Source organism: Nonlabens sp. Hel1_33_55, assembly GCF_900101765.1.
Classification (GTDB): Bacteria; Bacteroidota; Bacteroidia; order Flavobacteriales; family Flavobacteriaceae; genus Nonlabens.
Window position 1 is genome coordinate 1,993,701 of sequence record NZ_LT627735.1, and the last position, 57,671, is coordinate 2,051,371.

Annotated in this window: 39 protein-coding genes and 1 tRNA gene (2 of these 40 cut by a window edge); 13 read left to right on the forward strand and 27 right to left on the reverse strand. The window is 42.1% G+C overall.

Going from position 1 to position 57,671, the window contains the following annotated elements:
- Positions 1-161, reverse strand: partial view of a 16S rRNA (cytosine(1402)-N(4))-methyltransferase RsmH gene (gene rsmH, locus BLO34_RS08920; protein ID WP_090754578.1) — the start only. 757 nt of this gene lie to the left of the window's left edge; 161 of the gene's 918 nt are visible here — the first part of the coding sequence; its start codon is at positions 159-161; its stop codon lies beyond the left edge, outside the window.
- Positions 136-603 (reverse strand): division/cell wall cluster transcriptional repressor MraZ, encoded by a 468-nt coding sequence (gene mraZ, locus BLO34_RS08925; protein WP_090754580.1) that lies wholly within the window; start codon positions 601-603, stop codon positions 136-138. The genes rsmH and mraZ overlap by 26 nt, the downstream gene beginning before the upstream one ends.
- A gap of 258 nt (positions 604-861) precedes the next feature.
- On the opposite strand from mraZ, the gene BLO34_RS08930 reads away from it, so the two are divergent.
- The 3 genes from BLO34_RS08930 (at position 862) to BLO34_RS08940 (ending at position 2,929) form a co-directional block, all read left to right on the forward strand.
- Positions 862-1,626 carry an alpha/beta fold hydrolase gene (locus BLO34_RS08930; protein WP_090754582.1) on the forward strand — a complete coding sequence of 255 codons (765 nt, stop codon included), beginning with the start codon at positions 862-864 and terminating at the stop codon, positions 1,624-1,626.
- A gap of 94 nt (positions 1,627-1,720) precedes the next feature.
- On the forward strand, positions 1,721-2,323 hold the full coding sequence (gene yihA / locus BLO34_RS08935) for a ribosome biogenesis GTP-binding protein YihA/YsxC (RefSeq protein ID WP_090754584.1): 603 nt from the start codon (positions 1,721-1,723) through the stop codon (positions 2,321-2,323).
- Positions 2,324-2,344: 21 nt separating this feature from the next.
- Positions 2,345-2,929 (forward strand): porin family protein, encoded by a 585-nt coding sequence (locus BLO34_RS08940; protein WP_090754586.1) that lies wholly within the window; start codon positions 2,345-2,347, stop codon positions 2,927-2,929.
- Between the two features lie 42 nt (positions 2,930-2,971).
- Here BLO34_RS08940 and BLO34_RS08945 read toward each other — a convergent pair whose 3' ends face one another.
- The 3 genes from BLO34_RS08945 to BLO34_RS08955 all read right to left on the reverse strand — a co-directional run bounded on the left by BLO34_RS08945 (position 2,972) and on the right by BLO34_RS08955 (position 4,901).
- Positions 2,972-3,214: a DUF3820 family protein gene (locus BLO34_RS08945; protein ID WP_090754587.1), complete on the reverse strand. Its 243-nt coding sequence runs from the start codon at positions 3,212-3,214 to the stop codon at positions 2,972-2,974.
- A 347-nt stretch (positions 3,215-3,561) separates the two neighbouring features.
- Positions 3,562-3,924: a gliding motility protein GldC gene (gldC, locus tag BLO34_RS08950; RefSeq protein ID WP_090754589.1), complete on the reverse strand. Its 363-nt coding sequence runs from the start codon at positions 3,922-3,924 to the stop codon at positions 3,562-3,564.
- Entirely contained in the window at positions 3,924-4,901 is a 978-nt protein-coding gene (locus BLO34_RS08955; RefSeq protein WP_090754591.1) for a gliding motility lipoprotein GldB, read from the reverse strand. Before BLO34_RS08955 ends, gldC begins: the two co-directional genes overlap by 1 nt.
- 50 nt (positions 4,902-4,951) lie before the next feature.
- Here BLO34_RS08955 and nadE point away from each other — a divergent pair, with 50 nt between their 5' ends.
- Entirely contained in the window at positions 4,952-5,740 is a 789-nt protein-coding gene (nadE, locus tag BLO34_RS08960; protein ID WP_090754593.1) for an NAD(+) synthase, read from the forward strand.
- A 104-nt stretch (positions 5,741-5,844) separates the two neighbouring features.
- Complete coding sequence (locus BLO34_RS08965) at positions 5,845-6,474, forward strand: response regulator (protein ID WP_090754595.1); 630 nt, start codon at positions 5,845-5,847, stop codon at positions 6,472-6,474.
- 1 nt (position 6,475) lies between these two features.
- Here BLO34_RS08965 and dnaG read toward each other — a convergent pair whose 3' ends face one another.
- The 6 genes from dnaG to era all read right to left on the reverse strand — a co-directional run bounded on the left by dnaG (position 6,476) and on the right by era (position 13,032).
- Complete coding sequence (dnaG, locus tag BLO34_RS08970; RefSeq protein ID WP_090754597.1) at positions 6,476-8,437, reverse strand: DNA primase; 1,962 nt, start codon at positions 8,435-8,437, stop codon at positions 6,476-6,478.
- A gap of 138 nt (positions 8,438-8,575) precedes the next feature.
- Complete coding sequence (locus BLO34_RS08975) at positions 8,576-9,349, reverse strand: hypothetical protein (RefSeq protein WP_090754599.1); 774 nt, start codon at positions 9,347-9,349, stop codon at positions 8,576-8,578.
- A gap of 80 nt (positions 9,350-9,429) precedes the next feature.
- Entirely contained in the window at positions 9,430-10,566 is a 1,137-nt protein-coding gene (locus BLO34_RS08980; protein WP_090754601.1) for a hypothetical protein, read from the reverse strand.
- A 77-nt stretch (positions 10,567-10,643) separates the two neighbouring features.
- Positions 10,644-11,408, reverse strand: coding sequence for a hypothetical protein (locus BLO34_RS08985; RefSeq protein WP_090754603.1), 765 nt, complete (start codon positions 11,406-11,408; stop codon positions 10,644-10,646).
- Positions 11,398-11,961 carry an RNA polymerase sigma factor gene (locus BLO34_RS08990; RefSeq protein WP_090754605.1) on the reverse strand — a complete coding sequence of 188 codons (564 nt, stop codon included), beginning with the start codon at positions 11,959-11,961 and terminating at the stop codon, positions 11,398-11,400. Before BLO34_RS08990 ends, BLO34_RS08985 begins: the two co-directional genes overlap by 11 nt.
- A gap of 180 nt (positions 11,962-12,141) precedes the next feature.
- On the reverse strand, positions 12,142-13,032 hold the full coding sequence (gene era / locus BLO34_RS08995) for a GTPase Era (RefSeq protein ID WP_090754606.1): 891 nt from the start codon (positions 13,030-13,032) through the stop codon (positions 12,142-12,144).
- Between the two features lie 188 nt (positions 13,033-13,220).
- Between era and BLO34_RS09000 the strand changes: the two genes are divergently transcribed.
- The 4 genes from BLO34_RS09000 (at position 13,221) to BLO34_RS14570 (ending at position 16,477) form a co-directional block, all read left to right on the forward strand.
- Complete coding sequence (locus tag BLO34_RS09000) at positions 13,221-14,165, forward strand: mechanosensitive ion channel family protein (RefSeq protein WP_090754608.1); 945 nt, start codon at positions 13,221-13,223, stop codon at positions 14,163-14,165.
- A gap of 210 nt (positions 14,166-14,375) precedes the next feature.
- Positions 14,376-15,245 (forward strand): flagellar motor protein MotB, encoded by an 870-nt coding sequence (locus BLO34_RS09005; protein ID WP_090754610.1) that lies wholly within the window; start codon positions 14,376-14,378, stop codon positions 15,243-15,245.
- Between the two features lie 196 nt (positions 15,246-15,441).
- The gene (locus BLO34_RS09010; RefSeq protein ID WP_090754612.1) at positions 15,442-16,092 is read left to right on the forward strand and encodes a fasciclin domain-containing protein; all 651 of its coding nucleotides are present in this window, start codon (positions 15,442-15,444) and stop codon (positions 16,090-16,092) included.
- A gap of 154 nt (positions 16,093-16,246) precedes the next feature.
- Positions 16,247-16,477, forward strand: a complete 231-nt coding sequence (locus tag BLO34_RS14570; protein WP_157686750.1) for a hypothetical protein — start codon at positions 16,247-16,249, stop codon at positions 16,475-16,477.
- Positions 16,478-16,729: 252 nt separating this feature from the next.
- Here BLO34_RS14570 and BLO34_RS09015 read toward each other — a convergent pair whose 3' ends face one another.
- The 4 genes from BLO34_RS09015 to BLO34_RS09030 form a co-directional block, all read right to left on the reverse strand.
- Complete coding sequence (locus tag BLO34_RS09015; RefSeq protein WP_090754614.1) at positions 16,730-18,715, reverse strand: OmpA family protein; 1,986 nt, start codon at positions 18,713-18,715, stop codon at positions 16,730-16,732.
- A gap of 9 nt (positions 18,716-18,724) precedes the next feature.
- On the reverse strand, positions 18,725-19,663 hold the full coding sequence (locus BLO34_RS09020) for a type IX secretion system membrane protein PorP/SprF (RefSeq protein WP_172823983.1): 939 nt from the start codon (positions 19,661-19,663) through the stop codon (positions 18,725-18,727).
- 32 nt (positions 19,664-19,695) lie between these two features.
- Positions 19,696-35,796, reverse strand: coding sequence for a gliding motility-associated C-terminal domain-containing protein (locus BLO34_RS09025; protein ID WP_090754618.1), 16,101 nt, complete (start codon positions 35,794-35,796; stop codon positions 19,696-19,698).
- A gap of 498 nt (positions 35,797-36,294) precedes the next feature.
- A tRNA-Met gene (locus BLO34_RS09030) sits at positions 36,295-36,367 on the reverse strand.
- 221 nt (positions 36,368-36,588) lie between these two features.
- Here BLO34_RS09030 and BLO34_RS09035 point away from each other — a divergent pair.
- Positions 36,589-37,053, forward strand: a complete 465-nt coding sequence (locus BLO34_RS09035; protein WP_090754619.1) for a ferritin-like domain-containing protein — start codon at positions 36,589-36,591, stop codon at positions 37,051-37,053.
- Between the two features lie 42 nt (positions 37,054-37,095).
- On the opposite strand, the gene BLO34_RS09040 is transcribed toward BLO34_RS09035, so the two are convergent.
- The 5 genes from BLO34_RS09040 to BLO34_RS09060 form a co-directional block, all read right to left on the reverse strand.
- The gene (locus BLO34_RS09040) at positions 37,096-37,275 is read right to left on the reverse strand and encodes a CPXCG motif-containing cysteine-rich protein (RefSeq protein WP_090754621.1); all 180 of its coding nucleotides are present in this window, start codon (positions 37,273-37,275) and stop codon (positions 37,096-37,098) included.
- On the reverse strand, positions 37,272-38,645 hold the full coding sequence (locus BLO34_RS09045) for a TolC family protein (protein ID WP_090754622.1): 1,374 nt from the start codon (positions 38,643-38,645) through the stop codon (positions 37,272-37,274). Before BLO34_RS09045 ends, BLO34_RS09040 begins: the two co-directional genes overlap by 4 nt.
- Positions 38,638-41,865 carry an efflux RND transporter permease subunit gene (locus BLO34_RS09050; protein WP_090754624.1) on the reverse strand — a complete coding sequence of 1,076 codons (3,228 nt, stop codon included), beginning with the start codon at positions 41,863-41,865 and terminating at the stop codon, positions 38,638-38,640. The genes BLO34_RS09045 and BLO34_RS09050 overlap by 8 nt, the downstream gene beginning before the upstream one ends.
- Entirely contained in the window at positions 41,862-43,031 is a 1,170-nt protein-coding gene (locus tag BLO34_RS09055; RefSeq protein ID WP_090754626.1) for an efflux RND transporter periplasmic adaptor subunit, read from the reverse strand. Before BLO34_RS09055 ends, BLO34_RS09050 begins: the two co-directional genes overlap by 4 nt.
- 104 nt (positions 43,032-43,135) lie before the next feature.
- On the reverse strand, positions 43,136-45,064 hold the full coding sequence (locus tag BLO34_RS09060; RefSeq protein WP_090754628.1) for an ABC-F family ATP-binding cassette domain-containing protein: 1,929 nt from the start codon (positions 45,062-45,064) through the stop codon (positions 43,136-43,138).
- A 57-nt stretch (positions 45,065-45,121) separates the two neighbouring features.
- Here BLO34_RS09060 and BLO34_RS09065 point away from each other — a divergent pair, with 57 nt between their 5' ends.
- Complete coding sequence (locus tag BLO34_RS09065) at positions 45,122-45,502, forward strand: DUF983 domain-containing protein (protein WP_090754630.1); 381 nt, start codon at positions 45,122-45,124, stop codon at positions 45,500-45,502.
- A gap of 41 nt (positions 45,503-45,543) precedes the next feature.
- Here BLO34_RS09065 and BLO34_RS09070 read toward each other — a convergent pair whose 3' ends face one another.
- From BLO34_RS09070 to topA, 7 genes are all read right to left on the reverse strand, one after another.
- Positions 45,544-46,584 (reverse strand): NAD(P)/FAD-dependent oxidoreductase, encoded by a 1,041-nt coding sequence (locus BLO34_RS09070; protein ID WP_090754632.1) that lies wholly within the window; start codon positions 46,582-46,584, stop codon positions 45,544-45,546.
- Positions 46,585-46,657: 73 nt separating this feature from the next.
- Positions 46,658-47,536: a gliding motility protein GldN gene (gldN, locus tag BLO34_RS09075; RefSeq protein ID WP_317039226.1), complete on the reverse strand. Its 879-nt coding sequence runs from the start codon at positions 47,534-47,536 to the stop codon at positions 46,658-46,660.
- 10 nt (positions 47,537-47,546) lie between these two features.
- A complete protein-coding gene (gldM, locus tag BLO34_RS09080; RefSeq protein WP_090754636.1) occupies positions 47,547-49,097 on the reverse strand; it encodes a gliding motility protein GldM in 1,551 nt (516 codons plus the stop codon).
- A gap of 42 nt (positions 49,098-49,139) precedes the next feature.
- Positions 49,140-49,805 (reverse strand): gliding motility protein GldL, encoded by a 666-nt coding sequence (gene gldL / locus BLO34_RS09085; RefSeq protein WP_090754637.1) that lies wholly within the window; start codon positions 49,803-49,805, stop codon positions 49,140-49,142.
- A 43-nt stretch (positions 49,806-49,848) separates the two neighbouring features.
- On the reverse strand, positions 49,849-51,216 hold the full coding sequence (gene gldK, locus BLO34_RS09090; RefSeq protein ID WP_090754639.1) for a gliding motility lipoprotein GldK: 1,368 nt from the start codon (positions 51,214-51,216) through the stop codon (positions 49,849-49,851).
- A gap of 112 nt (positions 51,217-51,328) precedes the next feature.
- Positions 51,329-52,489, reverse strand: a complete 1,161-nt coding sequence (locus tag BLO34_RS09095) for a formimidoylglutamase (RefSeq protein ID WP_090754641.1) — start codon at positions 52,487-52,489, stop codon at positions 51,329-51,331.
- A 5-nt stretch (positions 52,490-52,494) separates the two neighbouring features.
- Entirely contained in the window at positions 52,495-55,035 is a 2,541-nt protein-coding gene (topA, locus tag BLO34_RS09100) for a type I DNA topoisomerase (RefSeq protein WP_090754643.1), read from the reverse strand.
- 638 nt (positions 55,036-55,673) lie between these two features.
- On the opposite strand from topA, the gene miaB reads away from it, so the two are divergent.
- Together miaB and BLO34_RS09110 are read left to right on the forward strand one after the other, a co-directional pair.
- The gene (gene miaB / locus BLO34_RS09105) at positions 55,674-57,143 is read left to right on the forward strand and encodes a tRNA (N6-isopentenyl adenosine(37)-C2)-methylthiotransferase MiaB (protein ID WP_090756574.1); all 1,470 of its coding nucleotides are present in this window, start codon (positions 55,674-55,676) and stop codon (positions 57,141-57,143) included.
- Between the two features lie 3 nt (positions 57,144-57,146).
- On the forward strand, positions 57,147-57,671 hold the beginning of the coding sequence (locus tag BLO34_RS09110) for a sigma-54 interaction domain-containing protein (RefSeq protein ID WP_090754645.1). It continues 771 nt past the right edge of the window; the window shows 525 of its 1,296 coding nt (coding positions 1-525); the start codon lies at positions 57,147-57,149; its stop codon lies off the right edge, out of view.

Genomic DNA, 57,671 nt, shown 5'->3' on the forward strand with positions numbered 1-57,671 from the left:
CCATATAGTTTCCCATCGGGCCCCAAGCGCTTGAGTATTTCTCTGGAATGACCGCCACCACCATAAGTGACATCGACATAAACACCATTAGGTTTTATATCGAGTCCATCTACAGATTCCTTCAAGAGGACTGGATCATGATAAGAGGTCGTTTGTGTCATCTCCCATTACTTCTTGTGCGAGATCTGCAAAATCAAGTGCAGACTCATCGATTGCATTCTCGTATTTCTCTTTATCCCAGATTTCAATAATATTCACGGCACTGGCGATGGTCAGCTCTTTTGTGATTCCTGCGATGGCTTTGAGGTCACTCGGGATCAGCAATCTGCCGTTTCCATCTACCTCAACCATCTTGACGCCAGCTGTAAAGCGACGTATAAAGTCGTTGTGCTTTTTATTGAATCTATTGAGCTTGCCTATTTTTTCCATCACGGCATTCCATTCACTCATGGGATACAACTCCAGACATGGCTGGAATACAGACCTGCGTATTACAAAACCGTCTTCCAGCATGGGAAGCAATTGCTTCTTGATGGCGACAGGCATCATAAAACGACCTTTGGCGTCTGCTTTACACTCGTATGTTCCTATAAAATGATTCATTGAAAAGCGGCTACACGGCTTATGTAATCAAATATAGAAAAGTATTTACCACTTAATCCCACTTTTTACCACAATGTTGATAAAACGCTCCATTCTTGAATAACTATGGCACTTATTAACAATGCGAGGTGCGTTGAAGTTGATGTTTATATCGCTTTCGCGAAAGCGAACTAGAAACCACCATTAAGAAATATCAGCAGATTTTTTGCAGGAATTCGTAAATCAAAACGCCTATATTTGTCTTTGACACTACCCAATATGGCGCACGATTTAATTAAGGATGGTAAGTTTGAATACTACACTTCGGGAGAAGGAACTCCAATAATTATCTTACATGGTTTGATGGGTGGCTTGAGTAATTTTCAAGGCGTTATCGATTATTTTCCCAAGTTGGGCTATCAAGTCATCGTACCTTCTTTGCCGCTCTACACCATGCCGTTAATTCAGACAAGTGTAGGGACGTTTGCAAAGCATATCAATAAGTTTATTGAGCACATGGGCTATAAGGAAGTTATCCTTTTGGGTAACTCACTGGGCGGCCACATTGGTCTGGTTACCACAAAATTATATCCTAAAAAGATTAAGGCACTAATTATCACAGGCAGCTCTGGTCTTTATGAGAGCGCCATGGGAGAAAGCTACCCAAAACGTGGCGATTATGACTACATCAAAAAGAAGAGCGAAGACGTATTTTACGATCCAGCAGTCGCGACTAAAGAAGTGGTTGACGATGTGTTTTCTGTAGTAAACGATCGCAAAAAGCTGATCAAGACACTCGCTATTGCTAAAAGTGCGATACGTCATAATATGGCAAAGGATCTTCCTAATATGAAGACGCCTACGTGTATCATCTGGGGAAAACAAGATGGCGTCACACCGCCGAATGTTGCAGAGGAGTTTCACGAGAAACTACCTGACAGTGATTTGTACTGGATCGATAAATGTGGACACGCCGCCATGATGGAACATCCTGACGAATTCAACAAAATCCTGCACAAATGGCTGGAAGAACGCCAGTTCTAAGCTTATCCTTAATCTTCCCATCGGGAAGGAAAATCTAAAAGGATTTAAAATATTTTATTTTGAAAATGCTATTTAAGTCTTTCCGTTACTAATTATGAAAATCAATAGCGCCGAGTTTGTTATCTCAAATCAAGAGGTCAAGAAATGCCCTACCAACAGGTTACCTGAATATGCTTTTATAGGTCGTTCCAACGTTGGTAAATCTTCTTTGATCAATATGCTGACTGATCATAAGAACCTCGCCAAAACTTCTGGCCGGCCTGGAAAAACCCAGTTGATCAATCACTTTATCATAAATAAGAACTGGTATTTGGTAGATTTACCTGGTTATGGATATGCTCGAGTTTCAAAAAGCAGCAAAGCCAAATTCCAGAAATTCATTACCAACTATTTTGAGAAGCGAGAGCAACTGGTAAGTGCTTTTGTACTGGTAGATGTGCGACACGATCCACAACCTATTGACAAAGAGTTCATGCAATACTTGGGCGAGAATGGGATACCCTTTAGCATCATTTTTACCAAAGCAGATAAGCTCAAGCCTATGGCTCTAGAGCGCAATGTAGAAAACTATAAAGCCGAACTGCTTGCAGGAATGTGGGAAGAAATGCCGCCCTACTTTGTAACTAGTGCATCAAATAAAACGGGTCGCGATGAAGTGCTCGCCTACATTGATGGGATTAATCAGACGATTGATTAGTGGTTGCTTAAACCTTATCCTATGACTTTTAATAAATTTATCTTTCTATCTTTTATTCTAATATCTCTTCAGTCATTTTCTCAAAACAACTTAGAATATGGATTAAAAGCTGGTCTCAACCTATCAGGGTTTCACACTAATCAAAGTGCAAATACTGATAAGGTTAGTTATCATGTAGGTGGATTCACAGAATATAACATTAATGATGTATTATCCCTACAAGCTGAAATCCTTTATAACAAAAAAGGAGGGCTTTACAATTTCAGAAGTGGAAGTCAACCATTCACTACCTCTGTTGAAACTAACCTTGATTATATCGACCTTCCTCTTCAAGCAAAAATTTACATATTCAGAAAACTGAGTTTGGATTTAGGACCTCAGGTAGGAATACTTATTAATAGCAGTGCTGAAATTGATGATGATGAAGCAATACTTGATAACGATATTAATTCAATAGATTTTACTTTAAATGGTGGCTTCTCCTATAAACTCAATGAACTCTTTTTTCTTCAAGCTAGATATAGCTATGGCTTATCCGAAGTTTTTGAGAATCGCAAATATAAAAATTCAGTCGCCAGCTTGTCGTTAGGGTACATCTTTGAATAGATTCTTTTATTAATTCACTTTAAGAAATTTGTTTGATTTAAATCAGTGATCGTTTACCGTATTCTTTCTAATCTCTCTTAGCAGACTTTCAATCCCGTTGACTTTCATATCGCAAACGGTCTGCATGTAATTACCCAGTTTACCTTGCGGGAATCCCTTTCGTCTGAACCAGATGTAATATGGTTCTGGTAATTCACTCAAAAACTTTCCCTTATGCGCACCGAATGGCATTTTATACCATGCCAGCTCTATGAGTTGTTTGTGATCAAAGGGTAGTTGTGACATTTATAGTTGATGATTTAAAGTTGGAGGTTTGGGGTTTTAAGTTCGATGCTAATATTAACATGGTTAACTAGGCAACCAAACCGTTTCTCGACTGCCGCTCGAAATGGTTTACACTTTCTTCTAATCCGTTTTTAAATTAAAATGCTACGTTGAGATGTGTGAATCACGTTGCTACTAATTATGGTTACGTGTCTCGATTGTCAATTTTTACATTTTGTAATAATTCCCGAAACTTCAAGAAGCTCATTCCTCGATTTTGCTTGAACGAGTATTCCAGACAGCGATATTTCTCTTTTTTCTTGCCTCTTGCCTCCTGTCTCTTTTTTCTTGCTTCTTGTCTCTTGTATCTATTCTCTAGTATCTTTTTGAGAATCGTCCTTCTTCAATTCCAACTTCTCTGCAAAGTAATCGCAAAAGTCTAGCATAGTATCACGCATCTTTTCATCATTGGTGGCTCGATGATAGGTATCTGCCATGCTTACTAGTGTTTGATGAAAAAATACCCGCATCTCATCCACAGGCATATCCTTAGTCCATAAATCAATACGGAAGCTTTCTTTCTCTACACTATCCCACATGGAAACCATCATGGCTTTAGAAACCGCACTGTCCACGCCACCATCTGGTGCGCTCCACACAATATTTTCTGGAACTCGGTTTTCATCTAGTTCGATTCCTATCTTAATTTCTGAACGATTCTTTTTTGCCATTAGGACCTTGGTTTGTATTTGGATTTATTAAAAATTTCTTCGGCAGGTGTGTTGATGATATCCTGCAGCGTGGCATTATTGTTTTCTGCATAGCTAGCGACGATTTGCCATCCTATATATTGAGCAACGCCTCCAGGAGTTTCTTGATCTATTTCTAAATAAAATTTGGAAAATGGTGCTGGTAGAATGAATCGGGAAAGGAGTTTGGGGTCTGTGCTGTACAGTAATTCCTTATCAATAAAATAACGATAGATCTCTTCTTCATTATCTTCTGCAAACTGTGCCTTTTCGGTTGCATATCCCATAATTTGGGCGGTACTGGATGAAGGTGCAAAATTTTGCTGGAGGTAATGAAGCTTACCATAGTAGATCATCTGTTCCATGAACTGACGACTGTTGGTAGGTGGTACAAAAAGCTTTGCATAAGCCAGAGCGACATCTGCTGGGATGCGGTTTCTTTCTAGTGAAACGGACTTGTACTTATTGACACCTGCATAAAGCTGATGATCTGTTCCTAGATAATTATCAATTCCCAAAATCAAATAATTAGGCGTAGGAACCACTTTCAAATCTGTATCTACCTCGCTTAATACAGTAATTATTGGGGTTGGTTCAAATTCAGGAAAATAATATTCCACATGCTTCATGACCAATTCTACATCGCTTTTGATGCTTTCAAAATCAAACTGAGCATCTGCTACCGCATTTTCCAAAATATTCTGGATCGTATCGCGGCCCTGCATCTTATCTAGCCAGACACTATCGGGAACGTATTGTGGGAAAAATGCTGGGTATTGGGATTTTAGATTAGCTAGATCAGATGGATCTGCATTTGCAAACTCTTCGTGAAATTTGATCAACTCCACTTGCAATGGGATGGATTCAATTTCCTGTTCTTGAGGGTTTGAGGTGTTGCATGATATCATCGCTTTCGCGAAAGCGAGAACCAAAAAAACCGTTTTAATCCTGTTAATCATACTGAAATACTCAGACTTATGAAATACATTTGAAAGGCAAAAATACGATTATGCAAACAGAAAAGGTAGCGACAGCAATCGCAAAATGGCTTAAAGATTATGCTCTTAACGCAGGTGTTAAGGGTTATGTTGTAGGTGTTAGTGGCGGCATTGATAGTGCGGTTACCTCAACCCTATGTGCCATGACTGGTCTGGATGTCTTGTGTGTTGAAATGCCTATTCACCAACATGCAGATCATGTTTCTAGAGCGCAAGAGCATATCAATCAACTAAAAGAGCGGTTTTCTAACGTGCGTGATGTGCGTAGTGATTTGACTCCTGTTTTTGATACGTTTATCAAGGCTATGCCTGATGGCGGTCTCGATGCAGTAAGAGCGCTGACTGAAGGAAATACACGAGCGAGACTGCGCATGACGACTCTTTACTTTCACGCTGGGATGAATAGTTTATTAGTGGCTGGTACGGGCAATAAAGTAGAGGACTTTGGCGTTGGGTTCTATACGAAGTATGGTGATGGTGGAGTTGACATAAGTCCTATTGCAGATTTGATGAAAAGTGAGGTGTATAAACTAGGTGATCATTTGAAAGTACCTAAAAGCATCATGGAAGCAGCACCTAGCGATGGACTCTATGGAGCAGAAAGAACAGATGAGGATCAAATAGGTGCAACTTACGATGAGCTTGAATGGGCGATGAAACAGCTTGCTGAAGGTCATTCTGTTGAATCTTTTACAGGGAGAAATAGAGATGTCTTAAACATATATTTTTCCTACAATTCTCGAAATCAGCATAAAATGAACCCTATTCCTGTGTGGGAATTCAATGACCGCCTACGATAGTTCGATATCATAAAGTATTCTAAAGTAGGTTTATACCTACGGAAGTTTTTGTAGGAAGTATTATTGATGAATTTATCTTTGCAATACCTTTTGAAAAAAATTAAATGAAAATTCTAATAGCTGATCATCATCCTGTTTTCCGTAGAGGATTAAAATGTATGTTGAAAGGCGACAAGACATTTGATTTTAAGGGAAAAGTTGAAGATGGAAAATATTTAATCTCTGAAATTGAGAAACAAGAACCAGATGTTCTTATTCTTGAGATCGATTTACCTAATTCAAATGGTGTAGGTTCTCTTAGACAAATTAGAGACCGGTTTCCAGATCTTAAAGTACTTGTAGTAAGCTGTCATCCAGAAGAAATTTATGCAGTTTCATCCTTAAAAGCTGGTGCGCGAGGTTTTATCTCTAAAACCCGTACCGTTAAGGAAGTCAAGAATGCCTTGCTTACTATTATTAAAGGAGAACGATTTATTTCTGAAAACATCAAGAATAAGAAAAGTCCTGATGCAGAAAAACAAGAGATCTTAAAGTTCAAAACATTATCTACGAGAGAAATTGAAGTTCTAAACCTTCTTTCCAGAGGTAAGCGTAATAAAGAAATTGCTCAGGATCTTTCCATTAATGAAAAAACAGTAAGCACTTACAAAACACGCTTATTGAAAAAATTGAATGTGGACAATATTGCAGATCTCATCCATCAATCCCGACTTTTACAGATTACTACCCGATAATTTAAATTACCCTATTTAATCTTTTTCCTAAGTGTTGATTTAATTTATTGTAATCGATAACTGAGGTTAATGCTTCTACATTATCTTCTTCTACAGAAGATTTGAGGTCTGTGTACAATGCTTTTACCTTTTCGGCAATCATCAATCTACGAAAGTTGAGAATCGTATCTGTCACGTAAGTAGCAACCGTGTCGTCTTTTTGCTTGACAAATATTTGCTTCTCTTCCCATCTACTTAACTGGTATCGATCCTCATCCATAATCAAATCTGCAATAAGCTGCGCTTCCTGATCTTCTAATTCTGACATCACCGTATTGACATCAATCTTGCCTTGCATTAGAAAAATATCAATCAATTTGGGATATAAGTTCTTGAAATAAGCATTAGAAAATTCCACCTCATCTTCTTGAAGATCTAAGAATATCTTCTCATAAACTGGTTTGCTTTCTTTTTTCTTGATTACCTCAATCATGTTGCCGTCTGGCTCCTGAATATATTCTTCAATGAATTCTTCATCCCTCTCGCCGTAAAGAAGTAGAATCCTAATAATATTTCGTTCCAGCACTTCTCTCCTATCTATTACACTTGCTGCTGGTGCATTTGGAACCTTTTGCATTGTTTGAGATTCCTGCTCGCGACGATTCTTTTTTCTAGTCTCGTTGACCTCAGCGTTTCGCATTTGAGCCAAGGTTGAGAACAATACGTCCTCGCCTATATCCAGAATGGCCGCACTTTCTTGAACGTAGACTTCACGTGAGATCTCATCTGGAATCTTAGATATACTTTGCACGATCTCTCTTATCATTCCTGCTTTCTTGATAGGATCTCCAGCAGCCTCATCTTTCAACAATCCTGATTTGAATCTGATGAAGTCAACCGCATGATCTTTCAGGAAAGTTCTGATTTCAGATTCCGTGTGGGATTTTGCAAAACTGTCTGGATCTTCACCTTCTGGAAAGGTACAGACGCGTACATTCATTCCTGCTTCAAGAATCAAGTCGATACCACGAATAGCAGCTCGCAAACCTGCGGCATCGCCATCGTAAAGAACCGTGATGTTTTTAGTCAGCCTACTAATCAGTCTTATTTGCTCTGTTGTCAATGCCGTTCCTGAACTGGAAACTACATTTTGGATTCCTGCCTGATACAGCTGTATCACATCTGTGTAACCTTCAACTAGGTAACACAAATCCTCTTTGGCCATTGCCTGTTTTGCCTCATAAATACCGTAGAGGACTTTAGACTTATCGTAGATCTCGCTCTGTGGTGAGTTGAGGTATTTTGCAGCCTTTTTGGAACTATCCAATATTCTACCTCCAAAGCCCAGAACTCTTCCTGACATGCTACGTATAGGGAACATCACACGACCTTTGAATCGGTCAAACTGCTTGTCGTCCTTTATAATGGTAAGTCCGGTTTTTTCTAGAAAATCCAGTTTGTATCCAGCCTTGACAGCAGCATTAGTAAAAGCATCCCATTGATCTGGTGAGTAACCCAATTCAAAGTATTTAATGGTCTCATCGCTGAAACCACGCTCTTTAAAATAGCTATAACCTATCGCTCGGCCTTCTTCAGTTTTGAGCTGTCCCGCAAACCATTCTGCTGCAAATTTTGAAACCAGAAACATGGATTCCTTCTCGTCCTGCATCTGTTTTTGCTCATCGGTTTGCTCGGTTTCTTCTACTTCTATTCCGTATTTGTTGGCTAGGTATTTAATGGCTTCTGGGAACGTGAAATGTTCATGTTCCATAATGAACGTGACCGCATTACCACCTTTTCCTGAGGAGAAATCCTTCCAGATTTGCTTCACCGGCGACACCATAAAACTAGGCGTGCGCTCATCAGAAAACGGACTCAAACCCTTAAAGTTGGAACCTGACTTTTTTAACTGCACAAAATCACCGATCACCTCTTCTACTCGAGCGGCGTCAAAAACGGCATCAACGGTGGTACGTGCGATCATGGATTGTAGGGATGAGGTATTAGGAATGAGGCATTAGATTAGACAACTCCCATTTACCATTCAAAAATAGGAAAAATGATGGTGATGAGTTCGCTTTCGCGAAAGCGAACTCATGACAAAATCAGATGCTACTTAAGGTTATCTAAATCTAAAACCGATGCTCACTTGTCTTTGATCGATAGGAGAATTTTTGAAGATACTATTAAGTCCGTATTTGAAGAATATCTGAAAATCCCCAAGGCCAGCATAGGCACTTAATCCATAGACAAAATCTTCGGTCTCAAAGTCATTGTAGAGTCTGTTAGTCACATCACGGCCTTCACGCTCGTATTTTATCATTTGGCTAGTCGTTCCATTGACGCCTAAATAGCCACCTATTCCCACCACAAAACTATCATCATAATCGATCCTACTTATATCATCTTTATAGATTTTGCGTTTTCCACGACCTATTTCTAAATGCAAAGGTGCAATAAGGGTGAACTGCTCAAATTTTGACTTATCTACATTAAATCCTAAAGGTTCCAAGGTAGTCACATCATTATTTGTGACAAATTGACGATTGCCATTGATACGCAAGGTTTGCCATTGTAAGGCTAGCCCATAGTTAAATCGAATCAAATCGTCACTTTTTGATGGTTGGGTAGAAAATTCCAATCCCAATTCCCAGATTCCAGAACCCCAGAAGCGGTAATCTTCACCTATCCCATTTTCATCGCCTAGCGCTTGATTCCAACCTATCCCAAAAACTCCATGAACTTCAGTGCGCACTTCTCTTGTCGTACGGGTTGTATCAATCCTGTCCAAGAAGTTAAGTGATGCCTCTTCTTGAGGTTGCTTTTCATTATCCTGTGCCTGTACGATATGTCCGGCGGCGAGCAACAAAAAGCCAACAAGTAGTATTTTTTTCATGGTTGTTATTTTACATAAATATAAAGACAATCCTTGTAACCTATTGCTACAAAGACTGTCTTAAGGCTAATTCAAAAAGGCTACTGAAACCTTATCCCAAAAGCGACATACTGGCCATCCACAGAGCCGGACTTGAAAATATCATTGAGTCCCATTCTTCCAAATAGTACGAGATCTCCTTTACCAAAATATGCATCGAGACCATATACTAATGCATTAGTATCAAATGCATTCACATTGGTTTGCTTGACATCTTGACCGTCAAGTTCATATTTATATTTTAACCTTGAACTTAAATTAAACCCAGCATAACCACCAATACCAAACTTGAATTTGTCGTAATCGTTGTATCGCACTCGACCGTCTTCATACTCCTTGCGATCTGTTCCACTAAATTCAAAATGAACTGGAAAAACTAATTGATCCTGACGGAATTTTGCTTTATCAAAATCAAAATTGAGTCTCTCTATTTGAGTGTTATTGGGATCTGAAATCGTGAAGGCACGATTACCATTCAATTCTGTACCTTGAGTTTGATATTCAATACCATATTTGAACCTAATTGTCTGACTTTTATTCAGAGCTGTTTTCCAGTTTACTCCGATTGAGAAATATTCATTTTTTCCATAACTAAAATCATCTATAGCTAAATTGTCACCATTAATAAAATTATAACCGAATCCTAATGTTAGGCCTGATGTTGTCGAAATATTCTTACGATACTTATCAGATCCTACTGATGTAACACCGGGTGTTCCAAAAAGTTTTAAGGTTGTACCTGATCTTTTATTATCAAATGACGAGCCATTTATCTCGACAAAAGCAATTTCAGAATCTACCATAGCATCGTATGCAGATATTTTTTGAGCGTATAGCTCTGCGGTAAATTCCTTATCCTTTTTTGACATTTCAACAGTGTAATTTTCAAGCTTTCCAATCCTCTCGTTTATGTCTTTTATTTCCTTTGCTAGTTGTGTTCTTTGATCAGATTCGTAACGCTGTTTATCCAATAATAAATACTTGATACGATTGTTTTTCCTTTCGAGAAGTTCTAAATATATTTTTTCAGATTCGTATCTAGCGGTACGAATTTCTCCATTAATAGTGTCGACCACAGTAAAGGAAAAAGGCTGTTCCTTTTCCTCTTTTTGCGCCCAACCTGCAAATGTGCCTGCAAGCATTAAAATGATAGTAATAAAGTGTAGTTGCTTTTTCATGATTGTTGAGTTTAAAGTGAGTAATTCCTGTCTGCTAGTTTTAAAGCAGATTTTTTATAGTTTGATGTTTGTTTGATTTACTGGTTCCTATCAATAAGCGCGACGGCTTCTCGTTTTAATCTACCTAGACCATCGAGCAGTGTATTTTCAAATAAATTGCGTTTTTGATCTTCCAGATCCCATTCGGTTTCCCGTAATAGTTTTTGTGGATCAATGGATGGTTTACCATTTGAAGCGACACCTGTATTGATTTGGCTTTTGGAACCTATCCTTTTGAGTGCATCGTTGAGTAAGCGATCTGCCTCACTTATAGGTGCGGTCATTTGCATTTCCACTGCAGTAGTTTCTTTGTTTGCAATGACGTCTTGTATCACCAGATTTCCTTCTTTTTGTTTTTCAACGGTTTCAAAGGCAATGTCATTTTTCACACTGGCTTTCCCGACTTCTTTCACAACTGGAGTTTGTCGCTTCTCTTTAACCCTGGATCCTTGCGATTCCTTCTGGATATCTGAAGAAACAATTGCTTCCCTATCACTATCGTTCAAATCAGATGAAATTTCTATTTCCTCATCTTTATTTCCATTAGATGCATCTTCAATTGTATTGCTTTCTTCAATGACTAATACATTATCCACAGGCTGGGAAGTTTGAAAAGCAAAAAACGCTGGCGCGGCAATCCATCCCAAAATCAAAACTGCTGCAATGCCACTTAACCAAAGAATTACTGGTTTCTTACTTTTCTTCTCGCCGGTATCCAATCGCTGGGAAAGTCGTTCCCAAGAATCTGCGCTGGGCTGAATCTCGCGATCTTCAAATTTGTCCTTTATATTATTAAGCTTCATAGCGCTTCTTTTTTATCTCGTTAATTTCTTCCTGCAACATCAATCGTGCTTTTCTAAATTGGGATTTACTAGTATTCTCGCTTATGTCCAGCATCAAAGCAATTTCCTTGTGTTTCAATCCGTCGATGGCAAACATCACAAAAACACTTTTGTAACCATCTGGCAACCTATCAATACACTGCTGGATTTGATCCAGCGGCAAATCGTCACCTTCTTCTTCCTGCTCGTCTTCAAATCGCTCTTCGTCAATCTCGCTACTCCATTTGAATGGGTCTTTTTTACGTAACGTATTTAAACACTCGCGTATCATAATCCTGCGCACCCAACCTTCAAAACTCCCTTCATGATTAAACGTTTCCAGCTTTGTAAACACCTTGAAAAAACCATTGAGCATAATTTCTTCAGCACTTTCAATAGGTGATATATATTGTCTACAAACGCTCAACATTTTCCCAGCGTGCTTATCATAAAGCCGGCGTTGTGCCTTACGGTCACCTTGCGCAGCTTTCTCGATCAGCTTTTTCTCGTTGGTATAAAGTTGGATCACTTTCACGTTTTGGTTGCTTTCTACTTACATAGACACAACACTTTTTAAATGGTTGCCTGAGTTTTTAAAAAAGTTTTGGAAACTTAGTTCGATTCAAATTACGCCAAAAAAAATGCTCCCTAAAATGAGAGCATCTATCTTGTTTATGGAGATGTTTGATGATATCGCTTTCGCGAAAGCGAACTTCTATTTATTCTCGCCCTTATAACCAAACCTCTTCAACTGTTTCTCGTCACTGCGCCAGTTCTTGTTGACCTTGACGTATAATTCCAAGTGAACCTGCTTGCCAAAGAATTTTTCCAAGTCCTTGCGAGCCTCAACTCCTACCCGTTTAATGGCAGTCCCTTTGTGGCCTATGATGATTCCCTTCTGCGTCTCACGCTCCACCATGATGACAGACCTGATGCGTATGATGGTCTCGTCCTCAAAAAACTCCTCCGTATCAATCTCAACGGAGTATGGAATTTCCTTCTTATAATGAATCAGGATTTTCTCCCGAATGCTCTCGTTAACAAAAAAGCGTTCTGGCTTGTCCGTCAAGGCATCTTTAGGATAATAGGCTGGAGATTCTGGTAGGATATCCAGAATGCGATTCAAAAGCTCTGGAACGCCAAAGTTTTCAAGCGCGCTAATCGCAAAAATTTCTGCCTTGGGTAGTCGTTGTTTCCAGTGTTCCATGGCCTCGGCAAGTTGGGTCTCGTCGCCCTTGTCAATCTTATTAATAAGAACGATGATGGGAACTTCTGCAAACGTGAGTCGCTTTTCAAAATCCTCGTTCTTGAGTTCCTTCTCGCCCAGCTCAACCATATATAGAATACAGTCAGCATCTTCAAAGGCATTCTTTACGAACTCCATCATGCTTTCCTGCAGCTTGTAGGCTGGTTTCATGATTCCTGGAGTGTCACTCAAAACGATCTGAAAATCATCGCCATTGACAATTCCCAGAATGCGATGTCTAGTAGTTTGCGCCTTACTAGTGATGATCGATAATCGCTCACCTACCAGCGCATTCATCAATGTACTTTTCCCAACATTGGGATTACCCACGATATTTACAAATCCTGCTTTATGTTCCATAATGCAAAGATAACGGCATTTTTACTGATGAAGGATGAGCTGAATAATTGCTGCTCCAGAAATAAAATTCCCTAATTTTATCAAAATAACTTAGTTACACCTCAATACTTGAATACTTACCATCACTTTTATTGTAAAAAGCTGTTAAGCGGTAGCGATTCAAGCAACAAAAATATATTTTTGATTTTATGACAACATTTTTACAAGAAGCGGCAGATCAATCACAAGACGCCGCAAACCAAACCATTGAAATTAAAGACAGCGGCGAATTAATCTGGGATCAACTAGCTGGATGGTATAATTCCTTCATAGCCCATTTACCTAATATAGCTATTGCAATCGTCGTTTTGATAGCGGCCTATTTTATATCAAAATATGTAGATCGAGGCATACAGCGACTTTTAAGTAGCAAAGTATCCCAAGCCAGCGTGCGCAGGCTTGCTGGTAAAGCAGTTGCTATCGTTGTGGTTCTGGGTGGTATTTTCATCGCTATGAGTGTCCTGCAGCTTAATGACGCTGTTCAAGGTATAATTGCCGGTGCTGGTATCTCTGGACTTGTAATAGGTTTGGCTTTACAGGGATCCATGTCTAATGTGATTAGTGGTATTATTCTATCCTTCCGTAAACAGGTACGTGTAGGCGACTGGATTGAAACTACAGATTATGCTGGTGAGGTGATGGAAATACAGCTGGATAAGTTCATCCTCAAGCAGGCTGACAATAACCTGGTGATTATCCCTAATAAGACGATCATTGACAACCCCATGAAAAACTTCACGCTCACGCCTAGAATGCGCGTGGTGGTGAGTTGTGGTGTAGGCTATAAAATGGATCTCGAGTTATGTAAGAAATTGACGATTGATACCCTAAGCGAGAAGTTCCCACAAAATGATGGAGAAGAAGTGGAGTTCTATTATCAGGAATTTGGCGATAGTAGTATCAACTTTATCACACGTTTCTGGGTAGATGCTGTCAAAAACAGGCAAAATCTACAAGCACAAAGCGATGCTGTTCTGGCCATCAAGAAAGTATTTGATGCAAACGATATCAACATTCCGTTTCCAATTCGTACGTTGGAGTTCAACAACAAACTTCAAATGGACGGCACTGCCACTTCCAAGGAAGACGAATAGTTACACAGTATTAATTACATGGAAATATCCCACGATAGCTGATCGTGGGATGTTTTATGTTTAGGGTAATTGCGCTTTCGCGAAAGCGTTACAACCTCAAAAACCAGCACTACAACTGATTGTCATTTTCCAGTTTAACAAAATGATAATACAATCAATGTACTAAGCAGAGAATTTCAGGGTTTTAACACCAACCTAAAAACCCTAATTATGAATAACAAGTTAACCAAGGCTGTTGGTGCCCTAACCATAGCCGCCGTTCTAGTAAGTTGTGTATCAAAGAAAAAATACAACGAACTTGAAACTGATTACAACAACACCAGATCTGAACTTTTAAAGACGCGAGTCGAGAAAGAAGATCTAGAATCAAAATTTGCCGCGATTGAAACCCGAGTAGATCGCTACAATGAAAAGATTGCTTCCCTGCAGTCAGAAAAGGAAGGCATGCTGGTCACCTCAAACAATGGTGAGTTTGCAGTTTCTGAAAAGAATAAGCAAGCAATGAGACGCACACTTAAAAATGTGCCTGCAGCCCAACTGGCAACGGCCACCACGCTCAAGGATAGTCTTAACCTAGCCATTAGCTATAAGATGTCACAGCGCCTACAAGGTGATAATGCTGGCCAGCAGGTGGACATGAAAATCGAGAACACGGTTGTCATGATTCAAATCGCTGATGATCTTCTCTTTAATGATAGCAGCTACCGTGTGGGAAGCAAGGCAGATGATATCCTTTCAAAAATTGCCGCAGTGGTAAATTCTGAACCGTCTCTTGAAATTCTTGTAGAAGGTCATACAGATAGCCGCACGGTAAAAGAAGGCAGCTATATTAAAGACAATTGGGATTTAAGTACAGAACGCGCGGCAGCTATTGCCCGTAGATTGAATACCAAATTCAATGTTCCAGAAGGACAATTAATTGTTGCCGGTAGAGCCAGTTACGATCCTATTGTCGCAAATGATTCTAAAGAGAATATGGCCAAAAACCGTCGCACGCAGATTGTTATCATGCCTAATCTGGATAAATTCTTTGCGATGTTAGATAGTGATCTGGCTACTTTAGATGAGTCTGAGAAGTAAAATCTGATCATTTTTATTACAAAACCGCCTAAACTCTTGTTTAGGCGGTTTTATATATGGTTGAAAATTAGCATATTATATGTAGGATTAGTTGAGTATTGTTAAATATTAGCTAATCAATTGATAAACATACGTTAGACGTAGTTTTCATAGGTGTTTATGACAATATATTTACACCTCAATTAAATCAACAATTATGAAATTTACACAAGTATTAAGCGTAGCAATTCTAGCAGGAACACTTACCATGGTTTCTTGTAAGGATGCTGACAAAGAAAAAATGGAAGCTGAAAAAATGGAAATGGAGCAGCGAACTGCAGATTCTCTTAAAATGGAAGAAGAGAGAATGATGGAACGTGAGTCTATGGCAGTTGAAGTAGGTGGTGCAAAAATGTATGCAGACCAAACTATCGTAGAAAATGCATCTAATGCAAATAACTTGACTACTCTAGTAGCTGCTGTACAAGCTGCAGGTCTTGTTGAAACTTTAAATAGTGACGGACCGTTCACAGTTTTTGCTCCTACAAATGCTGCTTTTGAAGCATTGCCACAGGGAACTGTAGCAACATTGCTAAAACCAGAAAACAAAGAAAAATTATCAGGAATTCTTACTTACCACGTTGTAAGCGGGAATGTTGATGCTGCAAGTTTGATGAACATGATCGAGCAAAACGGTGGTACAGCAACTCTTGACACTGTAAATGGTGGCCAACTTAAGGCTAGCGTTGTAGATGGTAAAGTTGTTATTACTGATGCTAAAGGTGGTAAAGCAACTGTAATCATTGCAGATGTTAAGCAATCAAATGGTGTTGTACATGCAGTAGATACTGTATTGATGCCTGCATAATCTTTTAAGATTATAACTTTTAAGAAGAGCCTGAAACTAATGTTTCAGGCTTTTTTTATGTTCTGTTTTTTCTACAAACAAATATTTCAACCATACGATTCTCTCGTTTTAAAATGCCTGTATCAGTTCAACTCTTTCTATGTAAGCTGTCTATATGAATCGAAATAGAAGCGATGTAGATAGATATTTGGATGCTATTGGAGACCATTTTGCCAGCTATTATTATCGCATTGAGGCTTGGTTAAGTATGGATGTTCTTGGGTCTAACCGTTTCGCTGCTGTTTCAAATGGTGTGAGTGCTTTAATTACTAATTTCAGTCGTATTCACCTTACTCACGTATTGAACTGCATTGCTCGGCACTTAAACCACGCTTACTTGACGTAACTACCTAGCTGCTTGCATTTTCTCATTATGTTGAGCTCATCTTTAACGAATAGACTTCAAGAAGAAACGAAGTTGAACATAAATCTAAATCGTAGACTAATCTGGGTTATTAGTAGAACAGTATTAATTCTTCAAGAATAGCATTTTACTTCCTTCTCCAAGAGGATTTACTGCGATTAATACAGGACTAGTTAAAACGCAAAAAGAGCCGCTAGCGCGGCTCTTTTCAGTTAGTTTATCAAATCAGTGCGTTTACATTGAGATGATAATGAATTCTGAACGTCTATTGTTTTGATGTTGCTCCTCAGAACATTTCACACCATCTGAACATTCATTCACGAGTTGGCTTTCACCATAACCTTTGGAGGTTAATCTAGACTCGTCAATTCCCTTAGAGATCAAATAATTTCTCGTACTGGCAGCACGTCTATCTGACAACCTTTCATTGTATGACGCCGTTCCTCTACTATCTGTATGAGATCTAATATCTATCGTCATGGTAGGATTATCTTCTAGTACTGATAGAACTTTTTGTAATTCAAGTTCTGCATCCTCACGTATAAATGACATATCAAAATCAAAATATATAGGATTTAAGTTGAGTAGGTCTGCAAGATCGTCACCAACTTCACCTTTATAGGATTTTGGATCTAGCGCAAGATCAACATCAATAACTCCTGTGACGGTTGGTGTATTGACCAACTCTTCGGCAGTATTGTATTCTTGTTTTTCGGCTCTGATGAAGAATGTTTTATCACATTCTAATTTAACTGCGTACTTACCATTACTATCAGACCTTCTGGTAACAACCACATTGTTGTTTATATCCACCACAGATACTAAGGCATCTTCCAATGGCTCGTCAGTAATAGAATTAGTTACAGTTCCTGTCACGATCTGTTCGCAGGTAGGTCGTAGATCTTCAGTTTGGACAAATCGATAGATATCGTCGTTATCGCCTTGACTAACTCTGTTAGAGCTAAAGTAGCCCGTATTAACACTTTCGTCTACAATAAAGGCAAAATCATCATCTACACTATTTGCTGGTTCTCCAATATTTACGGGATTGCTCAAAGAGCCATCCTTATTGATGGTCGACACAAATATGTCCAGACCACCTAAACCTTGTAGACCATTACTTGCAAAATACAGATTACCGCTACGGCTGATATAGGGATAGCTTTCACGGCCTTCTGTATTCACTATGCTTACATTTTCTAAGTCAGTATAAGAGCCATCGTCCTCGATATTAACTCTCCAGATATCGGTTTCCTTGAAGGTGTTTTCAGACCCCATGGTTCCCGGCATATTACTGGAAAAGTATAAAGTTTTACCATCAGGTGTTAACGCTGGATGGGAAGTACTATAACCGCCTTCTGAGAAAGTTACAGCTTCGGGCTTACTCCATTTTCCCTCGGTTTTTTCAGATTTGAAAATCTGTAGTCTAGTAACCCTATCGTTATCCGCTCCTAGTTCACCATCTTCATAATTGTTTCTAGTGAAGTAAATAGTGTTTAGATCTTGCGAAAAAGTTGGCGTACTCTCGTGAAAAATAGAATTGATCCTAGAATCAAATTTTTCGAGATTACTCATGTTCCCTTGTTGATCACGATCTGCTATATAAAGATCCAAAAACGGCTTTTCATTCCAAGAGTGACGCCTTTTATAAAATACGCCCGTATCGCGCGCGCTTGCAAAGACTACTTGACTAGGACCGTAATAAGCAGTTCCAAAATCCTGATAATTACTATTTATAGAAACTGGCTCAACATCAAATCTCCCTTTTTGAAAATCAACTATAGTTAAATAATTAGGGCTATTTTCCAATGATTTCAATCGACCATCTAGATCTCCTTTGACTGCAAAAGATTTGAGCAACTGATCTGCCTTTGCATATTGGCGATCACTTTTTAAAGCCTGTGCATATCTAAAATAATATTCTGAAGGAATAGACTCATTATCCAGCTTGAATAACTGATTGTACCACTTAAGCGCATTTTGATAATCGTTATTGAAATAATAGGTATCTCCCAGTTTAGAAAAAATTTCTACACTTTTAAAACCTTTATTAGCCATTTTCTCATAGATCTCTCTAGAGTCAATGAAGGCGTACTTCTTAAATTCTCTTTCAGCTTTGGGTGATGTTTTGTTGGTTGTTGTTGTTGTTTGCGCTTTCGCGAAAGCGAATACAAAAACCATCATCACTGCTACAAAACCTCTTCTTAACATGAATGTCATAATAGTATCTTAGAAGAAACGAGGTGTCAACAAACGATTGTATGAATTAAAGAGTTCGAATCTTACGAACACCTCAAAACTACCATCATCATATTGCGTGTTCCCCAAGTCTGTAGTTTCACGATCATATGCAAATCCTAGACTAACCTGGTCACTTACTTGATAACCTATCAATCCACTGACTGCTGCATCTAATCTATATGCGGCTCCTAGAGTCAGTTTTTCATTGATCAAAAAGTTTGCAGTAAGATCAACCTGTAAAGGTGCTCCAGCAACAGCCTTAAGCATGGTGCTAGGCTTGAACTTTAATGTAGGATTAATATCAAACACATAACCACCCGTTAAGTAATAGTGAATACGCTCTGCTGCCACAAATGAGGAAGTATTTGAATTATTTGACGCCTCAAAGTGTTCATTACGCAACAGGTTAGGTGCACTTAAACCAACGTAAAAATTATCTGTATGATAGTAAAGTCCGGTACCAATATTAGGAGTCAAACGATTATCGATATTGTTTTCAAAAGCAGGATCTACTGTTCCAGGTGGAAGGTTCAATTTGTTGAAGTCAACGTCAAGAACGTGTGCTCCCACTTTTAACCCGAAGCTCAATCTACCTTCTGCACTTGTTTCAATCGTATAACTAATATCACCGTTGAAATACGTCTCGCTGGAAGGTCCTAGTTTATCGTTTACTATGGATAATCCTAAACCTAATCTACCCAATCCAACTGGACTGTGTAGACTTATACTTTGAGTTTCAGGAGCACCATCAAGACCAACCCATTGACTGCGATGTAACGCGATTGCGCTTAACATACCGCGGTTACCGGCATAAGCCGGATTTATCGCGATTGTGTTATACATGTATTGCGTGTATTGAGCATCTTGCTGTCCAAAGGCACTGTAACCTACTAAAAGAAGAAATATGCTAACTAAAAATTTCATCATTCCGTTTTTGTTGTTATTAATTCTCATAATTTCTATCTCTGTATGTAGATGTATCCAGCCTTAGACTGTCCGTTTCCATCAAGATCTATATAGTTGAAAATGTAGTAGTATGTTCCTACTGGTAGTTCATCACCTTGTTCTACGGTTATTCTACCTTCAGAAATACCTCTAAATACATTACCATTCTGACCATAATTATCAGTGTTGTAAACTTCTACACCCCAACGATTGAAGATAGATAAGTTGTTATCTGGATAACATTCTATCTGATCGATAACCAAAAAGTCATTGATATTATTCCCGTCTGGAGATATACCGTTATAAACTACAGGCTCTTCACATAGTGGTGTAACTTCTTCCTCATCAAATTCTAGATAATCAAAGATGCCATCACCGTCAGTATCACGAGTGTTACCGGTATTTGGGTTTTGATCACCGTCTGGATCTGGACCTTCATCGATCGTTAGGAATGGATCTCCATCATCGTTATCGTCAAGGTAATCTGGGATACCATCAGAATCAGTATCCTGATCAGTTGGGTCATTATCACCATCATAATCCTCATAAATAGTATCAACAGTATCACCGTCATCATCTACGTCTCTGTAATCGACATCTTCAGTTCCGTCAAGATCTGGAAGAACACTAGGATCTCCATCAACTTCTAGTCCATCTGGATCACCAAACCCATTTAGGTCACCATCATAATTGTCGTCCAATCCATCGATATCAACGTCTGCTCCACTAGGTAGTACGTCTGCAACACCATTGTGATCAAAGTCATGACCTTCTAAACGATCCGGTACATTGTCATTATCTGCATCTGTATCTATATAGTCAGGAGCGCCATCACCATCAAAATCAAATTCTTCAATTGGCGAACCATTTGTATCATATGCGTCGTCAACACCATTATTGTCTACATCATTTCCAGATGGAGCAATGTAATCGAAGGTTTCTTGAGATTCTACATTGTCAGTGATACCGTCGTTGTCAGCATCCTGGTCTAAATAGTCAGGAAGGTTGTCAAGATCTGTATCTCTTGGCGCTTGTGAAACACCTGCGCCGTCAATTCCACCATCTTCAGCAGCATCTGGTATACCATTAGCTCCTTCAGGACCATCAACCATACCATCGTTATTAGCATCTAGTGCAGAATTACCTGTTTCATTAACATCATAGACACCATCATTATCACTATCTAGATCCAAGTGATTCGGGATACCGTCACCGTCTGTATCAAATTCTGGATTAACAACGCCGTCATCATTACCTACAGTATCATCGTTATCATCATCATCTAAGTAAGCTGGTACGCCGTCACCATCATTATCGATATCTGGGTTAGATCCTACTTCAACAATATCTGGAATACCATCATTATCGTCATCAAGATCATTCAATGCAGTATCATCAATAGGATCTAAGTAATTAGGAGTTCCATCACCATCGGTATCATCGTTGGTAGGATCACCATCATTGTTAACATCCTCTCCTTGAGCAGGATCATTATCTGCACCGCCTGGTTCAAATGTTAGCAATCCATCCTCATCATCATCTTGATCTCTAAAGTCAGGGTTGTCGTCAAGATCATCACGGTTAGGTAAATCAAAAGGACTATCGTCAACTAACAATCCATTTGGATCATCAAGATCACCAATTGAACCATCAAATGAATCATCCAATCCATCATTGTCAGTATCGTTACCAGAAGGGTTAACATCTGGTATACCATCTGCATTGTAGTCATTCCCTTCAATAGAATCAGGTACGTTATCACCGTCAGAATCAAGATCTAGATAATCAGGTAAAGAATCTTGATTTGTATAATTCAGATCCACCTCAGTATTTACTGGGTTAATAGGACTACCTAAAGTATCATACGCGTCATCAACACCATTTCCATCAGCATCTACTCCTAGTGGTGGAGTGTAGCCATCCGATGATTGAGATTCTATATTATCGGTAATTCCATCACCGTCAGAATCTTGATCCTTGTAATTAGGTATATCATCCGCATCTAAATCAGATTCTAAAGGATCACCGCTAACTCCTGCACCATCTACTCCACCATCTTCAGCAGCATCTGGAATACCATTTGCTCCTTGTGGACCGTCTACCATACCGTCATTATCAGCATCTAGGTCAATATTTCCTGTTTCGACCACATCATAGATACCATCGTTGTCGACATCTAAATCTAAATGATTAGGAACTCCATCACCATCTAAATCTGTAGTTGGGTCAATCAAACCATCTTCATTCCCAACAAAAAAGTCATTATCGTCATCATCAAGATATGCTGGCACACCATCATTATCATTATCTAAATCAGGATTTACACCATCAAGTTCTACAATGTCAGTGATACCATCATTGTCATCATCTAAGTCAATTGGATCTGGTATACCATCTCCATCTGAATCGAAGTAAACAATCGTTGGATCATCTGGATCTCCATCACCATTCTGATCAATATCAGCTGGATTGTTTGGATCATCAGATATGTCATTAACTGTATCTCCGTTAGGGTTTGTTGCTGTTCCCAATATTGAGTTGATAGCTCTTTTATTTCTTACATCTGCTTCTGTGATTGTATGACTAGCAGTAGCTGTCACAGTTTCACCAGGAGCAATTGAAGCGAATGAAGAAGGTATCAATGTACCTGGATCTGCATTATCATCAGTCAATGTTAAATTAGTCAAAGTCTGGTCGCTAGTATTCGTAACGCTAATGCTGAAGGTTAAGACATCACCAACATTTGTGAATGTTGTCTGATCTGCAGCCTTAAGAATACTGAAGCTACCATTATTATTAGGAAGTTCCGTATCCGTTGGATCGTCTGGATCACCATCACCATCTGGATCATTATCCGTTGGGTTGTTAGGGTCATCAGAGGTATCCGTCACATCGTCGCCATCAGGGTTCGTTCCAGTCGCAAGCGCCTGGTTGGATACCGTTCCCGCATCAATGTCTGACTGCTGGATCGTGTAGCTTCCCGTAAACGTGGTCGTGTCCGTTGCTCCTGGTGCCAGTGTAGCGATAGGTCCGCCGGTAAGGCTGCCGTTCGGCGCCACCAATAGTGGATCCGTGATCGTTACGTTAGTCAGCGTAGTTGCTCCGGTGTTCGTTACCGTGAAGCTGTAGCTGATCGTCTCGCCCAACTGTGCGAAGCCGTCTCCGTTCTCATCCGTGAACGTGCTCTCCTTCAATAGGGAGATATCACTATCGTCCGGAAGTTCCGTATCCGTTGGATCATCTGGATCACCATCACCATCTGGATCATTATCCGTTGGGTTGTTAGGGTCATCAGAGGTATCCGTCACATCGTCGCCATCAGGATTCGTTCCCGTGGCAAGCGCCTGGTTGGATACCGTTCCTGCATCTATATCTGACTGCTGGATCGTGTAGCTTCCCGTAAACGTGGTCGTATCCGTTGCTCCTGGTGCCAGTGTAGCGATAGGTCCGCCGGTAAGGCTGCCGTTCGGCGCCACCAATAGTGGATCCGTGATCGTTACGTCAGTCAGCGTCGTTGCTCCGGTGTTCGTTACCGTGAAGCTGTAGCTGATCGTCTCGCCCAACTGAGCGAAGCCGTCACCGTTCTCATCCGTGAACGTGCTCTCCTTCAATAGGGAGATGTCACTATCGTCCGGAAGTTCCGTATCCGTTGGATCATCTGGATCACCATCACCATCTGGATCATTATCCGTTGGGTTGTTAGGGTCATCAGAGGTATCCGTCACGTCATCGCCATCAGGATTCGTTCCCGTGGCAAGTGCCTGGTTGGATACCGTTCCCGCATCAATGTCTGACTGCTGGATCGTGTAGCTTCCCGTAAACGTAGTCGTGTCCGTTGCTCCTGGTGCCAGTGTAGCGATAGGTCCGCCGGTAAGGCTGCCGTTCGGCGCCACCAATAGTGGATCCGTGATCGTTACGTCAGTCAGCGTCGTTGCTCCGGTGTTCGTTACCGTGAAGCTGTAGCTGATCGTCTCGCCCAACTGAGCGAAGCCGTCACCGTTCTCATCCGTGAACGTACTCTCCTTCAATAGGGAGATGTCACTGTCATCTGGAAGTTCCGTATCCGTTGGGTCGTCTGGATCACCATCACCATCTGGATCATTATCCGTTGGGTTGTTAGGGTCATCAGAGGTATCCGTCACATCGTCGCCATCAGGATTCGTTCCCGTGGCAAGCGCCTGGTTGGATACCGTTCCTGCATCTATATCTGACTGCTGGATCGTGTAGCTTCCCGTAAACGTGGTCGTATCCGTTGCTCCTGGTGCCAGTGTAGCGATAGGTCCGCCGGTAAGGCTGCCGTTCGGCGCCACCAATAGTGGATCCGTGATCGTTACGTCAGTCAGCGTCGTTGCTCCGGTGTTCGTTACCGTGAAGCTGTAGCTGATCGTCTCGCCCAACTGAGCAAAGCCATCGCCATTCTCATCCGTGAACGTGCTCTCCTTCAATAGGGAGATGTCACTGTCATCTGGAAGTTCCGTATCCGTTGGGTCGTCTGGATCTCCGTCACCATCTGGATCATTATCCGTTGGGTTGTTCGGGTCATCAGAGGTATCCGTCACGTCATCGCCATCAGGATTCGTTCCCGTGGCAAGTGCCTGGTTGGATACCGTTCCTGCATCTATATCTGACTGCTGGATCGTATAGCTTCCCGTAAACGTAGTCGTGTCCGTTGCTCCTGGTGCCAGTGTAGCGATAGGTCCGCCGGTAAGGCTGCCGTTCGGCGCCACCAATAGTGGATCCGTGATCGTTACGTCAGTCAGCGTCGTTGCTCCGGTGTTCGTTACCGTGAAGCTGTAGCTGATCGTCTCGCCCAACTGAGCGAAGCCGTCACCGTTCTCATCCGTGAACGTACTCTCCTTCAATAGGGAGATGTCACTATCGTCCGGAAGTTCCGTATCCGTTGGATCATCTGGATCACCATCACCATCTGGATCATTATCCGTTGGGTTGTTAGGGTCATCAGAGGTATCCGTCACATCGTCGCCATCAGGATTCGTTCCCGTGGCAAGCGCCTGGTTGGATACCGTTCCTGCATCTATATCTGACTGCTGGATCGTGTAGCTTCCCGTAAACGTGGTCGTATCCGTTGCTCCTGGTGCCAGTGTAGCGATAGGTCCGCCGGTAAGGCTGCCGTTCGGCGCCACCAATAGTGGATCCGTGATCGTTACGTCAGTCAGCGTCGTTGCTCCGGTGTTCGTTACCGTGAAGCTGTAGCTGATCGTCTCGCCCAACTGAGCGAAGCCGTCACCGTTCTCATCCGTGAACGTGCTCTCCTTCAATAGGGAGATGTCACTATCGTCCGGAAGTTCCGTATCCGTTGGATCATCTGGATCACCATCACCATCTGGATCATTATCCGTTGGGTTGTTAGGGTCATCAGAGGTATCCGTCACGTCATCGCCATCAGGATTCGTTCCCGTGGCAAGTGCCTGGTTGGATACCGTTCCCGCATCAATGTCTGACTGCTGGATCGTGTAGCTTCCCGTAAACGTAGTCGTGTCCGTTGCTCCTGGTGCCAGTGTAGCGATAGGTCCGCCGGTAAGGCTGCCGTTCGGCGCCACCAATAGTGGATCCGTGATCGTTACGTCAGTCAGCGTCGTTGCTCCGGTGTTCGTTACCGTGAAGCTGTAGCTGATCGTCTCGCCCAACTGAGCGAAGCCGTCACCGTTCTCATCCGTGAACGTACTCTCCTTCAATAGGGAGATGTCACTGTCATCTGGAAGTTCCGTATCCGTTGGGTCGTCTGGATCACCATCACCATCTGGATCATTATCCGTTGGGTTGTTAGGGTCATCAGAGGTATCCGTCACATCGTCGCCATCAGGATTCGTTCCCGTGGCAAGCGCCTGGTTGGATACCGTTCCTGCATCTATATCTGACTGCTGGATCGTGTAGCTTCCCGTAAACGTGGTCGTATCCGTTGCTCCTGGTGCCAGTGTAGCGATAGGTCCGCCGGTAAGGCTGCCGTTCGGCGCCACCAATAGTGGATCCGTGATCGTTACGTCAGTCAGCGTCGTTGCTCCGGTGTTCGTTACCGTGAAGCTGTAGCTGATCGTCTCGCCCAACTGAGCAAAGCCATCGCCATTCTCATCCGTGAACGTGCTCTCCTTCAATAGGGAGATGTCACTGTCATCTGGAAGTTCCGTATCCGTTGGGTCGTCTGGATCTCCGTCACCATCTGGATCATTATCCGTTGGGTTGTTCGGGTCATCAGAGGTATCCGTCACGTCATCGCCATCAGGATTCGTTCCCGTGGCAAGTGCCTGGTTGGATACCGTTCCTGCATCTATATCTGACTGCTGGATCGTATAGCTTCCCGTAAACGTAGTCGTGTCCGTTGCTCCTGGTGCCAGTGTAGCGATAGGTCCGCCGGTAAGGCTGCCGTTCGGCGCCACCAATAGTGGATCCGTGATCGTTACGTCAGTCAGCGTCGTTGCTCCGGTGTTCGTTACCGTGAAGCTGTAGCTGATCGTCTCGCCCAACTGAGCGAAGCCGTCACCGTTCTCATCCGTGAACGTACTCTCCTTCAATAGGGAGATGTCACTATCGTCCGGAAGTTCCGTATCCGTTGGATCGTCCTCTAAATTACTATCGTCATCTGACTGATCCGTCACGTCATCGCCATCAGGATTCGTTCCCGTGGCAAGTGCCTGGTTGGATACCGTTCCAGCATCAACATCAGATTGCTGGATCGTGTAGCTTCCCGTAAACGTGGCCGTGTCCGTTGCTCCTGGTGCCAATGTAGCGATAGGTCCGCCACTTAGACTACCGTTCGGCGCCACCAATAGTGGATCCGTGATCGTTACGTCAGTCAGCGTCGTTGCTCCGGTGTTCGTTACCGTGAAGCTATAGCTGATCGTCTCGCCTGATTGAGCAATACCATCACCGTTTTCGTCATTAAAATTAGCCGTTTTAATTAACGATATTTCACTATCGTCCGGAAGTTCCGTATCCGTTGGATCGTCTGGATCACCATCACCATCTGGATCATTATCCGTTGGGTTGTTAGGGTCATCAGAGGTATCCGTCACGTCATCGCCATCAGGATTCGTTCCCGTGGCAAGTGCCTGGTTGGATACCGTTCCCGCATCAATGTCTGACTGCTGGATCGTGTAGCTTCCCGTAAACGTAGTCGTGTCCGTTGCTCCTGGTGCCAGTGTAGCGATAGGTCCGCCGGTAAGGCTGCCGTTCGGCGCCACCAATAGTGGATCCGTGATCGTTACGTCAGTCAGCGTCGTTGCTCCGGTGTTCGTTACCGTGAAGCTGTAGCTGATCGTCTCGCCCAACTGAGCGAAGCCGTCACCGTTCTCATCCGTGAACGTACTCTCCTTCAATAGGGAGATGTCACTGTCATCTGGAAGTTCCGTATCCGTTGGGTCGTCTGGATCACCGTCACCATCTGGATCATTATCCGTTGGGTTGTTCGGGTCATCAGAGGTATCCGTCACATCGTCGCCATCAGGATTCGTTCCCGTGGCAAGCGCCTGGTTGGATACCGTTCCTGCATCTATATCTGACTGCTGGATCGTGTAGCTTCCCGTAAACGTGGTCGTATCCGTTGCTCCTGGTGCCAGTGTAGCGATAGGTCCGCCGGTAAGGCTGCCGTTCGGCGCCACCAATAGTGGATCCGTGATCGTTACGTCAGTCAGCGTCGTTGCTCCGGTGTTCGTTACCGTGAAGCTGTAGCTGATCGTCTCGCCCAACTGAGCAAAGCCATCGCCATTCTCATCCGTGAACGTGCTCTCCTTCAATAGGGAGATGTCACTGTCATCTGGAAGTTCCGTATCCGTTGGGTCGTCTGGATCTCCGTCACCATCTGGATCATTATCCGTTGGGTTGTTCGGGTCATCAGAGGTATCCGTCACGTCATCGCCATCAGGATTCGTTCCCGTGGCAAGTGCCTGGTTGGATACCGTTCCTGCATCTATATCTGACTGCTGGATCGTATAGCTTCCCGTAAACGTAGTCGTGTCCGTTGCTCCTGGTGCCAGTGTAGCGATAGGTCCGCCGGTAAGGCTGCCGTTCGGCGCCACCAATAGTGGATCCGTGATCGTTACGTCAGTCAGCGTCGTTGCTCCGGTGTTCGTTACCGTGAAGCTGTAGCTGATCGTCTCGCCCAACTGAGCGAAGCCGTCACCGTTCTCATCCGTGAACGTACTCTCCTTCAATAGGGAGATGTCACTATCGTCCGGAAGTGGAGTCGTAGTAGCATCGTTCTCTACAGGGCTATTATCATCAGAAACATCTATTACATCATTATTGTCAGGATCTTGTCCAGTTACAGTAGCTTGATTTGTTACTTGTAAATTATCTATATCAGACTGCTGAATTGTATACGTTCCGCTAAAAGATGTAGAATCGGACATACCAGGATTTAGGGCTGAAATAGGACCGCCAGTAAGTGTTCCATTAACGCCTTCCAATAATGGATCTGTTAGTGTAATATTGGTAATAGTCCTATTACCAGCATTTCGGATGATGAAGGAGTAGCTAATTGTTTCTCCTACCTGAGCAAGAGTATCTCCATTTTCATCGTTAAATGTTCCTATTTTAATAAGAGTAATAGAATCAATCGAATCAAATGTGGTTACTGTAAAGTCATCCTCAAAGTTGCTGTTATCATCAGAAACATCAGAGACATCATTATTGTCAGGATCTTGTGCTATAACAGTAGCTTGATTTGTTACTTGAAGATTGTTAACGTCGCTTAAAAGAAGTGTATAAGTACCGATAAACGTAGTCGAGTCAGTTTGACCAGGTAGTAACCTAACAATTGGCCCACCTATTAAGCTACCGTCCGGTGCTACAAGTAATGGATCCGTAATGAGAATGTTAGTCAGTGTAGTATTACCAGTATTAGTTACTACAAAAGAATAGCTAATTGTTTCACCTACTTGAGCCACACCGTCACTATTTTCGTCATTAAACACTCCTACTTTGATTAATGAAATTTGGGCATTTTGATTTACTGTTGTGTCAGTTGGATCGTCCTCTAAGTTACTGTCGTCATCCGATAGGTCGGTAACATCATCACCGTCAGGTGTCGTTCCAGTGGCTGTTGCCTGGTTCGATACCGTTCCGCCGTCGATGTCGGACTGCTGGATCGTGTAGCTTCCCGTAAAGGTCGTGCTGTCTTCAGTTCCAGGTGTAAGGGTTGCGATCGGGCCGCCGGTCAATGTACCGTTGGCACCATCTAGTAGTGGATCCGTTACCGTAACATTCGTCAGGGTAGTCGCTCCGGTGTTGGTTACCGTAAAGCTGTAGCTGATCGTCTCGCCCAACTGTGCGAAGCCGTCGCCGTTCTCGTCATTCAGCCTCGCCGTCTTGATGATCGATATCTCGCTGTCCTCCGGTAAATTCGTTATCGTTCTATCGTCCTCTAAGTTACTGTCGTCGTCCGATAGGTCGGTAACATCATCACCGTCAGGTGTCGTTCCAGTGGCTGTTGCCTGGTTCGATACCCTAAGGGCATCGATGTCGGACTGCTGGATCGTGTAGCTTCCCGTAAAGGTCGTGCTGTCTTCAGTTCCAGGTGTAAGGGTTGCGATCGGGCCGCCGGTCAATGTACCGTTGGCACCATCTAGTAGTGGATCCGTTACCGTAACATTCGTCAGGGTAGTCGCTCCGGTGTTGGTTACCGTAAAGCTGTAGCTGATCGTCTCGCCCAACTGTGCGAAGCCGTCGCCGTTCTCGTCATTCAGCCTCGCCGTCTTGATGATCGATATCTCGCTGTCCTCCGGTAAATTCGTTATCGTTCTATCGTCCTCTAAGTTACTGTCGTCGTCCGATAGGTCGGTAACATCATCACCGTCAGGTGTCGTTCCAGTGGCTGTTGCCTGGTTCGATACCCTAAGGGCATCGATGTCGGACTGCTGGATCGTGTAGCTTCCCGTAAAGGTCGTGCTGTCTTCAGTTCCAGGTGTAAGGGTTGCGATCGGGCCGCCGGTAAGGCTGCCGTTCGGCGCCACCAATAGTGGATCCGTTACCGTAACGTCCGTTAGGGTAGTCGCTCCGGTATTCGTTACCGTAAAACTGTAGCTGATCGTCTCGCCCAACTGTGCGAAGCCGTCGCCGTTCTCGTCATTCAGCGTCGCCGTCTTGATGATCGATATCTCGCTGTCCTCCGGAAGAGGTGTAGTTGTAGCGTCATCCTCAAGGTTGCTGTTGTCATCCGATAGGTCGGTAACATCATCACCGTCAGGTGTCGTTCCTGTGGCTGTTGCCTGGTTGGATACCGTTCCAGCATCAATGTCGGACTGCTGGATCGTGTAGCTTCCCGTAAAGGTCGTGCTGTCCTCAGTTCCAGGTGTAAGGGTTGCGATCGGGCCGCCGGTAAGGCTGCCGTTCGGTGCCACCAATAGTGGATCCGTTACCGTAACGTCTGTCAGCGTCGTTGCTCCGGTGTTCGTTACCGTAAAACTGTAGCTGATCGTCTCGCCCAACTGTGCGAAGCCGTCGCCGTTCTCGTCATTCAGCGTCGCCGTCTTGATGATCGATATCTCGCTGTCCTCCGGAAGAGGTGTAGTTGTAGCGTCATTTTCAAGGTTGCTGTTGTCATCCGATAGGTCGGTAACATCATCACCGTCAGGTGTCGTTCCAGTGGCTGTTGCCTGATTGGATACCGTTCCCGCATCAATGTCCGACTGCTGGATCGTGTAGCTTCCCGTAAAGGTCGTGCTGTCCTCAGTTCCAGGTGCAAGGGTTGTGATCGGTCCGCCGGTAAGGCTGCCGTTCGGTGCCACCAATAGTGGATCCGTTACCGTAACGTCCGTTAGGGTAGTCGCTCCGGTATTCGTTACCGTAAAACTGTAGCTGATCGTCTCGCCCAACTGTGCGAAGCCGTCGCCGTTCTCGTCATTCAGCCTCGCCGTCTTGATGATCGATATCTCGCTGTCCTCCGGAAGAGGTGTAGTCGTCGCGTCATTTTCAAGGTTGCTGTTGTCATCCGACAGGTCGGTAACATCATCACCGTCAGGTGTCGTTCCAGTGGCTGTTGCCTGGTTCGATACCCTAAGGGCATCGATGTCGGACTGCTGGATCGTGTAGCTTCCCGTAAAGGTCGTGCTGTCTTCAGTTCCAGGTGTAAGGGTTGCGATCGGGCCGCCGGTCAATGTACCGTTGGCACCATCTAGTAGTGGATCCGTTACCGTAACATTCGTCAGGGTAGTCGCTCCGGTGTTCGTTACCGTGAAGCTGTAGCTGATCGTCTCGCCCAACTGTGCGAAGCCGTCGCCGTTCTCGTCATTCAGCCTCGCCGTCTTGATGATCGATATCTCGCTGTCCTCTGGTAAATTCGTTATCGTTCTATCGTCCTCTAAGTTACTGTCGTCGTCCGATAGGTCGGTAACATCATCACCGTCAGGTGTCGTTCCAGTGGCTGTTGCCTGGTTCGATACCGTTCCGCCGTCGATGTCGGACTGCTGGATCGTGTAGCTTCCCGTAAAGGTCGTGCTGTCTTCAGTTCCAGGTGTAAGGGTTGCGATCGGGCCGCCGGTCAATGTACCGTTGGCACCATCTAGTAGTGGATCCGTTACCGTAACATTCGTCAGGGTAGTCGCTCCGGTGTTGGTTACCGTAAAGCTGTAGCTGATCGTCTCGCCCAACTGTGCGAAGCCGTCGCCGTTCTCGTCATTCAGCCTCGCCGTCTTGATGATCGATATCTCGCTGTCCTCCGGTAAATTCGTTATCGTTCTATCGTCCTCTAAGTTACTGTCGTCGTCCGATAGGTCGGTAACATCATCACCGTCAGGTGTCGTTCCAGTGGCTGTTGCCTGGTTCGATACCCTAAGGGCATCGATGTCGGACTGCTGGATCGTGTAGCTTCCCGTAAAGGTCGTGCTGTCTTCAGTTCCAGGTGTAAGGGTTGCGATCGGGCCGCCGGTCAATGTACCGTTGGCACCATCTAGTAGTGGATCCGTTACCGTAACATTCGTCAGGGTAGTCGCTCCGGTGTTGGTTACCGTAAAGCTGTAGCTGATCGTCTCGCCCAACTGTGCGAAGCCGTCGCCGTTCTCGTCATTCAGCCTCGCCGTCTTGATGATCGATATCTCGCTGTCCTCCGGTAAATTCGTTATCGTTCTATCGTCCTCTAAGTTACTGTCGTCGTCCGATAGGTCGGTAACATCATCACCGTCAGGTGTCGTTCCAGTGGCTGTTGCCTGGTTCGATACCCTAAGGGCATCGATGTCGGACTGCTGGATCGTGTAGCTTCCCGTAAAGGTCGTGCTGTCTTCAGTTCCAGGTGTAAGGGTTGCGATCGGGCCGCCGGTAAGGCTGCCGTTCGGCGCCACCAATAGTGGATCCGTTACCGTAACATTCGTCAGGGTAGTCGCTCCGGTGTTGGTTACCGTAAAGCTGTAGCTGATCGTCTCGCCCAACTGTGCGAAGCCGTCGCCGTTCTCGTCATTCAGCCTCGCCGTCTTGATGATCGATATCTCGCTGTCCTCCGGTAAATTCGTTATCGTTCTATCGTCCTCTAAGTTACTGTCGTCGTCCGATAGGTCGGTAACATCATCACCGTCAGGTGTCGTTCCAGTGGCTGTTGCCTGGTTCGATACCCTAAGGGCATCGATGTCGGACTGCTGGATCGTGTAGCTTCCCGTAAAGGTCGTGCTGTCTTCAGTTCCAGGTGTAAGGGTTGCGATCGGGCCGCCGGTCAATGTACCGTTGGCACCATCTAGTAGTGGATCCGTTACCGTAACATTCGTCAGGGTAGTCGCTCCGGTGTTGGTTACCGTAAAGCTGTAGCTGATCGTCTCGCCCAACTGTGCGAAGCCGTCGCCGTTCTCGTCATTCAGCCTCGCCGTCTTGATGATCGATATCTCGCTGTCCTCCGGTAAATTCGTTATCGTTCTATCGTCCTCTAAGTTACTGTCGTCGTCCGATAGGTCGGTAACATCATCACCGTCAGGTGTCGTTCCAGTGGCTGTTGCCTGGTTCGATACCCTAAGGGCATCGATGTCGGACTGCTGGATCGTGTAGCTTCCCGTAAAGGTCGTGCTGTCTTCAGTTCCAGGTGTAAGGGTTGCGATCGGGCCGCCGGTCAATGTACCGTTGGCACCATCTAGTAGTGGATCCGTTACCGTAACATTCGTCAGGGTAGTCGCTCCGGTGTTGGTTACCGTAAAGCTGTAGCTGATCGTCTCGCCCAACTGTGCGAAGCCGTCGCCGTTCTCGTCATTCAGCCTCGCCGTCTTGATGATCGATATCTCGCTGTCCTCCGGTAAATTCGTTATCGTTCTATCGTCCTCTAAGTTACTGTCGTCGTCCGATAGGTCGGTAACATCATCACCGTCAGGTGTCGTTCCAGTGGCTGTTGCCTGGTTCGATACCCTAAGGGCATCGATGTCGGACTGCTGGATCGTGTAGCTTCCCGTAAAGGTCGTGCTGTCTTCAGTTCCAGGTGTAAGGGTTGCGATCGGGCCGCCGGTCAATGTACCGTTGGCACCATCTAGTAGTGGATCCGTTACCGTAACATTCGTCAGGGTAGTCGCTCCGGTGTTGGTTACCGTAAAGCTGTAGCTGATCGTCTCGCCCAACTGTGCGAAGCCGTCGCCGTTCTCGTCATTCAGCCTCGCCGTCTTGATGATCGATATCTCGCTGTCCTCCGGTAAATTCGTTATCGTTCTATCGTCCTCTAAGTTACTGTTGTCGTCCGAAAGGTCATTTACCTGATTTCCACCTGGAGTCGTTCCCGTAGCCGTGGCTTGATTTGTTACTTGTAAATTATCAATATCTGACTGCTGAATTGGGTATGTTGCCGTAAATGTTGTTGAATCAGAATCGCCTGGAGCCAATGTATCAATAGGTCCACCTGACAATGTCCCTACACTAGCGCTATTTGAAAACAACGGATCGGTAATGAAAATATCAGTAAGAGTCTGATTTCCTTCATTTGTAACTGTGAAGCTATAACTAATGGTTTCACCGACTTGAGCCAATCCGTCACTATTTTCATCATTAAAGGTTCCATTCTTAATGAGAGAAATCTCGTTATTAACAGTTAAAGGAGTAACTGTAACATCGTCTGGATTTCCATTACCATTGATGTCAAGATTCGTATTGTTATCAGGATCATCAGATAAATCAGTAATCGTATCACCTGTGGTGTTAGTTGAAGTCCCAGATATTTGATTAAGTACTTGACCAGCATCTAACTCTGCTTGAGTTATACTATGAGTTGAAGTAAGATTTACAGACGAACCAGCAGAGAGAGTTGCTATTTGACTCTGGCTAAGTGTACCATTATTATCTGTAAGAGAAATATTAGACAATGTAGAATTACCAGTATTAGTTACTACTACATCATATGTTATCGTCTGATTAACGGAATTGTAAGTTCCAGGTCTATCTGATTTGGTAATAGCCAGAGTAGAGCCAACAATCAATAATGCTGAATTACTGGTAACATTTGAGCATTTATAAGAAGAACTAGTTACAACAACCCTATAGAGGTTCCTATTAAATGAAGCGGGCGCATTTGTTACCGTAAGCGTGTTTGTGTTAACACCACTATAATTCGCATTATTAGAAATATTAGTAAAAGCACCGCCAGAACTAACTTGCCATCTATATACAGGATTGCTACCGGTCACGGCTACACTAAATTGTGTTGAATTGTTCCCAGCTAAAATTGCTGTATCGTTTTGAGGCTGTGAAGTGATTACAATAGGTGTACCTGCTTCACGAGCATCTGATACTCCATTATTATTACCGTCTGCTGGTCTTATATTATAGTTGTCTCCCGCACCATTTACCGTTTGACCACCACCGCTGGTAACTAGTCCATTTGCATTTACAGTAACCGGCTGACCTCCTACTTGACCGTCGCCGTCAGGATCTTGAAAACCTCCTTCTATAACGTCGGTACAACCATCATTATCTGAGTCTCTATCGATTCGGTTTGGAAAACCATCATTGTCATTGTTAGCCGTGTTTCCACCTTCGTCAATGTCAGTAATACCATCATTGTCGTCATCTAAATCTACAGAATCAGCTACACCGTCATTATCAAAATCTGGCCCGTCTACAAAATCATTGTTAACTATTGATGCTTCATTAATAGTTACACGAATTAAATTATCATTAGCACCATCTGTATCAGATACAGAAGCTAATGGAAAACCTGTAGGAACATCAGTTGCTGGATCGACCTCTCTAACAATAAAATCTTCTGATCCTAAATTTGGATTACGTGTTGCCTGAAATTGGTAAGAACCATCAGAACCAGTGGTGGTAGTTGTAATTAGAGTACCATCTGGACGTTCAAGTCTCACAGTAACTCCCGATATAGGTGTACCATCATCACGACGCACCGTTCCACAGATTAAAGGCTGTGTAACAAAAACAGTTACCGGTTGTTGATATTGGGCTCTCTCTAAAACTAGTGCATAATAACGATCTGATTGTGCACCGTCTCCTACCTTACCTATTCTAAATGTAAATGAGTTTCTATTTTCATAGTAGTTACTGAACGTATATCTGGGATCTTCAGAAATTGGACTATCATTAGCAGATGGCGCAGTAGTATTATCAATGTTGCGACCGCGAATAATGTTACTCGTAGTGTTTCTTGTTATTTCAATTTCTGTAACAGCAGACCTTGTAAAAGCATCTGTTAAGGAAAGTTCCTGAAATTCCTGTAGTGGACCAGCGTTGTACAACGCACCATCAATATCAAAAGGAGTAGCGTAAAAACAAACGTTAGTCGCTGGTGTATTTGTACCACTTACTACTAGCTGTATTCTAAAAAGCGCACTTACCTCACCAGAAACGTTGGTTGTTATTCTAGGTTGAAATGCTCTAGGTAAACCGCTATCGTTTACATCAATATTTAGAAGTGATGTTCTGTTTAGTTCAAGAATAGTTACCAGTACATCAATCGCTGGATTCTGATTAATAGATCCCGCAGCATTTGCAAATCGATATCTAGTACCGACAGCAAGAGGCGCTCCATTATTATCATTAACTGGAGCAGCATCAAAAGAAACTACATCAAAACAGTTCTCCCTTAAACAAGAACGTGACTGACCTATCGCAGACAGCGACATAAGGCCTATAATAAATAAGAGTAAAAAACGAAATGAAGATTTTTTTACAAAAGTAGAGTTGCTCATTGACTATTTTATTAAAATGATCCAATAGCACTAAGTAAGGGAACTCACCCATTTGCAAAACAAAATATGCATTTGATACTAATCCCCTAACTTTAGTAACATTGCCTTGAGACATATCGCCCCATAGACCCGCAAAATTAATCTAATTCCCATAGCAAGCAAATACTTTCGCTTTGCAAGGTAATTAAACGATTAAAGTGAAATCATATTAAAACAAATTAACAATTGTTAATTAATATGCAATCTATTATAGGTATTTCCCAAAAAACTAACAAAACATCCCAATTTGCTAACCTGTTATCATAGTGGTTTAAGGCGTTTCGCTTTCGCGAAAGCGATCTATTCGTCATCTTCACACACATACTGTTTAAAAAACGAAAGGTCAGATCGCTGAAAAGATGAACGCAAACTCCCTAAAGGATAGTTTACAGAAGATTTTAATAAGCATAAATTTGGGACATAAAAAAAGCCTCTCAGTTTCCTGAAAGGCTTTATTAGTAGCGGGAACTGGACTCGAACCAGTGACCTTCGGGTTATGAGCCCGACGAGCTACCTACTGCTCTATCCCGCGATGTAATGTTTTGTTTTTCTCTTTAGCTAAGTAGCCTGTAAGTAATAAGCTTACCTGAAAAACGATCCCATTTTTAATTGGGATGGCAAATATACAATGGTTTCTCCATTCCTGCAAGATATTCAATTAATAGATTGCACAAATTAGTTAAACTATTCTCAAATCACATAGGGTTGGGACTTAAAGCATGATGACAGCCGTAAATTCAAATAAAAATAATTATGGACGCTAACGTAAAAACCGAAAAGTATCTTCAAAATATTCTTGAAAAAACCTATGATGCACAACGTGGATATTCCAATGCTGCAGAAGCTACTGAACACGTTCAACTAAAACGATGGTTTGCTAATCAAGGTGCTAAACGTACTAAATACGCAGCAAGTATCGCTGGTGAGATGAAAGGTATGAATGAACATCCAGAATTTGATGGATCATTTACTGGAGACATGCATCGCGGCTGGATGAATATAAAAGCAGCACTTAGTAGTAACAAAGATGAAACTATACTTGAAGAATGTTTACGTGGTGAAAAAGCAGCTATTGATGAGTATGATCTAGTGTTGGAACATCGCGACGAATTACCACAAACAATAGTTAGTATTCTAGAGTCTCAAAAACAAGAGATCAAAGCAACAGTTAGTAAGATAAAAAGGCTAGAAGATGTTGCCGATCATCTTGATGACTAACAACCTAAACAAAACTAATGAACCGCTCCTTGAGCGGTTTTTTTATTGCCCTATTTCGCTAGCTTCAAAGGACATCAATTCTCCATCATCAAAACTTACCGATACCTCTATAGGATTACAACATACCTCGCAATCTTCTACATAGGTTTGTGAATAGGCTGGATCCAGCAGCATACTTATTTCCTGCCAGCAATGAGGACATGAAAAGAAATATTCTATCATAAGGGTTGCGACATCAAATCACCGGCAAGTTGCAACAGCTGCAGTTCTGCTAGCTTTGCGTCATACTTGGCGAGGTTTCTAGTTGTTAATGCATTGGTCAGATTGATTTGTGCTTGTCGCAGGACTATACTGGTAATTTGACCTAGACGATACTGCTCTTCAGACCTTTGAAAATTATTGCGGTTCGTTTCTAGGTTTTGTTGTTGTAGGCGATAGATAGCGAGTGCATTTTGGTAAGTCCCACGAGCGTTAGAAATGTCACGTGTTACTTGCTTTTCAATCTGTTGTAATCGTAGTTTTTCATTTTCGGCGGTGAGTTTTGCATTCCTGATTCCAGTAATTCCTTGACCACCGTCAAAAATATTCCAGGTAAGTGAAGCTCCCAGATTAACCGCATCACTGGTGCTGGTTCTAGATGGGAAAAATGGACTTTGGGGATCCTCTGCCCTATTCCATCCATAGCTACCACTCAGGCCTATTCTAGGAAGCAAAAGCGCCTTAGCCGTATTAATATCCCATTCACTTATTTGCACATTACTGCGAGCCAGCATTAATCGCACATTATCATCAACCTCATCCAGATAACTCAAAATCTCAAGTTCTGGTCGTAGCGCAACTAAAGTATCTACTACAAATGTCGCATCATCAATTTCCCTATTCATTACAAGGTTCAGGTCACGTTTAGCATTTTCTAGGTTTTGGCGGGCATTAAGAACATTGATACTATCTGTATTAATATCTACTTGTGCGTTCAAAACCTCCAGCTTATTTACCTGACCGTATTCAAACTGATATTGCGCGCGCCTTTCTCTTTCTCGAGTATTTTCCAGAGTTTGTCTAAAAACCGAAAGATTTTCTGTGATACGCGCCACATCGTAATATACGGTCATGAGTTGCACAGTTGTATTCTCAATCACCTCTCTAACCTGCAAGTCAGAAAGATTATACTGCTCCTTTAAAATCTTGTAATTATAATACCTGCCCAATCCATCAAACAATAGATAATCTGCTCCAATGCTTGCATCATAACGGCGTGAGATCTGGTCATTCAAAACTACCGGTTGACGTGGTGCCACTAAAATTCCTAGACTATCTCTAGTAGAACCAAATTCTGTACGGCTGTCTGAATTGCTATAACTTGCCGTCGCACTACCAGTCACACTAGGCAAATATCCACTATTGAGGATGTCTTGGTTATTGTCTGCAACCTCCAGTTGATTGTTGGAAATCTGGATGTCAAAATTATTTTGAAGCATCAGCTCAACGGCTTGTTCCTTAGTCAGTAATGGTTCTGGTGCTTGTTGGGATTTCGCTTTCGCGAAAGCGAACAACATCAACCCCACCAAACATATTTGAAGCTTTCTATTCATCTTTCTTCTCTTCAAATTCATCCACATGATCCTGTTCTTTGGCAATGCTGGTCACAGATCGCTTGCTCACTTTCTCACCGGTACGCAGCCAGTGAATCCATACTTTGCTATTGTTACCAAAGCTGAGGAATAACGGTAATAAAAGTAATGTCAATACGGTAGCAATCCCAATTCCATAGGAGATGGAAATCGCCATAGGTTTTAAGAATTGTGCTTGCCTGCTCTTTTCCAACAACAGTGGTGCGAGTCCTGCAACCGTTGTTAAGGATGTTAAAAATATAGCTCTGAAACGGCTTTTCCCTGCCTCAAATAAAGCGTCGTCAAACTTCATTCCATCTGCTATGAGAGAATTGAATTTACCAATCAATACGAGTCCATCATTTACCATGATTCCTATCAACGCAATGATGCCCAGCATACTTAATATATTTACTGGAAAACCATGAATCCAGTGTCCCCAAGCGACGGCGACAAAGCTAAAAGGAATCAATAAAATCAACATGATAGGCTGCGTCCCACTACGGAAGGTGAAAGCAATGACAAAGTAAATGATAAGCAAAACCAAAGGGAAAATGAAACTGGCGCTGCTTGAGATTTTTTCTGCCTCACGAGCTTGTCCACTTAGGTAATTGGGCGATATGGTAGGATATTTCTTTTGTAACTCTGGAATGATATTGTCTTGAATATCAGTCAGTATATCTGTGGCGCTTTCATTTGGATCTTTGAGGTCTGCACTTATCAAGATTTCACGCCTTCCTTCCAAGTGGTTAATGACTACGTCACCACGTTCAATGGTGTAGTCTGCAATATCACGCAATGGAACACGATCACCATTAGGTGTCTGGATACGCAACTCATCCATATCCTTGATACTATTTCTATTGTCGCGTTCGTAACGTACCCATACTCTTATTTCATCCTGACCTCGCTGGAATCGCTGTGCTTCCTGTCCAAAAAAGGCAGCGCGCACCTGTGACATCACCGCTCTAGAAGTTAGACCCAACGCATAAGCGTTATCATTCAGCTCCAGTTTTATTTCTTTTATTCCTGCTGGATCATTATCCTCAATATCTTTAAGTAGTGAGTTTTGGCTGAGGATCTCTTTGAAATCTTCTGTGGCCGCTTTTAGTTCCTCAATATTATTACTCAATAGTGAAACAGAAACCGGACTACCTCCAAAATTTCCGCCAGACCCAAAGTTCAACGTTTCGGCTCCAGGGATAACACCTACTAATTCTCGCAAACGATTGGCCACTATGGGCGACTTCAAATCCTCTGGTCGTGTTTCTCCCGGTAACAGGTTAATCGATAAGCTAGCCGATGAAGACGACGTTTGAGCTTTTATAATATTCTCAAAAAGCATGACGGAATCACCATATTCCTCATCAGTCAAATATTCATCAGTCAACTCTTTATTGACGATTTGTGCTTTCTCCTGAATGGAACCAATAATACTGTCTGTGATAGATTCTGCCGTACCGTTGGGCATTTCCAACGTGACTGAAACCTGATCACTTGAAATTTGCGGAAACAACGTAACACCTATCACGCCACCGCCTACAGAACCAATGGTCAAAAGAAGTGCCGCTACGAAAAACGAAAAGGTTAGGAATTGGTTTTTTAATGTGAACCTCAACGCTGGAGCGTAAGCTTTATCACGCATCCAGTTCATAGCCTTATCACCATATTCATTGACAACGCGCATTTTTTGAAATGCTTTGGAAATTCCTGTTTTAGGTTTGTCAGATTTAGTTTGCAGCGCTTTGGAATGCGCCAGGTGAGCCGGTAATATGATCAATGCTTCTACTAAAGAAACCAACAGCGTCAAAATCACAATAACAGAAACCTCACTAAAAAACTCTCCTATCCTGCCGTCCAGAAATAAGAATGTGGAGAATGCTAAAATGGTTGTAATGATCGCACTCAAAATAGGCGGGATCACCTCCATAGTCCCGTCGATCGCTGCGGTTACTGGATCCTTTCCATCTTCATAATGCTGATAAATATTTTCAGCAATTACGATACCGTCATCTACCAGGATACCAATTACAATGATCATCCCAAATAACGATAGCACATTGATAGTAACATCAAACTGTCCCGCAAAAATGAACATCCCAAGAAATGCAATAGGTAATCCAAATGCTACCCAAAAAGCCAATCTTGTATTCAAGAAAACAGATAAAAACAATAAAACCAACAACATACCAATCACGGCATTTTCGGTCAGCAAAGCTGTACGCTGATTGAGGGTAATTGAGCGATCGCTCACCACATTAAGTTGCACGTTAGTGAATCGCTGGTTATACTCTTCTATATATTCCTTTACCTTATCTGCACTGCCTATTAAATCTTCTGCATTGGTACTCGTGACGGTCATGTTTACCGCACGCTCATTATCAAAGTAAGAGGCGTTGGGTGATTCTGCAAATCTATCCCGAACCGTGGCAACGTCTTTTAAGAAAATAGTGGTACCGTCAGCTCTGGTTCTTACAGGAATGAAGTTCAATTCATCACCATAATAAGAGCGATTATTTGCTCTAATAAGATATTCCTCAACATCAGTTTTGATGTTACCACCTGTAGTTAGAATGTTAGAGCTTGCGACGGCATCTGCTACTTCTTGAAAAGTGACGTTATAACCCAACAAGGTATTCTCGTTGACGGCAATTTCTATCTCTTCCGCAGGATAACCAGTGATTTCAATTTGGGAAATACCGTCAATCCCTCGCAAATCATTCTCCACATCTCGAGCCAGTTGCTTTAGTGTTGCTAGAGGTACATTTTTTCCACTTAATGCAAATGTAATTGTAGGTCTAGACTCTTCTCTTTTAGCAACTACTAAGGGCTCCATTCCTACTGGATAGGATGGCACACGATCTACAGCGTTTTTAACTTCCAGCAACATGAAGTCAATATTGTAACCTTTGATAATCTCGACTGTAATTGTTCCAGCGTTTTCCCTAGAAGCAGATGTTACTCTATCAATACCTTCAATACCCTTAAGGTTATCTTCAATCTTAAGTACAACGCCTTCTTCAATTTCCTGAGGTGCTGCTCCAGGATAAGTAACATTGATCGTGATGATTTTAGAATCAACCAGCGGGAAGAATGAAGATTTCAAAGAAAGCATTCCTAAAACCCCAAATATTATAAAAGCAAAAATCACCACGTTGACAGCAACATGATGTTTTATGAAATAAGCAATAACAGTTCTCATGAAGCGGCATCTTCTTTAGAAGCCGTTGCAGCAGTTTCTTTGGCTTGGTCTTCTTTGGCCTGCTCCTCGGTTTTGACGATCATTCCTTCGTATGCTCCAGATATGGCTTGCGAGATAATGACTGTATCATTTTCAAGTCCTTTTAGCACAACGGTGTTATCTGAAAAGTAAACCGGATTCACATCCATCAGCTCTAGTTTATTATCGCGTACCACAAAAATCTGATTCCCATTTTGAAGAAGACTGCGATCTAGTTCCACCGCATCATTGATATTCTGTGCATCTAGGTTAGCTGTCAAATACATGCCTTCTTTCAAATCCTTGTTTTTAACCTCTATGACTACTGTAATAGTCTGGGAAGCCTGATCTACCTTTCCATTGACCCGAGTGACCTCACCTTGATACGTTTTGCTTCCAGAGATATTTTTCAATGCTACTTTTTCACCTATCTCTAATAAGTCAGCAAATTCTGCACTGATGGAAACCTGCATTTCATAGGTACCTGTTTGAATAAATTCACCCAGTTGCTGGCCGCTACGCACCAGTGTTCCTTCCGTAACCATAGCGTCAGTAAGCACGCCAGCAAACGGTGCCGTGATGCGGTATTTGATTAAGCGGTTTTCTAAATTCTTGAGATTATAAAAAGTGGTATAAATATTCCTTCCAGTGACAAAATATTTTTCTCTATCACTGACTGGTTCTGGCAGTGCTGGTGTGGTCGTGTTTGTATTCCAGTTATCAAGATAATCTTGCCATTGCTGATAAGATTCTGGATAGTCCAGACGCAAATCAGGCATGATCGCTGTAATCTCGTTATTCAATGTAGCCCTAGAACTCCTAACCTGCGAGTAAAATTCGGTATTATCAATAGAGATCAACGTCTCTCCAGCCCTATATTCCTGACCGGTTCTAAACAGTTTTCCCGAAGTACGGAACACACCACTAACCTCTGCATATAGTTCCACACGTCGCTTTGCTTGTAGATTACCATTAGCGGGAATCACTATGGGAATAGTAGCATTCTGGATGGTGTCTGTGCTAACAATCTTGACCTCTTTTTTGACTTGTGGCTTTGGAGCGGTTTTGCTGTCATATAGAAGTTTTGCTCCAATTGCCGCGCCTCCAATGATAACGACAGCAAGAATTATAAGAATGATCCTACGCATGAATTTTATAAGCTAAAATGACACTAAGAATCGCAAAACTAGGTTACGACTACAGGTCACGTGTTAATTAAACCTTAAAGATGTTGGTACAACTATTACTCGTATTAGTCCAGCGCATCGATTTCTTCAGAGACAACTTCCCATTTTTTCATCCATTCATCCAGCGCTTTTTTCTTTGCTTTATACCTCTCAAAGAAGGTAGGATCTGCGGACGTTTTATCATAGTCTGCAGCTAGTTCAGCATCCATCTTTGTGATTTCCCGTTCCATCTTATTGATTTCAGATTCGGCATTGGAAAGACGGTTGTTGAGTGATTTTATCTTTTTTTGTTGCTCATAAGATGGCTTGCTGTCGGTATTTTCTCGCTTTCGCGAAAGCGAACTATCCTTAACCTTAGTGCTTTTCTCAATCTCTCTCATGTCACGAGCCTTGCGCTGTTCCAGGTAATAATTAATATCACCAAGAAAGGTATGCAGTTTATGATCGCGGAATTCATAGACCAGATCTGTCAATCCTTGCAGAAATTCACGATCGTGAGAAACCACTATAAGCGTTCCCTCAAATTTTACCAGTGCTTGCTTTAATACATTCTTTGACTGAATGTCAAGGTGGTTGGTAGGCTCATCCATGATCAAAACGTTGAATGGCTGTAACAACAGTTTACACAAGGCCAGCCTGTTGCGCTCACCACCACTCAATACCTTCACCTTTTTTTCCACTTCATCACCACGGAAAAGGAAAGAACCCAGCATGTCGCGCACCTTTACTCTATTGCTATCGTCTGCAGCGTCAATCATGGTGTCCAGCACCGTTTTTTCACCATCAAGATACTCGGCTTGATTCTGGGCGAAATATCCTAACTGAACGTTGTGTCCTAGATTGACTTCACCTTTGTAGTCTTTGATGTCGCCTACAATAATTTTGGCAAGGGTTGATTTTCCCATACCATTCTGTCCCACAAATGCGAGCCTAGTGCCACGCTCCACCATCAGGTCGATGTTGCGCAGGACATTTTTATCGGCATAGGATTTTTGGATCTGATCTAACTCTAGGACGATTTTACCAGGTTGGATTGATTGCGAGAAGTTGATATTCATCGCAGCATTATCCACTTGATCCACTTCTACCACATCCATACGGTTGAGCTTCTTAACGAGCGATTGCGCCATGGTGGCTTTGCTGGCTTTGGCTTTGAACTTTTCTATAAGTTTCTCTGTGCGCTCAATTTCCTTTTGCTGATTTTTTGCGGTGGCAGCTTGTTGCTCGCGCAGCTCTGCACGCAGTTCTAGGAATTTGGTGTATGGTTTAGGGTAATCATAAATACGTCCCAAGCTTATCTCAATGGTACGGTTTGTCACGTTGTCAAGAAACATCTTATCGTGACTAACGATTACAACGGCACCTGGATAGGTTTGGAGAAATTGTTCCAGCCAAAGAATAGAGTCAATATCTAAGTGGTTGGTAGGTTCATCGAGCAACAATATATCGTGCTTTTCCAACAGGAGTTTTGCCAGCTCGATTCTCATGCGCCATCCACCAGAAAGCTCATCAGTGAGTTTGTCAAATTGCTCTGGTTTAAACGCAAGACCTTTTAAAATCTTCTCGGTTTCCCCTTTGTACTGGTAACCTCCAATGATCTCATATTCATGTGTCAAATCACCTATATCCTGAATCAACTGCATGTAGCTGTCAGACTCATAATCAGTTCTTGTAGCTAACTGATGATTGATTTCTTCCATTTGGGTTTCTATGGATCTCGCTTTCGCGAAAGCGGTATACGCCTCTTCCAGCACCGTTCTACCCATTTCAAAATCAATATCCTGTCGCAGGAAGCCTATGCTCACTTCTTTTTCAATCGCGAGGGAACCTTGATCTGCCGGAATGTCTCCCGCAATAACCTTGAGCATGGTAGATTTACCGGCACCGTTTTTACCAATCAAACCCACGCGGTTGCCCGCATTGAGCCTAAAGGTTATCTCTTCAAAGAGTGGTTCACCGCCAAAGCTGACGTGCAAATCATGGATGTTAAGCATAGCAAATTTGTATCTTTGCAAAGATGCAGCTATCCCAATAAACACTAAAGCTTTCCCATGCTAAAAGGCACAAAAATCTACAGTATTTTCACAGGTACATGTCCTGTTTGTCAACAGGAATCCATGTACACCAGTAGCAACATGTATAACCCAAAAAAAACACAGGAAATGCACGAACGCTGCTCTCATTGTGGTACTAAATATAAGATCGAGCCTAGCTTTTTTTACGGCTCCATGTATGTGAGCTATGGTGTAGGTGTTGCGATAGCTGTAGCAACGTTTGTTATTACCTACTTTTTATTCAACCTGCAACCTCTGGCCATATTTTTTGTGATCATGGCGGTTATGATTCTTGGATTACCTATTATCATCAGGCTATCCCGAAATATATGGATCAATATTTTTATGGATTACGATCCAGAAAAGGCTAAGAAATAGCTGTAAGCTAAAGCCGCAAAATTTGAGTTAGAGCTTTGCTTCTAATTATCAAATCTTGCGATATCCATTTCCTTAGGCAGTTGGTGGCCATTATAGATAGATTCTAATAATTGCTGCGATGCCCATGGCGCGATAAGCGAGGCGCGACTTCCCATTCCGTTGAATACATAAAGGTTTTTATAATCTTTATTTGATCCCAAAAAAGGTCGTCTATCTATTGTGGTAGGACGAATTCCGCTTTTGTGATCGACAATCTCGTATGGAAGCTTTAAGAAGGTTTCCAGCTTTGAAATTAAAAATTCTCGGGCTTCATCGCTTGGTTCTGCTGATGTGTATTCGCGTTCGTAAGTAGCGCCAACCCAAAAGAGATCTTCTCTATAAGGCATCAGAAAGACTGAGGACTTTATAATCTGCTCCAGCTTCAATCCTGGACATTTTATAATGAGGATTTCGCCTTTATTACCTTGCAACGGTAACTGATGGAACCATGGATTGTTTCTTAATCCGTTGCCTTCTGCAAAAATGATGGCCTTTGCATCTATTCCATTGTAACTAACGTGATCATTGGTAATATCTAGTTTTTCATAGTCCAGAGATGCTTTAATAAACTCATTCCTATCTTGAAAAAACTTTATAGAATCACTTAGATAGGCCATCGTATTGAGCCAACCTGTATGCTTAACGATACCATAGCCGTTACCAGCCTCAATTCCTGAAATAGATGTGTCTGAAGGCTCTGTAATCATCAAGTTAGCTAGATCATCCCTATTTGACTTTCTAATCCATGTAGAGCGTTCTTTTTGATCATGCAAACGGCGCCATACAGGAACCATTTCAAGTACGCTACTCTTTAAGTAATTCTCAACCTCTTTATAGAATGGAAATATAAAATCCAGCTGCTCCTGAGCTTTCCAAATAGGACTGAACCTTTTTAAAACCACCGGATTGAATACTCCAGCCGCTACGTGGCTTGAGGATTGCTTCTCATCTGCTATCCAATGAATTGATTTTCCCTGTAAAAACCATTGCCATGCCAGCGTAGCACCAGATATTCCACCACCAACAATTATCACATCTTTCATAGGCCCAAAAATACTGAGTTCAAGGCATAAAAAAAGCCTTGCAATGCAAGGCTTAAATTATACTTTATAGTTCTTAATAATTCCACATATCCAATTCAAAGTTTCTAATCGTCTCTTTAAGTCGATCTGATTCCAGCAATTGCATCATAGAATTATTAGTGATGTAGCTTTCAACTTCTCTATCACCTTGGACATTATCAATTTTATAAATCGTAGCATTGAAATGTCTGGAATTCAACAAGTGGTCAAAGGTAAAAGGTCTAGCAGAATTTCGTTCATTAAAGACTTTAGCCTCATGTAAAATATCCCTCATATCGGGATAGAATACCCAGAACAATTCCACACCTTGTGGATCATCTAGGAAGTTTACATCTGGAGTTACTGGCGCTAAAGCAATCATTCTATATTTCATTTCTGCTTGACGGCTATCAAAATACCATACACCACGTATGTGATATTGTGAAACCATGTTTGCATTGATGGTAGTCGTCGTAATGAATTCTGCTGGAACACTACCAGTTTCATTGAATCGCTGTATACCAACGTCAGAGGTATCAACACGTTTCAAACTACTTCCTAAATCCTGGAAATTACGTTCCGTATTACCATAAGAATCTGCGTAAAGCTTTACTTTACCTTCTGCAGCTGCTTTAGTAATAACATGAAACAGCGATCTCCTCTCGCTTCCTACAAAATTAGTGTCCACTGGATAGTATAATGGAAAGTTAACCTTCTCATCTAGATCGATTTTCTCCCAAACATTACGTTCCCATAAGATATCGCGATCTCCAACAAAGCCATAAGGTAAAGGCGTGTCATTATCGTTGATTACCTGCTCAAGAGTCTTCTCTCCTATCTCATCAAATGATTTAGCATTCAGAATGTTATTCTGAGCCTGAACCATTCCAACAGTTAGTAAGAATGCAATAAGGGCTACTAATTTGTTCATCATAATATTGTTATTAATCTGTCAATTCAATAGATACTGGTGTCGTCGCTTTAGTTCGCACTCCTGGAACCGTCGTTTTGATCTGTGCGATCTGTACGATAGAACCTTGTGGTGCACGTTGCAAGGCAGCTTGCGCAGCAGCATTCAATTTATTACCGGATACTTTAATACCAGGTTGTCCTTGAACTTTAAAAATAAACTCGGTCACCTGTGGTGTCAAGTCAAAGTCAAAGTCTAAGAACGCAGCAGATACAGTAGATATTGCAAGGTTAGATCTGTTCTTGCGAACTCCATCAAATTCTCCACTTATTAATCCTGTTGGATTAGGAAGATCTTTGATACGGAATGTTTTGTTATCGCTAGCTGTAGTTCCATCTGGTAATTTTGCAGAAACATTAATGTTTACCGTTGCGCCACCAGCTGGCTTCATCATATAGCTTGATCCACCGCGAGAACTCAATCCCGCAGCACTCGCACTAACTTTACTTGGGTCAACACCTGCAAAGGATATCGTCATTGGGTTATCAACACCGCGATACACTACATTCATCTTATCTGCACTAATGGTTGCAGAGTTAGGCTTACCGATAACAGAGTATTTCTGATTGATAGGAATCGTTACCGTTTCACCATTTTCAACAAACTGCATCTCACCAGTAATTTCTTTATCACCTACGGCGCCAGCACCAAAATTCAACATAACGCGTCCATTCTGAATCTGACTAGGAGGAATCTCAGAACCGTTTATAACAACCTTTGTAGGTTTCATATTATCATCATAACGACCCAAAACCACTTCTCCAGTTACTGTCTCACCATTGAAGAAAGCTCCTTTTTCAAGGCTAACGATAGAACGATAGTTGTTCATGGATGCGATCTCGATAAGTTCTCCTTGTAGCAATTGACCTAAAACATCTGCTTCAGCATTTTTGATGTCATTCTGCATTTGCGTAATCTTTGCCTTAGAAGCAATTAAAGGATATCCTTCAAAATTATAATTTAGATAACTGATCTTTTCACTATCTGGATCTGCTCGTTCTGATGGTACATCACTGGTATCAAATTTCTCATTGATTTCAGCTTTTAGGTCATCATAACCAGCATCTGGAAGTGCGGCGATCATGCTGGTACGATAATCATTCATTTGCTGGATGAAAATTTTACCATCATCAGATAACCCGTCACCTTGAAAAAACTTGGTGTCTAGAAAATCAGTCTTATCCTGTGATTGATAGTCTCCTTGATTTTCTGGATCAACGGAAGCCATCATTTCATCTTTCAAACCAGATAGGTAAGAATCAAAATCCTCACTTATTTGTGTCACCTGAGCAGCTGATTCTGCTGCTTCTTGGAATTGTTTGGGTTGCTCTGCTGCTTTTGCATTCAAAGCTGTAAACGAAGCCTCGTTTCTTAATTCTAAAGTGTTATTATTTTCTGCAACACTTTCTTCCATTAGTCCAAAAGCCGTTAAGACTTCCTTACTCATATTAAGGGCCAGCATCGCGATAAAAACCAGATACATTAGGTTAATCATCTTCTGCCTTGGGCCTTGTCCTCCTGCCATAATTGTTTAATTAGTAGTAATTAATTTTTTGATTGCGACTAATTATCCTTTCATGGCTCCTAGCATGTTACCATACACGCCATTAAGACTGCTTAGGTTATTTGCTAATCCTTCCATTTGATCTTTAAGACGACCAGCATTTTGAGCTACTTGCTCATTTACTTCTGCTTGACGGGCTGTACTTTCTACTTGTACTTTATAAAGACTGTTTAATGATTCCATTTGAGCAGCGGCAAGAGCCATTTCCTCAGAATATTTTTTAGTGGATGACATAGCTTCAGCGGTTGGAGCCATTCCTTTAGCTGCGCCTTCAAAACTTCTAATGCTTGTTCCTAGACTCTCCATTAAGGCAGCGTCTACTTTTGCATCCTTAAGCATGGCATCTAATTTCTTGGATAACATTCCTTGAGCTTCTTCTTCCTCAATGATGGTTGTTTGTTTCGCTTTCGCGGAAGCGGGACCACCTGCAAGCTCTGGATAAACGATAGACCAGTCTAGATCATCATCAACGGGCTCAAATGCAGAAATTGCAAAAATTGCCGCCTCAGTCAAAAGACCAATAGCTAGTAAGTCACCACCGGTGAGTGTATAGAAACCTAGAGGAAGTTCCCAGTGCAAAATTTTAAATAGTGCTCCAATAATTACGACTGCGGCTCCTAGACCGTAAGCCATGTTAAATAATTTCTTAGTTGTTTTAGATTGTGCCATTGATAGGGACCTTTTTTAATTGATAGTTATTGTTTGGGTAATATTAATTTGTAGCTGCGTTTAGGGTGACGTCAGTACCTACATAGGATTGAACTGTTCTGAAGCCTATATAACTTCTTGCAGAATCCTGATATTCATAATCTCTGGTTCCAACTTCAAGGAAGTAGGAAACGTCTTTCCATGATCCACCGCGAACTCCTTTGCGACGATTATTCTCGTCATTCACAACAGGACTCATGGAACTCATATATTCATAGGCACCAGGTTCATAGGATGAGTTCACCCATTCTGAAACGTTACCAGACATGTTATATAAGTTGTAATCATTAGGTTCATAAGCATCTGCCTCTACAGTATACAATGCTTGATCTGCTGCGTAATCTCCACGTAAAGGTTTAAAGTTTGCAAGGAAACAACCACGGTCATTCTTTGCATAAGGTCCACCCCAAGGGAACGTGGCACCTTCTAATCCACCGCGAGCGGCATATTCCCACTCTGCCTCAGTTGGCAGTCGGTAATCAGGTACATCCTCTAGGTTTTTCTTTTGTCTACGATCACCGTTGTGATAAAGAGTTCTCCAGTGAGCAAATGCTTTTGCTTGCATCCAGTTTATACCTACCACAGGATAATCGTCAAAAGCTGCATGATGATAATAATCATTATGCATGGGCTCATTATAACTGTAGTTGAAATCACGAATCCATACCGTCGTGTCTGGATAAATTCTCGTTGTGTAGGTTTTGATAAAATCCTTTCTACTTAAATCACGATTTTTGGCAGCTTTCTGAACATCCTTCTCAGAATATCTAAAGATCAATTTCTCAACATCAATAGATCTCTTTCCGTTATACGCTTCTTCAAAAGGAATATACATGGAGTCATAAGCCTCAGCATAATATTCGTCAGGAATATCTTCAGTATCCCATATAAGATCCTCATCCCAGTTTAGTTTACGACCTTCATATCCAGTCTCACCTAATCCTATGTAATTGTCCTCAACATATTGTTCCCAGACAGTCATGTCATCTGGATCTGTATTTTGAAAAGCAAAATCTCCTGTTCCTCCATCACCTTGAACCAGACCTTCATCATCTGCAAGTATAGCGAGTCTCATTCTTAGAGTAGAATCGCGCACCCAGTTAGTAAACTTGCGATATTCTGCATTTGTAATCTCAGTTTCATCCATATAGAAGGACGGTACCGTAACCGTTTTGGCTGGTGCATTTAGAGTAGCAGCGATATCATCATCTGCTTTACCCATTATAAAAGATCCACCTGGAACCAGAGTCATACCATAAGGTTTCTCTGGATGCCATTTCTTACCTTTTACACCTACCAGTTGACCGCGATCGCCCTTACCACAACTGGCAAGAAAAGCGATGACCGCAACGAGCATAAGTAATTTTTTCATAAGTACGTTTCCTCTTTGGTTTAAGATTTAAGCTGGTAAACCTATCTAAAAGATTTCAATTCCCCAACTATTTCTATTCTATTATTATTTAAAAAAAGGCTTGAACAACTGATTATATCTCGTTTTTTTGACGTGCTTTTAACCATCGTTCTGGCAAAATTTGATCTGTTGCCTGCAGGTAATCCTTCTTGTCACAGGGTAATAACGTGTATTGTTTCAGTTTATTATTGATAGCAGAATTAAAGGGTAATTCAATCCACCAACGTTCTGTTTTAACAGATTTGTAGAACTTAAGAACCTGATCCTCAATAGGTACCTGATATTTCAAAAAACCCGATGAAACGTCAACTGGATACTCTCCATGCCTAAAATTGTACCCTTCAAAAAAATACCAGAGGATCTGAGAAACAGCACTTTCCAAAACCGGAAAATCTCCACTAGGAATCTCAAAAATTCCGAACGCCTTTAATCGATCACTGATTCCAGAATATCTCGATAAACTGCACATTTGAGCCGATTGAAATCCGTTTGGGTGCCCTTTATCATATAAAAGATCATTTGCCTGGACGCTTAAGATATCAATTCCTAACAAATCACAGTCTCTAATGACAGGCTCAGCGATGGTCATATCACCTTGTATTTCTCCCAATCGTACGGCATCAAAAAACAAACGATCCAGCAAATCAATTTCTTCTTGCGAATTGAAATATGTCTGATAACCGAGGTTACTATAATTGAATAAATTGTAAGGTTCTGTTGCGACCATTTTTCCTATGTAGCTATGGCTATCGATAGGCATCTCAATATTCCCCAGATCAAACCTGCGATCAACATTCACCACATTGATCATGGGCTTTATTTCATCAAAAGCCCTATAAATTGGATACATCAAGTCTTGACTACCGCCTAGAATGATAGGAATAATTCCCTGTTTGATAAAATGAGCGGTCAATTCTCGCACCACAAAATAGGTGTCATTCACGCTTTCACCTGGCATAATATTGCCTAAGTCTGCGATCATACTGTGCCAATTGCCAGGGAACAATTCATACAATTTGCGTCGTACACCATCTAGATTGCCCATAGGCAACAAAGCGTTTTGATCCCTACGGTTTTCAAGAACCGCAATCATAGCGATATCAACATTTTCTAAATCAGGAAGACCATCCTGCTTAGTATGCAACTGGATGGTCTTACCTAGTGTACGATCTTCTTGAATCCTAGCGTGCGCCACCGTGGCGTCATCGATAGGTTGGAGATATTCTAGAATCATGAAGCTTATTTCTTTTTCGCTTTCGCGGAAGCGGTCTTCTTCTTAGCAGGAGCTTTCTTCTTTGCAGTAGTTTTTTTCTTAGCCGCCGCTTTCTTCTTGGGAGCTTTTTTAGCAATCATCTCTTTAGCTTCTTCCAAAGTGATTTTTAAAGGATCAATGGTTTTTGCAAGTTCCACCTTTGTTTTTCCTTTGATTACATTGTGTCTACCCCAACGCGCCTTTTCAATCCTGATGCCTTCTTCTTCCCAATCCACGATAAGCTTATCCTTTTCCTTTTGGATTTTATCCTTGATTAAGGTCTCGATATCATCATTAGTCAGATTATCAAAATCATATTTCTTGTTGACAGATATAAACATACCTGCCCATTTAATGTAGGGTCCAAAACGGCCTACACCTTTAGTAACAGGTTGCTCGTCATACATATATATAGGAGCATCTGCTTTTTCCTTTGCAGCAATTAACTCGCCAGCACGTTCAAAAGTCAATGTCATTGGGTCGTCGCCGTCTTCAAGAGAAACAAATGTCTTCTCGTTGAATTTCACATAAGGTCCAAATCTTCCTTGGTTCACCTCAACTGGATGACCGTTGTACTCGCCTACCGTTCTAGGTAGCTTGAACAAATCCATGACTTCTTCCAGCGTGATGGTATTCAAAGACTGAGATGGTAGCAAACTGGCAAATTGAGGTTTCTCCTCATCTTCTACCGTTCCTATTTGTGCCATTGCACCAAATCTTCCCAATCTAACAGATATAGGTTTTCCAGTCTTAGGGTCTTTACCCAAAACTCGCTCACCTACTTCACGTTCTGCATTTTCTGCAACGTCAGTGACGGTTGGGTGGAATTTTTTATAGAAATGGTCCATCATATCGGTCCATTGCTCTTTCCCTTCGGCGATGTTATCAAAGGACTCTTCTACCTTGGCGGTGAAGTTATAGTCCAGAATATTTTCAAAGTGAGCGACTAAAAAGTCGTTCACTACCCGACCTACATCAGTCGGCACCAATTTTCCTTTATTGCTTCCGGTAGTTTCAGAAAGTTCTTTTTCAACAACCTTCGAATCTTTAAGCACAAGCTGGACGTATGCACGCTCTTCACCAGTACTTTGACCTTTCTCTACATACTTACGGTTTTGAACCGTAGTAATAGTTGGCGCATAAGTAGATGGTCGACCTATTCCTAGTTCTTCTAATTTCTTTACTAGTGAAGCTTCACTGTAACGATATGGTGGTCTTGAAAAACGCTCTGTAGCAGTAATTTTTTTATTGGTAAGCGCCTGTCCTTTTTTCAAGGGTGGCAACAGGCCTTCTTGCTCCAGATCTTCATCGTCAGTACTTTCCAGATAGACTTTTAGAAATCCTTCAAATTTGACGATTTCACCGCTAGCGGTAAAGTTCTTGTCGTGCTTGTCTGCAGCGATGGTAACATTAGTACGTTCAAGTTGTGCGTCACTCATCTGGGATGCGATGGCTCTTTTCCAGATCAGTTCATACAATCTAGTCTGATCACGATCTGCACCAGAAGAATGCAAGTTAAAATCTGTAGGTCTAATTGCCTCATGGGCTTCCTGCGCTCCTTTAGATTTACCTTTATAATTACGCTCTTTATGGAAATCCTTACCGTAGGCTTTTAAAATCTCATCTTGAGCGCCGGTTTTGGCCTCTTTACTTAAGTTCACACTATCAGTCCTCATATAAGTAATGAGACCAGCTTCATAAAGTCGTTGCGCCAACTGCATGGTGCGGCTCACATTAAAGGACAGCTTTCTTGATGCTTCCTGTTGTAGTGTTGAAGTTGTAAATGGTGGTGCTGGAGATTTTTTGGCCGGCTTTTTTACAAGGTCAGCTACATGAAATTTTGCTCCTTTATTTTGCTCTAAAAAATCTTCCGCTTCTTTGCGTGAAGATAGATTTGAAGGCAATTTTGCCTTTAAAGACTTTTTATCTGCTGTAGCAAAATCGGCATCAACGCGGTAAAAATTATCGCCTTCAAAGTCATGTATTTCCTGTTCACGCTCTACGATTAAACGTACAGCTACCGATTGTACACGGCCAGCACTCGCGCCACCTTTCACCTTTCTCCATAATATAGGAGAGATCTCATAACCTACAATTCTATCCAGAACACGTCTTGCCTGCTGTGCATTGACCAGATCGTAATCTATATCACGTGGATTGTCAATGGCATTTTGAACCGCACTTTTAGTAATCGCATTGAAAACGATACGCTTTGTCTTTTCTTTCTTTAAATCCAGCTGCTCTGCCAGGTGCCATGCAATAGCTTCACCTTCACGATCCTCATCACTCGCAAGCCATACCATATCAGATTCGGCAGCCATTTTCTTGAGCTTTTTGACAAGATCTTTCTTATCACTGCTCACAATGTATTTAGGCTCAAAATCCTTGTCTACCGCAACGCCCAGTTCCTTTGCTGGTAAGTCTGCGATATGTCCAAAACTGGACGCTACCTTATAATCCTTACCCAGAAATTTCTCGATCGTTTTTGCCTTTGCGGGCGACTCTACAATTACCAGATTCTTTGCCATTCAGCTATTTGATTTAGCCTGCAAAGGTATAGGATATTTTTATTAAAAATATAAATCGTTGTTAAACAGCTGTTTACAAGTGATATATTGATTATAAAGGTTTCATTTGCTGCTTGTTATATAATAAGGTCAAGATTTTATTGAAACTGTAATATTGAAATTCTTATTTGTTGTGGGGCGTTACCATCCCGCCAAAAAGCGGTATGGTCGGGCTATGCGTTACAATCTTTTGTCACGCTAATGCGTGATAAAAGGATTTTCACTCCTATCCCTAACGCGAGAGATCGACTAGGATTTTAGTAATGGTTAATTCAGATCGGCCCTTTGAAGTGTATCAACTTAGAACGTTGTCTTAAATCCTATCTTTTCATTTCTTAATAGTATTTCTTGTCTCTTTTTTCTTTTCTCTTTCCTCTTGCATCTCGTCTCCCGTCTCCCGTCTCTTAAACCAATTGACTGTAATTTAAATTCCTCAGAACTTTATCTTATCAACTTATGACCGTGTAGTGCATGGAGGTATGTGATAAAACTCGCTTTCGCGAAAGCGAACCAAAACATCAACATAAGATTAATACTGCCAACTTGTCACAATCCGTCCAAAAAACTATCTTTGCAAACTCGATAAGAGAAGCATGCAGATGGAAAAAATTATAGAAGAAGAAAAACAAGGAACCGCGCTGGAAATTGCACCATTGCAACAAAACAAGCGCAAGCTTTTCATAGAAAGCTACGGTTGCCAGATGAATTTTGCCGATAGTGAGGTCGTAGCCTCGATCCTTGCTACGCAGGGTTTCAATACGACACAAGATTTAAAAGAAGCAGACCTGGTTCTGGTTAACACCTGTTCCATACGTGACAAAGCAGAACAGACCGTACGCAAACGACTTGAAAAGTATAATGCCGTGAAGCTGGATCACAACCCGAAGATGAAAGTCGGTGTTCTAGGATGCATGGCAGAGCGTTTAAAGGAAAAATTTCTGGAGGAGGAAAAGATCGTGGATATGGTTGTGGGACCTGATGCCTACAAGGATCTTCCTAACTTGATTGCAGAAATTGATGAAGGCCGCGATGCCGTTAACGTGTTATTGTCACGCGATGAAACTTATGGTGATGTAGCGCCAGTGCGCTTGCATTCCAATGGTGTTACTGCCTTTGTTTCTATCACTCGCGGTTGCGATAACATGTGTACCTTTTGCGTGGTACCGTTCACACGTGGACGTGAGCGCAGCCGTGATCCATACAGTATTATAGAAGAAGTAAATGATCTTGCCTCAAAAGGTTTTAAAGAAATCACTTTGTTGGGTCAAAATGTGGATTCCTATCTATGGTATGGCGGTGGTCTAAAAAAAGATTTTAAGAAAGCTAGCAAAATGGCTAAGGCGACGGCAATAGATTTTGCCCAATTGCTTCATAAGGTAGCTAACGCACAACCTGATATGAGAATACGTTTTTCAACTAGTAATCCGCAGGATATTAGTGATGATGTATTACATGCTATGGCAGCACACAGAAATATCTGTGATTACATTCACTTGCCCGTACAATCTGGTAGTGATCGCATTCTCAAAGCCATGAACCGTCTGCATACGAGACAAGAATATATGGATCTTATTGATAGGGTAAATGCTATCATTCCAGGTGTTTCTATCTCGCAAGATATGATTGCCGGTTTCCCAACAGAAACCGAAGAAGATCATCAAGATACCTTGAGTTTGATGCGTTACGTAAAATATGATTTCGGATTTATGTTCGCCTATTCAGAGCGTCCAGGAACGCTGGCAGCGCGCAAACTAGAAGACGATATTCCTGCAGATGTCAAACACCGCAGGCTTGTTGAAATTATAAATTTACAACAAGAGCATAGCGCCATGCGCACCGCTCAAAACCTCAACACCATTGTGGAGGTTTTGATTGAAAAAGAATCAAAAAAATCTGCCGATCAATGGGCTGGGAAAACCTCTCATAATGTAGTAGCCGTATTCCCAAAGGAAAATTACAAAGTTGGTGACATGGTAATGGTACGTGTGGATGACTGTACTGGCGCGACTCTCATAGGAGAAGCAGTTGGTTACAGTGATATGGAAGGACCTGTTAGAATTCAAGCTTAATTTATGGAAACAGTAACATCTGTCAAACAGCGTTTTGAACTTATAGGGAACGACCCAACTTTTAACCGTGCTATTGAAAAAGCATTGCAAGTTGCTCCTACTGATATTTCGGTATTAGTGACTGGAGAAAGTGGTGTTGGTAAAGAAAGTATACCTCGTATTATTCATTCACAATCCTTTAGAAAACACGCTAAATATATTGCGGTCAACTGTGGTGCGATTCCAGAAGGAACGATCGATTCAGAACTTTTCGGCCATGAGAAAGGAGCCTTTACCGGTGCCACACAAACAAGAAGCGGTTACTTTGAGGTAGCTGATGGCGGTACTATTTTTCTAGATGAAGTTGGCGAATTGCCATTGCCTACACAAGTTCGTTTGCTGCGTGTTTTGGAAAATGGAGAATTCCTAAAAGTAGGATCGTCACAAACTCAAAAAACGGATGTACGTATCGTTGCAGCGACTAACGTGAACATGTTCACGGCTATTGAAAAAGGAAAGTTTAGGGAAGACCTCTATTATCGTTTGAGT

Coding starts and splice junctions, on each gene's coding strand:
- BLO34_RS09045 (WP_090754622.1), bottom strand. CDS start 38,645: ATGAATAGAAAGCTTCAAATATGTTTGGTGGGGTTGATGTTGTTCGCT.
- BLO34_RS09070 (WP_090754632.1), bottom strand. CDS start 46,584: ATGAAAGATGTGATAATTGTTGGTGGTGGAATATCTGGTGCTACGCTG.
- BLO34_RS09095 (WP_090754641.1), bottom strand. CDS start 52,489: ATGATTCTAGAATATCTCCAACCTATCGATGACGCCACGGTGGCGCAC.
- BLO34_RS08985 (WP_090754603.1), bottom strand. CDS start 11,408: ATGAAGCTTAATAATATAAAGGACAAATTTGAAGATCGCGAGATTCAG.
- dnaG (WP_090754597.1), bottom strand. CDS start 8,437: ATGATCGCACGTACCACCGTTGATGCCGTTTTTGACGCCGCTCGAGTA.
- nadE (WP_090754593.1), top strand. CDS start 4,952: ATGCAAACAGAAAAGGTAGCGACAGCAATCGCAAAATGGCTTAAAGAT.
- BLO34_RS09060 (WP_090754628.1), bottom strand. CDS start 45,064: ATGCTTAACATCCATGATTTGCACGTCAGCTTTGGCGGTGAACCACTC.
- era (WP_090754606.1), bottom strand. CDS start 13,032: ATGGAACATAAAGCAGGATTTGTAAATATCGTGGGTAATCCCAATGTT.
- BLO34_RS08940 (WP_090754586.1), top strand. CDS start 2,345: ATGACTTTTAATAAATTTATCTTTCTATCTTTTATTCTAATATCTCTT.
- mraZ (WP_090754580.1), bottom strand. CDS start 603: ATGAATCATTTTATAGGAACATACGAGTGTAAAGCAGACGCCAAAGGT.
- BLO34_RS08930 (WP_090754582.1), top strand. CDS start 862: ATGGCGCACGATTTAATTAAGGATGGTAAGTTTGAATACTACACTTCG.
- BLO34_RS09040 (WP_090754621.1), bottom strand. CDS start 37,275: ATGATAGAATATTTCTTTTCATGTCCTCATTGCTGGCAGGAAATAAGT.
- BLO34_RS09065 (WP_090754630.1), top strand. CDS start 45,122: ATGCTAAAAGGCACAAAAATCTACAGTATTTTCACAGGTACATGTCCT.
- gldN (WP_317039226.1), bottom strand. CDS start 47,536: ATGATGAACAAATTAGTAGCCCTTATTGCATTCTTACTAACTGTTGGA.
- BLO34_RS09005 (WP_090754610.1), top strand. CDS start 14,376: ATGAATAACAAGTTAACCAAGGCTGTTGGTGCCCTAACCATAGCCGCC.
- BLO34_RS08975 (WP_090754599.1), bottom strand. CDS start 9,349: ATGAAAAAAATACTACTTGTTGGCTTTTTGTTGCTCGCCGCCGGACAT.
- BLO34_RS09025 (WP_090754618.1), bottom strand. CDS start 35,796: ATGAGCAACTCTACTTTTGTAAAAAAATCTTCATTTCGTTTTTTACTC.
- gldL (WP_090754637.1), bottom strand. CDS start 49,805: ATGGCACAATCTAAAACAACTAAGAAATTATTTAACATGGCTTACGGT.
- BLO34_RS09055 (WP_090754626.1), bottom strand. CDS start 43,031: ATGCGTAGGATCATTCTTATAATTCTTGCTGTCGTTATCATTGGAGGC.
- BLO34_RS08980 (WP_090754601.1), bottom strand. CDS start 10,566: ATGAAAAAGCAACTACACTTTATTACTATCATTTTAATGCTTGCAGGC.
- BLO34_RS09050 (WP_090754624.1), bottom strand. CDS start 41,865: ATGAGAACTGTTATTGCTTATTTCATAAAACATCATGTTGCTGTCAAC.
- miaB (WP_090756574.1), top strand. CDS start 55,674: ATGGAAAAAATTATAGAAGAAGAAAAACAAGGAACCGCGCTGGAAATT.
- topA (WP_090754643.1), bottom strand. CDS start 55,035: ATGGCAAAGAATCTGGTAATTGTAGAGTCGCCCGCAAAGGCAAAAACG.
- BLO34_RS09000 (WP_090754608.1), top strand. CDS start 13,221: ATGACAACATTTTTACAAGAAGCGGCAGATCAATCACAAGACGCCGCA.
- gldC (WP_090754589.1), bottom strand. CDS start 3,924: ATGGCAAAAAAGAATCGTTCAGAAATTAAGATAGGAATCGAACTAGAT.
- yihA (WP_090754584.1), top strand. CDS start 1,721: ATGAAAATCAATAGCGCCGAGTTTGTTATCTCAAATCAAGAGGTCAAG.
- BLO34_RS09015 (WP_090754614.1), bottom strand. CDS start 18,715: ATGACATTCATGTTAAGAAGAGGTTTTGTAGCAGTGATGATGGTTTTT.
- BLO34_RS09010 (WP_090754612.1), top strand. CDS start 15,442: ATGAAATTTACACAAGTATTAAGCGTAGCAATTCTAGCAGGAACACTT.
- BLO34_RS08955 (WP_090754591.1), bottom strand. CDS start 4,901: ATGATTAACAGGATTAAAACGGTTTTTTTGGTTCTCGCTTTCGCGAAA.
- BLO34_RS08965 (WP_090754595.1), top strand. CDS start 5,845: ATGAAAATTCTAATAGCTGATCATCATCCTGTTTTCCGTAGAGGATTA.
- BLO34_RS09035 (WP_090754619.1), top strand. CDS start 36,589: ATGGACGCTAACGTAAAAACCGAAAAGTATCTTCAAAATATTCTTGAA.
- BLO34_RS09020 (WP_172823983.1), bottom strand. CDS start 19,663: ATGATGAAATTTTTAGTTAGCATATTTCTTCTTTTAGTAGGTTACAGT.
- gldM (WP_090754636.1), bottom strand. CDS start 49,097: ATGGCAGGAGGACAAGGCCCAAGGCAGAAGATGATTAACCTAATGTAT.
- BLO34_RS08945 (WP_090754587.1), bottom strand. CDS start 3,214: ATGTCACAACTACCCTTTGATCACAAACAACTCATAGAGCTGGCATGG.
- gldK (WP_090754639.1), bottom strand. CDS start 51,216: ATGAAAAAATTACTTATGCTCGTTGCGGTCATCGCTTTTCTTGCCAGT.
- BLO34_RS14570 (WP_157686750.1), top strand. CDS start 16,247: ATGAATCGAAATAGAAGCGATGTAGATAGATATTTGGATGCTATTGGA.